The organism is Bacillus sp. CGMCC 1.16607 (assembly GCF_042683745.1).
Lineage (GTDB): Bacteria > Bacillota > Bacilli > Bacillales > Cytobacillaceae > Pseudoneobacillus.
Window position 1 is genome coordinate 1 of record NZ_JBHUJX010000019.1, and the last position, 57,671, is coordinate 57,671.

General features: G+C 36.2%; 50 protein-coding genes, 4 pseudogenes and 1 riboswitch. Of the genes and pseudogenes, 12 read left to right on the forward strand and 42 right to left on the reverse strand.

The window, feature by feature from the left end; all coding sequences use genetic code 11:
• Window positions 1–130 precede the first annotated feature (130 nt).
• The 8 genes from ACFSO7_RS12420 to ACFSO7_RS12455 form a co-directional block, all read right to left on the reverse strand.
• Window positions 131–1,177 carry a DmpA family aminopeptidase gene (locus ACFSO7_RS12420; RefSeq protein ID WP_377877649.1) on the reverse strand — a complete coding sequence of 349 codons (1,047 nt, stop codon included), beginning with the start codon at window positions 1,175–1,177 and terminating at the stop codon, window positions 131–133.
• On the reverse strand, window positions 1,167–2,120 hold the full coding sequence (locus ACFSO7_RS12425; RefSeq protein ID WP_377877650.1) for a dipeptidase: 954 nt from the start codon (window positions 2,118–2,120) through the stop codon (window positions 1,167–1,169). Before ACFSO7_RS12425 ends, ACFSO7_RS12420 begins: the two co-directional genes overlap by 11 nt.
• 26 nt (window positions 2,121–2,146) lie before the next feature.
• Window positions 2,147–2,992 carry a D-amino-acid transaminase gene (dat, locus tag ACFSO7_RS12430; protein ID WP_377877651.1) on the reverse strand — a complete coding sequence of 282 codons (846 nt, stop codon included), beginning with the start codon at window positions 2,990–2,992 and terminating at the stop codon, window positions 2,147–2,149.
• Window positions 2,993–3,128: 136 nt separating this feature from the next.
• Window positions 3,129–3,983, reverse strand: coding sequence for an MBL fold metallo-hydrolase (locus ACFSO7_RS12435; RefSeq protein WP_377877652.1), 855 nt, complete (start codon window positions 3,981–3,983; stop codon window positions 3,129–3,131).
• Between the two features lie 79 nt (window positions 3,984–4,062).
• The gene (locus ACFSO7_RS12440; RefSeq protein WP_377877653.1) at window positions 4,063–4,383 is read right to left on the reverse strand and encodes a ribonuclease E inhibitor RraB; all 321 of its coding nucleotides are present in this window, start codon (window positions 4,381–4,383) and stop codon (window positions 4,063–4,065) included.
• A gap of 122 nt (window positions 4,384–4,505) precedes the next feature.
• A complete protein-coding gene (locus ACFSO7_RS12445; RefSeq protein ID WP_377877654.1) occupies window positions 4,506–5,069 on the reverse strand; it encodes a DJ-1/PfpI family protein in 564 nt (187 codons plus the stop codon).
• Window positions 5,070–5,222: 153 nt separating this feature from the next.
• Window positions 5,223–5,921, reverse strand: coding sequence for a hypothetical protein (locus tag ACFSO7_RS12450; RefSeq protein ID WP_377877655.1), 699 nt, complete (start codon window positions 5,919–5,921; stop codon window positions 5,223–5,225).
• Between the two features lie 133 nt (window positions 5,922–6,054).
• On the reverse strand, window positions 6,055–6,402 hold the full coding sequence (locus ACFSO7_RS12455) for a YkgJ family cysteine cluster protein (protein ID WP_377877656.1): 348 nt from the start codon (window positions 6,400–6,402) through the stop codon (window positions 6,055–6,057).
• A gap of 234 nt (window positions 6,403–6,636) precedes the next feature.
• On the opposite strand from ACFSO7_RS12455, the gene ACFSO7_RS12460 reads away from it, so the two are divergent.
• A complete protein-coding gene (locus ACFSO7_RS12460; protein WP_377877657.1) occupies window positions 6,637–7,545 on the forward strand; it encodes an MBL fold metallo-hydrolase in 909 nt (302 codons plus the stop codon).
• Window positions 7,546–7,672: 127 nt separating this feature from the next.
• Here the strand turns inward: ACFSO7_RS12460 and ACFSO7_RS12465 are convergent, their stop codons facing one another.
• Both ACFSO7_RS12465 and ACFSO7_RS12470 read right to left on the reverse strand, forming a co-directional pair.
• Window positions 7,673–8,152 (reverse strand): NUDIX hydrolase, encoded by a 480-nt coding sequence (locus ACFSO7_RS12465; protein WP_377877658.1) that lies wholly within the window; start codon window positions 8,150–8,152, stop codon window positions 7,673–7,675.
• A 17-nt stretch (window positions 8,153–8,169) separates the two neighbouring features.
• Window positions 8,170–9,387 (reverse strand): MFS transporter, encoded by a 1,218-nt coding sequence (locus ACFSO7_RS12470; protein ID WP_377877659.1) that lies wholly within the window; start codon window positions 9,385–9,387, stop codon window positions 8,170–8,172.
• A gap of 310 nt (window positions 9,388–9,697) precedes the next feature.
• Here ACFSO7_RS12470 and ACFSO7_RS12475 point away from each other — a divergent pair, with 310 nt between their 5' ends.
• On the forward strand, window positions 9,698–10,543 hold the full coding sequence (locus tag ACFSO7_RS12475) for an AraC family transcriptional regulator (protein WP_377877660.1): 846 nt from the start codon (window positions 9,698–9,700) through the stop codon (window positions 10,541–10,543).
• A gap of 132 nt (window positions 10,544–10,675) precedes the next feature.
• On the opposite strand, the gene ACFSO7_RS12480 is transcribed toward ACFSO7_RS12475, so the two are convergent.
• The 7 genes from ACFSO7_RS12480 to ACFSO7_RS12510 all read right to left on the reverse strand — a co-directional run bounded on the left by ACFSO7_RS12480 (window position 10,676) and on the right by ACFSO7_RS12510 (window position 18,195).
• Window positions 10,676–11,164: a hypothetical protein gene (locus ACFSO7_RS12480; RefSeq protein WP_377877661.1), complete on the reverse strand. Its 489-nt coding sequence runs from the start codon at window positions 11,162–11,164 to the stop codon at window positions 10,676–10,678.
• A gap of 11 nt (window positions 11,165–11,175) precedes the next feature.
• Window positions 11,176–11,433, reverse strand: coding sequence for a hypothetical protein (locus ACFSO7_RS12485; RefSeq protein ID WP_377877662.1), 258 nt, complete (start codon window positions 11,431–11,433; stop codon window positions 11,176–11,178).
• 274 nt (window positions 11,434–11,707) lie between these two features.
• The gene (locus ACFSO7_RS12490; protein WP_377877663.1) at window positions 11,708–12,697 is read right to left on the reverse strand and encodes an HAAS signaling domain-containing protein; all 990 of its coding nucleotides are present in this window, start codon (window positions 12,695–12,697) and stop codon (window positions 11,708–11,710) included.
• Window positions 12,684–13,031, reverse strand: a complete 348-nt coding sequence (locus tag ACFSO7_RS12495) for a PadR family transcriptional regulator (protein WP_377877664.1) — start codon at window positions 13,029–13,031, stop codon at window positions 12,684–12,686. Before ACFSO7_RS12495 ends, ACFSO7_RS12490 begins: the two co-directional genes overlap by 14 nt.
• A gap of 260 nt (window positions 13,032–13,291) precedes the next feature.
• Window positions 13,292–15,067, reverse strand: coding sequence for an ABC transporter substrate-binding protein (locus tag ACFSO7_RS12500; RefSeq protein ID WP_377878003.1), 1,776 nt, complete (start codon window positions 15,065–15,067; stop codon window positions 13,292–13,294).
• A 136-nt stretch (window positions 15,068–15,203) separates the two neighbouring features.
• A complete protein-coding gene (locus tag ACFSO7_RS12505) occupies window positions 15,204–16,706 on the reverse strand; it encodes an ABC transporter permease (RefSeq protein ID WP_377877665.1) in 1,503 nt (500 codons plus the stop codon).
• Between the two features lie 25 nt (window positions 16,707–16,731).
• Complete coding sequence (locus tag ACFSO7_RS12510) at window positions 16,732–18,195, reverse strand: ABC transporter permease (protein ID WP_377877666.1); 1,464 nt, start codon at window positions 18,193–18,195, stop codon at window positions 16,732–16,734.
• A gap of 275 nt (window positions 18,196–18,470) precedes the next feature.
• Here ACFSO7_RS12510 and ACFSO7_RS12515 point away from each other — a divergent pair, with 275 nt between their 5' ends.
• The 4 genes from ACFSO7_RS12515 (at window position 18,471) to ACFSO7_RS12530 (ending at window position 23,268) form a co-directional block, all read left to right on the forward strand.
• Complete coding sequence (locus ACFSO7_RS12515; RefSeq protein WP_377877667.1) at window positions 18,471–20,210, forward strand: ABC transporter ATP-binding protein; 1,740 nt, start codon at window positions 18,471–18,473, stop codon at window positions 20,208–20,210.
• Window positions 20,211–20,314: 104 nt separating this feature from the next.
• Window positions 20,315–20,842, forward strand: coding sequence for a hypothetical protein (locus ACFSO7_RS12520; protein WP_377877668.1), 528 nt, complete (start codon window positions 20,315–20,317; stop codon window positions 20,840–20,842).
• Window positions 20,843–20,984: 142 nt separating this feature from the next.
• Window positions 20,985–21,096, forward strand: a riboswitch (SAM riboswitch).
• A gap of 93 nt (window positions 21,097–21,189) precedes the next feature.
• Window positions 21,190–22,452 (forward strand): homoserine dehydrogenase, encoded by a 1,263-nt coding sequence (locus tag ACFSO7_RS12525; protein ID WP_377877669.1) that lies wholly within the window; start codon window positions 21,190–21,192, stop codon window positions 22,450–22,452.
• A 210-nt stretch (window positions 22,453–22,662) separates the two neighbouring features.
• Window positions 22,663–23,268 (forward strand): SET domain-containing protein, encoded by a 606-nt coding sequence (locus tag ACFSO7_RS12530; protein WP_377877670.1) that lies wholly within the window; start codon window positions 22,663–22,665, stop codon window positions 23,266–23,268.
• Between the two features lie 80 nt (window positions 23,269–23,348).
• On the opposite strand, the gene ACFSO7_RS12535 is transcribed toward ACFSO7_RS12530, so the two are convergent.
• The 5 genes from ACFSO7_RS12535 to ACFSO7_RS12555 all read right to left on the reverse strand — a co-directional run bounded on the left by ACFSO7_RS12535 (window position 23,349) and on the right by ACFSO7_RS12555 (window position 27,122).
• A complete protein-coding gene (locus ACFSO7_RS12535) occupies window positions 23,349–24,287 on the reverse strand; it encodes a hypothetical protein (protein WP_377877671.1) in 939 nt (312 codons plus the stop codon).
• A 190-nt stretch (window positions 24,288–24,477) separates the two neighbouring features.
• Entirely contained in the window at window positions 24,478–25,050 is a 573-nt protein-coding gene (locus ACFSO7_RS12540) for a GNAT family N-acetyltransferase (protein WP_377877672.1), read from the reverse strand.
• Window positions 25,051–25,204: 154 nt separating this feature from the next.
• The gene (locus tag ACFSO7_RS12545; RefSeq protein ID WP_377877673.1) at window positions 25,205–26,119 is read right to left on the reverse strand and encodes a cyclic di-GMP-binding domain-containing protein, MshE-related; all 915 of its coding nucleotides are present in this window, start codon (window positions 26,117–26,119) and stop codon (window positions 25,205–25,207) included.
• A complete protein-coding gene (locus tag ACFSO7_RS12550) occupies window positions 26,112–26,498 on the reverse strand; it encodes a response regulator (RefSeq protein ID WP_377877674.1) in 387 nt (128 codons plus the stop codon). Before ACFSO7_RS12550 ends, ACFSO7_RS12545 begins: the two co-directional genes overlap by 8 nt.
• Before the next feature lie 153 nt (window positions 26,499–26,651).
• The gene (locus ACFSO7_RS12555; RefSeq protein ID WP_377877675.1) at window positions 26,652–27,122 is read right to left on the reverse strand and encodes a GNAT family N-acetyltransferase; all 471 of its coding nucleotides are present in this window, start codon (window positions 27,120–27,122) and stop codon (window positions 26,652–26,654) included.
• A gap of 160 nt (window positions 27,123–27,282) precedes the next feature.
• Between ACFSO7_RS12555 and ACFSO7_RS12560 the strand changes: the two genes are divergently transcribed.
• Entirely contained in the window at window positions 27,283–28,275 is a 993-nt protein-coding gene (locus tag ACFSO7_RS12560) for a phosphatidylglycerol lysyltransferase domain-containing protein (protein ID WP_377877676.1), read from the forward strand.
• Window positions 28,276–28,398: 123 nt separating this feature from the next.
• Here the strand turns inward: ACFSO7_RS12560 and uvsE are convergent, their stop codons facing one another.
• The 9 genes from uvsE to ACFSO7_RS12605 all read right to left on the reverse strand — a co-directional run bounded on the left by uvsE (window position 28,399) and on the right by ACFSO7_RS12605 (window position 38,582).
• On the reverse strand, window positions 28,399–29,352 hold the full coding sequence (uvsE, locus tag ACFSO7_RS12565; RefSeq protein WP_377877677.1) for a UV DNA damage repair endonuclease UvsE: 954 nt from the start codon (window positions 29,350–29,352) through the stop codon (window positions 28,399–28,401).
• 131 nt (window positions 29,353–29,483) lie between these two features.
• On the reverse strand, window positions 29,484–29,996 hold the full coding sequence (locus tag ACFSO7_RS12570) for a DUF3231 family protein (RefSeq protein ID WP_377877678.1): 513 nt from the start codon (window positions 29,994–29,996) through the stop codon (window positions 29,484–29,486).
• Between the two features lie 166 nt (window positions 29,997–30,162).
• Window positions 30,163–31,191 carry a spore photoproduct lyase gene (splB, locus tag ACFSO7_RS12575; RefSeq protein ID WP_377877679.1) on the reverse strand — a complete coding sequence of 343 codons (1,029 nt, stop codon included), beginning with the start codon at window positions 31,189–31,191 and terminating at the stop codon, window positions 30,163–30,165.
• Window positions 31,192–31,204: 13 nt separating this feature from the next.
• The gene (locus ACFSO7_RS12580) at window positions 31,205–31,453 is read right to left on the reverse strand and encodes a transcriptional regulator SplA domain-containing protein (RefSeq protein WP_377877680.1); all 249 of its coding nucleotides are present in this window, start codon (window positions 31,451–31,453) and stop codon (window positions 31,205–31,207) included.
• Between the two features lie 172 nt (window positions 31,454–31,625).
• Window positions 31,626–33,884: an MMPL family transporter gene (locus ACFSO7_RS12585; protein ID WP_377877681.1), complete on the reverse strand. Its 2,259-nt coding sequence runs from the start codon at window positions 33,882–33,884 to the stop codon at window positions 31,626–31,628.
• 61 nt (window positions 33,885–33,945) lie between these two features.
• Window positions 33,946–34,578 carry a TetR/AcrR family transcriptional regulator gene (locus ACFSO7_RS12590; protein WP_377877682.1) on the reverse strand — a complete coding sequence of 211 codons (633 nt, stop codon included), beginning with the start codon at window positions 34,576–34,578 and terminating at the stop codon, window positions 33,946–33,948.
• 213 nt (window positions 34,579–34,791) lie between these two features.
• The gene (locus ACFSO7_RS12595) at window positions 34,792–36,363 is read right to left on the reverse strand and encodes a histidine kinase N-terminal 7TM domain-containing diguanylate cyclase (RefSeq protein WP_377877683.1); all 1,572 of its coding nucleotides are present in this window, start codon (window positions 36,361–36,363) and stop codon (window positions 34,792–34,794) included.
• Window positions 36,364–36,576: 213 nt separating this feature from the next.
• Complete coding sequence (locus tag ACFSO7_RS12600; RefSeq protein ID WP_377877684.1) at window positions 36,577–37,623, reverse strand: EAL domain-containing protein; 1,047 nt, start codon at window positions 37,621–37,623, stop codon at window positions 36,577–36,579.
• A gap of 56 nt (window positions 37,624–37,679) precedes the next feature.
• Window positions 37,680–38,582: a MerR family transcriptional regulator gene (locus ACFSO7_RS12605; RefSeq protein ID WP_377877685.1), complete on the reverse strand. Its 903-nt coding sequence runs from the start codon at window positions 38,580–38,582 to the stop codon at window positions 37,680–37,682.
• Between the two features lie 179 nt (window positions 38,583–38,761).
• Here ACFSO7_RS12605 and ACFSO7_RS12610 point away from each other — a divergent pair.
• A pseudogene (locus ACFSO7_RS12610) lies at window positions 38,762–39,148 on the forward strand (PAS domain-containing protein); the annotation flags it as partial.
• A gap of 66 nt (window positions 39,149–39,214) precedes the next feature.
• A complete protein-coding gene (locus ACFSO7_RS12615; RefSeq protein WP_377878004.1) occupies window positions 39,215–39,589 on the forward strand; it encodes a methyl-accepting chemotaxis protein in 375 nt (124 codons plus the stop codon).
• A 155-nt stretch (window positions 39,590–39,744) separates the two neighbouring features.
• Here ACFSO7_RS12615 and ACFSO7_RS12620 read toward each other — a convergent pair whose 3' ends face one another.
• Window positions 39,745–40,230 carry a DinB family protein gene (locus tag ACFSO7_RS12620; protein ID WP_377877686.1) on the reverse strand — a complete coding sequence of 162 codons (486 nt, stop codon included), beginning with the start codon at window positions 40,228–40,230 and terminating at the stop codon, window positions 39,745–39,747.
• Between the two features lie 178 nt (window positions 40,231–40,408).
• On the opposite strand from ACFSO7_RS12620, the gene ACFSO7_RS12625 reads away from it, so the two are divergent.
• Complete coding sequence (locus ACFSO7_RS12625) at window positions 40,409–40,918, forward strand: GNAT family N-acetyltransferase (protein ID WP_377877687.1); 510 nt, start codon at window positions 40,409–40,411, stop codon at window positions 40,916–40,918.
• Window positions 40,919–41,110: 192 nt separating this feature from the next.
• Here ACFSO7_RS12625 and ACFSO7_RS12630 read toward each other — a convergent pair whose 3' ends face one another.
• Complete coding sequence (locus tag ACFSO7_RS12630; protein ID WP_377877688.1) at window positions 41,111–41,716, reverse strand: cupin domain-containing protein; 606 nt, start codon at window positions 41,714–41,716, stop codon at window positions 41,111–41,113.
• Window positions 41,717–42,122: 406 nt separating this feature from the next.
• Window positions 42,123–42,857: a methyltransferase domain-containing protein gene (locus tag ACFSO7_RS12635; protein WP_377877689.1), complete on the reverse strand. Its 735-nt coding sequence runs from the start codon at window positions 42,855–42,857 to the stop codon at window positions 42,123–42,125.
• A gap of 184 nt (window positions 42,858–43,041) precedes the next feature.
• Here ACFSO7_RS12635 and ACFSO7_RS12640 point away from each other — a divergent pair, with 184 nt between their 5' ends.
• Window positions 43,042–43,311: a hypothetical protein gene (locus ACFSO7_RS12640; protein WP_377877690.1), complete on the forward strand. Its 270-nt coding sequence runs from the start codon at window positions 43,042–43,044 to the stop codon at window positions 43,309–43,311.
• Window positions 43,312–43,539: 228 nt separating this feature from the next.
• Here the strand turns inward: ACFSO7_RS12640 and ACFSO7_RS12645 are convergent, their stop codons facing one another.
• The 3 genes from ACFSO7_RS12645 to ACFSO7_RS12655 all read right to left on the reverse strand — a co-directional run bounded on the left by ACFSO7_RS12645 (window position 43,540) and on the right by ACFSO7_RS12655 (window position 46,114).
• Window positions 43,540–44,085 carry a histidine phosphatase family protein gene (locus tag ACFSO7_RS12645; RefSeq protein ID WP_377877691.1) on the reverse strand — a complete coding sequence of 182 codons (546 nt, stop codon included), beginning with the start codon at window positions 44,083–44,085 and terminating at the stop codon, window positions 43,540–43,542.
• A 285-nt stretch (window positions 44,086–44,370) separates the two neighbouring features.
• Window positions 44,371–45,003, reverse strand: coding sequence for a copper homeostasis protein CutC (locus tag ACFSO7_RS12650; protein ID WP_377877692.1), 633 nt, complete (start codon window positions 45,001–45,003; stop codon window positions 44,371–44,373).
• 73 nt (window positions 45,004–45,076) lie between these two features.
• On the reverse strand, window positions 45,077–46,114 hold the full coding sequence (locus ACFSO7_RS12655) for an asparaginase (protein ID WP_377877693.1): 1,038 nt from the start codon (window positions 46,112–46,114) through the stop codon (window positions 45,077–45,079).
• A gap of 322 nt (window positions 46,115–46,436) precedes the next feature.
• Here ACFSO7_RS12655 and ACFSO7_RS12660 point away from each other — a divergent pair, with 322 nt between their 5' ends.
• Window positions 46,437–47,342, forward strand: coding sequence for a hypothetical protein (locus ACFSO7_RS12660; protein WP_377877694.1), 906 nt, complete (start codon window positions 46,437–46,439; stop codon window positions 47,340–47,342).
• Window positions 47,343–47,462: 120 nt separating this feature from the next.
• On the opposite strand, the pseudogene ACFSO7_RS12665 reads toward ACFSO7_RS12660, so the two are convergent.
• The 5 genes and pseudogenes from ACFSO7_RS12665 to ACFSO7_RS12685 form a co-directional block, all read right to left on the reverse strand.
• A pseudogene (locus ACFSO7_RS12665) lies at window positions 47,463–47,705 on the reverse strand (hypothetical protein); the annotation flags it as partial.
• A 475-nt stretch (window positions 47,706–48,180) separates the two neighbouring features.
• Window positions 48,181–49,032, reverse strand: a pseudogene (locus ACFSO7_RS12670) (transposase); the annotation flags it as partial.
• 252 nt (window positions 49,033–49,284) lie between these two features.
• On the reverse strand, window positions 49,285–53,892 hold the full coding sequence (locus ACFSO7_RS12675) for a S8 family serine peptidase (RefSeq protein ID WP_377877695.1): 4,608 nt from the start codon (window positions 53,890–53,892) through the stop codon (window positions 49,285–49,287).
• A 211-nt stretch (window positions 53,893–54,103) separates the two neighbouring features.
• On the reverse strand, window positions 54,104–56,725 hold the full coding sequence (locus ACFSO7_RS12680) for a S8 family peptidase (RefSeq protein WP_377877696.1): 2,622 nt from the start codon (window positions 56,723–56,725) through the stop codon (window positions 54,104–54,106).
• Window positions 56,726–57,010: 285 nt separating this feature from the next.
• A pseudogene (locus ACFSO7_RS12685) lies at window positions 57,011–57,555 on the reverse strand (S8 family serine peptidase); the annotation flags it as partial.
• Window positions 57,556–57,671: the final 116 nt, after the last annotated feature.

Below are 57,671 nucleotides of genomic sequence, written 5' to 3' on the forward strand. Positions count from 1 at the left end.
ATAATCTGTGATAGTTGAACCTTCCTGAAAATGGAAGACGGGGGTTTTACTTAAAGTCGGCCATTTTTCTTAAAAATTATTACTTGACCTATTCCCCATTATACGCTGGCACCATCCAGTTTTTTCCGAATCAAAACAGAATCTGATGAACAATCCTACCATTGCGGCCTTTTGTTGTCCTTGCTTGAGCCAAAGAATTGATAATCGCTTCTTCTGTAGCTTCTGCTGCTCCTGCAAAAAGTTGGTTCATGATTGGATGATCATCCCTAAGCTGATTATGTGATTCCATGTCTTTATCATAGAAATGTGAGCGCAGATTTGCGGTTGAGAAGGCAATAACAATATCACCACTACCATGACTGAAATGACTTCCTGTTCTACCTAAGCCAATGCCACTTCGCTTTGCCACTCTTAAAAGCTGCCGATCACTTAGTGGGGCATCGGTGGCTAATACAATAATAATCGAGCCGTCAGACGTTTCAGATAACCCATCCACTTTATCCGATTGATTTAGGAAATATTTTTGCGCTTGAAGTTCTTCTTTTTTCCCAAAATTAGATAGAACAAGACAGCCGATTGTATACTTTTCGCTATTTGCACTTTGAATAACTCGAGAAGAAGATCCAATTCCACCTTTATAGCCAAAGCAAACCATTCCTTTGCCCGCACCAACTGCACCTTCTTCTGCTTGATCATTCGATGCTTTGTTAATCGCCTGAATCGCATGTTCGGCTCGGACAGGTAAATGACGAATAGAGTTTAAATAGCTGTCATTACATTCACCAACTACAATGTTAATTGTACCTGTCGTTTCTCCAATTTCATGATTTTTATCAAGCATATAGCGCAGTGTACCTTCTGTCACGGCAGGAACACCAAATGTATTAGTCAGCATAATAGGCGATTCGATTAAACCTAGTTCATTTACTTGAACAAGTCCCGTTGTTTTTCCAAAGCCGTTTAATACATAACTAGCGGCAGTTACTTTTTCTTTAAAGAGATTTCCACCGTGTGGTAATATGGCCGTTACGCCAGTACAGGCATATTCCTTTCCCTCTTCATCTAACGGAAAATCTAACGTAACATGTCCCACTTTTACCTCACTAACATCGGTAATACAATTTTTTCTGCCAGTAGGTAAGTTTCCAACAATCACTCCATTTTCCCTAGCCTTCATATTTCTCTCCAGAGACTACATTAGGCCGATTATTCATAAAGTTCTCGTATGCAAAGCCTCTTACTTCTTCTTCCTTAAAGTGTTTTAATAATTCATTTATTAAATTTTGACTCATGGAAGCATCCTCTAGACCCGCTACATACGTCGATATCCCATCAAAGTCTGAACCTAACCCGATTTGTTTTACCCCACCTAAGGAACAAAAATGTTCAATATGTTTAACAACATCTGTAACATTTGCTTTGCCATCTAATTTTACAAAAGGAGGACAATATACAACATGAATCATTCCACCTTTATTGAACATTGCAGTAGCTTGCTCATCATATAAATTACGAGGATGATCACAAAGCGTTCTTGAATTAGAGTGGCTTGCAATCGGATATTTTGCTAATTCCATAACGTCCCAAAATGCGTTTTCACTTAAATGTGAAACGTCTGTTAATATTTGATGCTCGTTGTTCAATCGAACAATATCTTTTCCAAATAGGGTAAGTCCTCCTCCACGAGGTTCACCAGCGCCGTCTGCTGCTAAATTGGCATTATTCCATGTTAATCCAACGGAACGAACACCTAACTGGTAAAGAATTCTAAGCTTTGTCAGATCGTTCCCAATCGCATCGACACCTTCTAGTGTTAACATCGCACCAATCTCGCCATCTTGTAATCGATCAAAATCAAACCACTCTTTGATATGCTTCATTTCAGGATTCTTTCCTAATACTTCATAATAGAAATAATCGATTTGATCCAAGACACATTGAAATTTTTGCTCTTCCTTCATGACCGGATCAACAAAAATTGCAAAGCATTGGACTTTTACTTTTCCTTTTTGTAGGCGAGTTTTATTTGTGTTCAATTCTTTCGCATCAGCAAATCTTAATGTTCCTTTAGCTTCGTAAAGCTTAAGAAGTGCATCACAATGAAGATCAATGATATGCATTTCATCCCACCATCCAATCGCAGATATTAAACATTTATTGAAGCAGTTAATTTTGTAAGCTCGTTATAAATCTGTTTTGTTTGTTCACCTGGTTTACCATTCCCAATTGGCTGATCATTTACCTTTACAATTGGCAAAACTTCAGAAGTTGTACTTGTTATAAATACTTCATCAGATTCTAGAAGCTCATCCTGGGTGAAGTGCTTTTCAACAAAATCGAATTTTAAAGCTTCCAAAATGTTCTTTACTGCTATTCGAGTGATACCTGGCAAAATATGCTTGGAAAGAGGAGTAGTTATAATCCTTCCATTTTTAATGATGAATACATTCGAACTAGTCCCCTCCGTTATAAACCCATCTCTCACTAATATCGCCTCAAAGCAACCTGCTTCAAAGGCTGTTTGCTTAGCTAATATATTAGGTAATAGATTAAGTGATTTTATGTAACAATTTGCCCATCGCTCATCTTCATGAAAAATGGCGGTTTCACCTTTTTCTCTAATTTCCTCTGAAATTGGTTTTGCAGGTCTAACTGTCATAGCAATGGATACTGGAGCATTTGGAAAAAGATGCTGACGTGTTGCAATACCTCTAGTAATTTGTAAGTAAACATTACAATCCTTTAATTGTGATTTCTCTACAGCTTCATTTATAAGCTTTGTAAAATCATCAATAGAATCAGTAATCGGCAGCTTAATCGCCTTTGAACTATTTATTAATCGGTCTAAATGTTCTTCTAACATAAATGGCTTGCCATTATAAAAACGTATCACTTCGTACACTCCATCACCAAATTGATGTCCTCTTTCATCAATCGGTATGACTCGTTCATCCAAGGCAATAAACTTCCCGTTAAAATAGCCAATACTCATAGGATGTCCCCCTTTATCTTTCCATCTTTATCTACTAAAAAGTTCTTCAAAAGAATCCTATTTCCTTCTCCATTTGTATAAGAAAAGAGCTGCATTTGCAGCCCTTTTCTGAAATATCTCGATATAAATTCAATGATTAATTATTATAACCATTAACAAAGTATTCAATCGTTTCAAGCTCATCCTCGTTTAGCTTTCGTCCTACATGATTTTCATAAGCATCAATTATATTATTCCTATTTCCTTGAAACTCTATTGTCATCGAAGCAATGTTTCTTAATAGTTGAACTTCGAGATTAAACTCATCTTTTGAAATCGGTTTCCAGTGTGAAAGCACATAGGTATCTGCATCAAATGTTTCTAATACGTCTAACAAATCAAGAGTTCTTTGTGTTGTATAGTTTCTCTTTTCCGCAAAAATATCTGGATAAATACAGTCTGCTAAAAATAATATTTTTTCTTCCTTAACAAACACAACTACAGAATCAGGTGCATGGTCACCACCTACATGCTGTAAAATACATGTGACTCCACCAAGGTCGATTTCTAAACGGTTTTCAAAAGTTACATCTGGTAAAGTAATTGTAATATCTCGATGACTTTCAAATTCCTTCTTTATACAAGTGGCACAAAATTCAATTTCCGTACCTTCCCTTACCCTCTCATCCAATGCTTCATCTGACCATATCAGTGGAGTTAATTTCTCCATTTCTTCTTTTGTTTGTTTAGATGCTAGCGAATTCATATTTTTTAAAGAAGAAAGACCGAAGATATGATCCCAATGCCAATGGGTTAGGACAACTATATTAGGTTCACGTATTTGTTTTTTATTTAGCTCATTTAGGAAATAATCTGCATGCGCTTCCGAATTTCCTGCATCAATCATTAGCGTATTATTATCTCCTACAACGACTCCCAAAATGGGACGGTCCGTCTCTGACACAGGGGTCAAGTACCAAAATCGATCTGTTAATTTTTCTAATGTATGCATGGGGCTTTCCCCCTTTTCCATATAATATTTCTTTACATGACTATCACCGTAAGGAACACTTACCGATCCATATTCCTTATTAATCTACAAAAACTCCCCAACCATCAGAATAACCACCATGCGGTTTACTTAGGTCATCAAGTTTTTTCTGTATTTTAATCAATTCACTATAATTCAATAGCATTCTTTTAGAACAACAGCATGCCCACTCTTCTGTATCATCGTCCTGTTCAAGGAAACAATTGAATCCCTCACCTTTTAGTACTATCGCTAACTTTTCACCTGCATCTTTATTAGAAACAGCAACAAAAAATTCCACAGAGTGTTGTTTTTTGAAGTCTAATCCTTCTTTGTAAAGACTACGTAAAGCATCTCCATCTGCATCATTCGGAAATTTCATATGGTTTATCCTCCAGTTTCAAGTTCATTCAATATGCTTATTATACTTCATAAAGTTTTATTAATTAAACTGGAGATTAATATACAGCTTTTCAACTTTGTTTCTATAATTCTAATAGTTTCCTATCCCTCAATTTCTTGATTTCTTGAAAGCTTCAAGGCAATTTGCTCTATTTTTGAATTTAATTCTGTTATTCCTAGCTTCTTTAATACTGCTTGCATAAATTCATAATGTGCAAAGCCCTTGCTAGTGATTAAGTGCTCACTAACAACGCAGTCTGTATTCGTGAAGATGCCCTTTGAGCAGTACTCGGCAAAATGATCTTTTATATGTGGCATTGTCGTATATTCCCCCTCGATTACTCCTGCCGCAGCCACTAGGACAGAGGAAGCACAGCTTGCCGCAATTAATCCGTTGTATTCTTTTAGAAATCTCTTTAGAATTTCATTTTCTAATAATTCTGAGGTGATTTCACCTCCAGGCAACAATAGCATCTTATATTGATGTGGATCTTTCATTTCGAGGGACTCTGTGCTGACAAGAATACCACCGTCAGTAGGTACTAGACCACCATTGATTGAAAGAGTTTCTATCGTATAGCCTGCATTTTTTAAAAACATTTGCAAAAGAGAAACCTGCCAAATGGCAAAATGGTTGAAAACAATAAAACCAATTTTATTCTCCATTAATTTAACCTCCCTAATTAACTTCTATATTTTAAGAAATCAATAACTTAATTTCTTACTAATCTCATAAAAGCAGGTGAAACCTAACAGGTGCGAAAAGCGCCAACAAGGCTCACCGCACGCCCCGCGGAAAGCAAGCACCTGGAGCGAAAATCAACTTTCTACTTTGACAGAGCAATTTTTTTTAAAAACTAGTACGAGAAAAATAGATCCTATTGTCAATCCCAAAGTCATACCCATTTGGAAAATGAGTAATAAAAATTGATGATTTAAAATGTATCCAATAAATCCGATGAAACAAAAGATACTAGTGGCAAAAAAAGCAATTCTTAATGCTAGATTGATTCCTTTTCCTTTGAATAAAATGCCAATGAATAAAGTGGATAAACCTAAAAACAAACTCCAAGCTAGCATATTGATGGCAAAGGAGAATGACCTTGGGTTAAACTGGACAAAGTTTTCTAAACTCTGGGCTACTCCATCATTTATACTGATCCTTACAATAGTAAATTGAACAAAATAATTGATACAAGCTAATATTACAAAAGCTAATCCAAAATATAAACTCATTCGACTAAAAATTTTATTGGATTGTTCCACACTTTCATGTAGACAGCACAAGATAACCATAAAACACAAAGTCGAAATAAAAGCAATCAGTTGGCTATATGTATATAAGTTTATAAACTTCTCATCCACAAAACTTAAAAATTGCTCCAAATTCACATACTTTGGAATCGCGTACTGACTGACTAGTATTCCCATACTTGTGCCATACAGTATTCCAGTTAAGGTAAAGATCATGGAACTCCAATATCCTAATAAACGAACCTGATTGCTTATCTGCTTCAATTTTTCACTCCCTTTAATTCTATTAAATCACACCCATTCACGGATGACTTTTTAGAAATTGCGTATTTCCGGTAGCAATAATTAAACAATAAGCCTATCAAAAGTCCATTTAAAATCCGACCTAAAATTTTCCTTAACTAAAATGTTCCCACTGGAAATCAACACTAAGGATTCCAACAAACTTTTCACTTATTTCCTCCATATCTTTTGTTGCTAATTTTGGATTTCGGAAACACACTAACTCCTTGTAATAGCCAAATTTACGGCAAATGGCAGGACGAACGGAATAAATACCGCATTTATCCTTATCTAAGTCATAGAATATGCATGTCCCGTAATACCTTTTCTGATTTTGTAATTTTGAGCGAAATCGGGTAGGCATGGATTTTACCTTTTTTTTAATATCTTTAAACTCCTTTGCTGTGATGGGGACTGGACCACAGCATAACCCTTTACATCCAACACACGGAAGACTCTCCATCTTTTACCTCCTCCACTATTTCTCATGTAATTCTAGGAAGTTTCCAAACTATATATATTATTTAACATAAAACTAAATAATTTATCAACGGTAAATATTTTATCATAACACAAATAAATATTTTTGTCAATGAACTTTTGTTAAATAAGACATTCCTCATGTGTGACCCTGACTTGAATTATTGCTATACTAAGGCATAAAGTAAGATTCTCTATATTAAAAGGTGAATATGTTATGAAGAAATATACGAATTTGGATAATATAACAAACAACAAATCGTTTAAGGACATGAGAAAATGGCAAAAGGAACGAAGAATCAAGGTGAAGGACTTATCTATCAATATTGAACAGTGCCCCATTAAAAGGGTGGAATTCATCAACGGAAATAGAAGTCTAACATCCTATACATGGATTGGACATTCTACCTTTTTGATTCAAATGAATGGATTAAATATTTTAACTGACCCGGTGTGGGCCAAGCGAATGGGGATTCAGAAGAGATTAACAGACCCAGGCATTTCATTAGAGGATCTGCCGGAGATCGATGTGGTTGTTATTTCTCATGGTCATTATGACCATTTAGACTTCCCTACTTTGAAAAAATTAAAAGGAAATCCTCACTACTTTGTTCCGATTGGTTTGAAGTCCCTTTTTATCAGAAAAGGCTATAAGAAGGTGACTGAGATGAGCTGGTGGGATAGCTCCGAACATGGTGAAATCAACGTCCATTTTGTTCCTGCCCAGCATTGGACAAGAAGATCATTACGAGATATGAATACATCCCACTGGGGTGGTTGGATTTTTCAAACAGCTCAGGAGACATTGTATTTTGTTGGTGATACAGGTTATTTCCGCGGCTTTAAACAAATAGCAGAACGATTTACCATTGATACAGTGTTCATGCCAATTGGAGCTTATGAGCCCGAATGGTTTATGGCTGATTCCCATATATCTCCTGAAGACAGTGTGAAAGCCTTCATCGAATTAAAAGCAAATAACTTTGTGCCAATGCATTATGGCGCTTACCGACTAGCAGACGACACAGGTCCCGAAGCATTAGAACGCTTATATCGGGAATGGGAAAAGCAACAGCTTCCTAAGGAACAATTAAAGGTCCTTTTACTTGGTGAAACAGTCTTTTAATAGAGGTGCCTCCCCTACAATCATTAGATAGGAGGGGGCACTTGGAATATTTATAAAGAACTCCATTATGTTTCAAATTTTGAACAGGCTCAATATGTTAGAATAATTCCACTTCAAATTTCACAGGTCAAACATTCATATGTAATATAACCGAAGCATACTCCGTTATATGCCCATTCTCATAGAAAAATTGATGTTCTAATCCATATTCCCCTCGCAGCATTTTAGGCAAAAATAATTGAATATTGCTGACAACGCCATGATTGTTAGGATTTAATATCCAATCAATCTCTTTCCAATCAAGTATTCCTTCCTCCATTTGAATAGGAGTATCAATCATTATTCCTTCTGGTAACTCAGCCATAAACACATACATACCTGATTCTCCAGCTTCACTTTTCCAAATAACATCACCGGCATATATTACTTTATCTAAGCTAATCCCGGTTTCTTCCCGTGCTTCCCTTATGATTGCATCAAATGGAGATTCATTCGCTTCAATTTTCCCGCCAACACCATTCCACAATCCCATATTTGGTTTTTTGTTTCTATTTAATAGAAGGATTGTATCATTTCTTCTAATAAAGCAAATTGTGTACTTTAGCATGTTAAAGCTCCTACTCTTTATACCATTTTATCTTTAGAAACTACTTTTCTTCTAAATGTACTATTTAACTCTCCCGAATTCCAGTAAACTGTTCCCATGGCTATTAATAGTAATATTCCAGTTACAATAAACACACTATGGACCGGAAAGATTCCACCAAGGAATCCGCCAATAATAGGACCAGTCATCCCACCTAATTGGTTCGCTGTTTGATTTAAACTAAAGGCTCTTCCGCGGAAATCATCTGGAGTGGATTTTACGACAAGCCCATTTAATGCAGGGAAAACCGCACAGAAGAAAATACCAAAAGCAAATCGGATTAAGGAAAAGCCCCAAATACTGCTAAATAGGATTTGAGCTAATGTGCCTATTCCACCGCCCATTAGACCGATGAATAATACGCGTTGAAATCCAACCTTATCAGCCCATCTTCCCCAAAATGGGGCAAACAACGCACTAGCGATCCCTGGGAGCGAGAATACAATTCCTGCCAGTAACGAGGTTTTATTAGAAGAAGCACCCAACTCTAAAATGTATAAAGGTAGTACCGGCTCAATTGTCATAATTGAACAACTTGTAACAAGTGTTAAAATCAATACTAGAAAAAACGGACGATTGCTAAGTGCCACTTTAAAGTCCTTCACAACAGAGCCCTTTTCCTTACTTGGTTTGAAGTTCTCCTCTTTTACCCAAAAGATAATCAGGAATGTTGCAAGACCAACAATCATCCCTCCACTCGCAAATGCCCAACGATTTCCCACTAGTTCAGCCATTCCTCCACCTAATAATGGCCCCAATATTCCACCAGACGCAGAGGCTGAGGAAATAAGGGATAGAGCATACCCTACTTTTTCACTTGGGGTATTCGTACCAATCAAGGCGATCGCTCCAGGAATGAATCCGCTTAATAATCCTTGTAAAATTCGCAATGCTAAAATTTCGTACGGATTCGTAACAAAAGCCATTAGTGTGTAAATGACAAAAAGGGCAAATCCTGCCCGAATGATCATTGGTTTTCTTCCATATTTATCGGCCATCCTTCCCCAAAACGGCGAAGCAATCGCACCTGCAAAAAAAGCAGAACTAAATAACAAACCTGACCACATCTCTGTGTGCTCATGTACACCTATTTGCAGCAGAAAAATCGGCAAAAAAGGGATGACCATTGAAAAACTTGCTGATGTAAAAAAGACCCCTACCCAAAGTACCCATAAATTACGCTTCCAAGTTAGCATGCTGTTCATCTCCAAATAGAAGAAAAGTAGATTAATTTTTTAATATTCTAATAATATCACATAAGTTATTTATTTTCATTCCCGAAATATTCGTTTTAAGAAATAAAATGCGATTTCCAATCTCCTTAAATAACCACCTTAGCAACGAATGAGCAGATTCCATTTACGTCTAGTTGAAGAAGGAAAACTATTGAAAATAAGAGAATTAATCTGATTGGGACTTAAAATATAACCGACATTTTCGTGCATAAAAAGTCGGACATAGAATTTTCTTTTCTCATAGACTTAATGTATTGAAAGGAATGAAATTATGGATTGGCTGGAGAGAATGAATAACGCATTAGATTATATTGAAAATAATCTTGACGGAGAGATTGATTACAAAAAAATGGCAGAAGTCGCCTTTAGTTCGGAGTATCATTTTACAAGAATGTTTTCCTCTATTTCTGGTATACCACTCTCAGAATATATTAGACGTAGGAGATTGACACTTGCCGCTTTTGAACTTCAAACAAGCGACATACGGATTATTGATCTCGCCTTTAAGTACGGTTACGGAACTGCTGACTCGTTTTCACGTGCTTTTCAAAAGACTCATGGAATAAAACCCTCTGAAGCTAGAAATAAAGGGGCACAATTAAAAGCCTTTCCAAAGATCACCTTTCAAATTTCAATAAAAGGAGATACTGAAATGGAATACAGAATAGAGAATCTAGATTATGAAATAAGAATTGTCGGGAAAGGTAAGCCTGTAAAAACGAGCAGGGCATTTAAAAATATTCCTACTCTTTGGAACAATGCAAAGAAAGATGGGTTTATGCAAGTCCTAAAAGATATGGCATGGGAAAATCCAAAATGTACTTTGGAAAGTCTCTTAGGAGTATGCGGTAAGGAAGCAGCCATAACTGACGATGAATTTACTTACTTTATGGGAGTACGATATGATGGGGAGCCTCAAGATGATATGGAAATTCTTACAATCCCTCCGAGTACCTGGGTTGTTTTTCCGAACATCGTTGAAGCATGGAAACGTCTATATACAGAATGGGTTCCAACATCTGGATATGAATTAGCTAATTTACCGTGTATTGAATGTTATTACGGTCCCAAGCATAAACCAAGACATGAACTATGGGTTCCGGTTATTCCAAAATAATTACATATAATCTGAAAGAGTTTAAATTAAGGTTGCTACGGCAACCCTAATTTGTTCCACTAACTGAGCAAGGAACATTTATAACAAGTCTTAGTTTCTAGAACAAAAATTAAAAATGAACAAGCGAAAATATTAGTATGAGCTAAAAACATGTAGAATGACTAATATAAAAAAGGAAAAAGCAGTAGCAATATGTAATTTTCTTCGTGTCCCACTCGCTTTCTTACTTCTCATATAGCCCGCAAACAAAGTAAGAGTTAGCACAATTGCCGCCACAAGTCCTGTTAGTAATTTCGGTTTCATTAAGTTAAAAGGAATTGTCATAACTATAAATGCAATGTGAAGTACAATCAGACTAGTCGCTGTTATAGCAATAGGTACATGTTGTTTCATTACCTTTCTTGATATTTTAGCTAATTTCAATTTCACCTTTCGTTTCTTAGATTTTCTTATGATCAAGAAAATAAAGTACATATTAATATTCAATAAAATAAAAATTACTGCTATCTGTGAAAATATTGTCGCCAGTTGCAAGACCATATCCTCTTGTTTATTTAGCATATTCCAAGTAACCATTCCAATAATAAACATAAAATTTAGGATAAGCCAGAAGACAACCACATTCTCACCTCTTAAGGAAAATAAATTTCAATTTTAGTATCATTCCATTCGATAGTAAAAAAATTTGAAAAACTGCTATCCTTTCTAATTGTAAATTTATTAGGTAATTCAATTTGATGACGTATTGTACCATCCTTTATAAATTTGATGGATTGGTCGATTGTATTCATCTCGTCAAAGAAAATTCCTTCTCTTTTCACTAATTCTTCATCTTTATATTCATTAATGATTGTTTGCCTGTTCTTATATTTTAATAAGTCACTTAGCATACAACTCACCTCTGTTCATTTTACCTAATCATATCTCAGCTATTAACTCAATATAGTGACTTAAATTATAAAATGGTAGAAAATTTGCAGTCTAAGTTATATAAATGATTATTCAAAATAATTTTAAAACTTGTTGAAACATGTTTGAGCTTTGTGTAAATTTCCCGGGGAATTTGCTAAGGATTGTCGTTTGTAGAGTAAATTGCACACCTAAATTACAGTTTCAGACACCTTTTATAAAGATAATAATCTCTCTATAAAAGGTGTCTATTTTCTAAATTTTTGATTTCTTATAGCCTTGGTACATGTCGATAACCGCAAATAAAACGAATATAAGGACTATTGCCAAGTAAGCTTGATTACTCCAATTATAATTAATATTAAATAATTCATTGATATAAATTATGAATGAATCGTTTATGAGATTCGGATTGCTAAAAATAATAATAAAAACAATGCTCGATACAAAGTGAAAGATGCCGTTTATCACCGCTACTTTTTTTGTCCATTGGCCTGTAATTCCTTTAGAAATCGCTAAAGTAACTTCTAAACCTATACAAAGAACCACTAATGGCCAGTAGGATAGTAACACTTCATGATTAAAGGTAGGGGTAACAAACACTAGTCCTTCCTTTCCTTTTTCATATACACCTAGAAGTTTTGAAGCATTAAAATAAACCGTTGCCCATATCGCTGTCCAGAAAAGACCTCCAAATACTTCAAATTTTGGAATGACCTTTCCCTTTGGAATATATGGTATAGTCTTCAAATCTTCTGGTTTCCATTCTTCCAAACTAAATGTTAGTGGAAGCGGATTTTTGGTAGGATTGACTCTTTCTAATATGGCAAACACTACCGTTAACCAGAAGAATACTTGTATCCCTGTACTCAAAATTCTCCATATACCCTCACCGAAAGAATGAAGAATGACATTTAATAACGCCTCCCCCTCATATGAAACGATATTTTCAGCAATTAAAGAAATCAATGATATGATTGTGGCAATTGGCAATATCATTTTTAAAAGATTGATATATACATCATAGTAACAAGGACCGATTAAGTGCATTGGTCGATCTCGATATCCGCTCGCTAGGATAGCTGGATTCCCCAACTTTGTGAGAACCACTTTAACATCTTCCTCCGAAAATTCGTCTGGAAGCATATCTTCAATCGTTGAACGTAGTTCGAGTGCAATATCCGCACGATTTTTTTCAGGAAGTCTGCGAGTGACCTCCTGAATATAAAGCTCAATCAGATTCATGGTCTTCCTCTCCTTTTAATAAAATTGAAAGCTCTTGCGATGTCTTTTTCCATTCGTCCTTCAACTCTTCAAAAATTTGAATACCGTATTCGCTCAACACATAATACCTTCTTGGTCTACTTTCAGACGTATCCCAACTACTTGTAACTAACTCTTGTTTTTCCAATCGGCGTAGCAGAGGATATAAAGTACTTTGGTCAATCGTAATCCCGCTTTGCTCTAATAATTGGACTAGGGAATATCCATATTGTGGAGTACGCAACTGACTTAATACCGCTAATGTTAACGTCCCCCTTCGTAGCTCTGTCGTTAATGAATTCAGTAAATTGCTCACTTCCTCACCTCATTTTTGATACTATATGTCATCCGCTACATTATACTATGCGACATACACTATTATGTTTCATAAAATAATAAACCATTGACAATATTTCCACTTTTTTACTACTCCTGGACCTTTGATGACTTGAGGTATCAGGAGGTATTACTGATGGCTATTACAGTTGGAAAAACGGTTATCAATATAAAAAGATCGAAGAGCGGTACCTCTTCGATCTTTTTTCTATCATTAAATTTTCCAAAAGCCTTCAAAAATTATTTACTTGAATAATAATTGTTCAAGAATTCTTTTACCTTCTCTGGGTCCGCTTTTAGTTCATTCCCTGTTTTTACAATTGGACTCACAGTTGAAATCGCTTTAATTTTTTTGTTACGATAATAACTTAAGATTTCATCCTGATTAATGGAGTAGAGAACAGCTTTTCTCAGGTCTTCGCTGTTTGCTACCTCACGATTCGCTGTGTTAAAAAGTAAATATGACACTGCATTACTTTCCCTACTTTGTAATTTCAACTTACTGTCACTCTCTACTACCTCATGTTTATTTTCTGGAACTCCATACAATACATATATTTCACCGTTACGTAGAGCGGATAATGAACTATCCATATCCTTTATGAATCGAAGCGTGATGTTATCAATTTTCGGCTCAAACTCAGTCCCCTTCATATAACCAGGGTTTTTGTGGAAGACAGCTTCATAGTCATTTTTATAAGAAAGAATATATGGACCACTTGTATAGAGGGTATTGTTGTACTTATCTCCTTCAGTAACGGTATTTTGATCACCGTAAGGAGTATCTTTATTTACGTCAAAAGTAGCTACATCGTAAGTGTTAATACTTTCTACTTGTTTTTTAGATACGATACCAGCTGATTGATGTGCTAAATAATTTAAGACTTGTGGAAATGGCTCTGTCGTTGTCATTTTAACCACTTGGTACTTTCCATTCTTATTGTCCGCTTGATTTTTATCGGATACAAGCTCTTTAATTTTTGTATTTAAACCTTTCTCTAGTGTCTCTCTTACCGTTTCATCGCTTCCTGATTGTTTCACTTGTTCAAGAGTACTGAGGTCAGTAACAACTTCTACCGTATTAATATGTTCATGTAAACTATATGTCCGGTGGTCAGGTACTGAATTTTTATCTTTCGCACGATTTAACGAGAAGATTACATCGTCTGCTCCTACTCGCTCTCCAGTATCTTCGGCTTTTTTGTTTGAAATTTTGGCAAAATGGATATCATCTCTTAGCAAGAAATAGAAGTCTGAGTTTCCTTCTCCGTAACTAAAGTTATGTGATAGGGATCCATCTGCAATGATCTGATCATCATCTGTTAGATTAACTAGTCGAACATACATGTTAGTATTTATCATATTAATAGAACCATCATTTCCCTTAATCGGATCAAGTGATGTTAATGTTGGCATCGTTTGAGATAGGATAAGAGGAGCTGTTTTTCGTTTTGATTCATCATTAAAATCAATCGTTTCCCAAGCAAGTGATCGAGATTTTGAAAGTCTTACTGAATCTGGATTCAAAACATCTTTGTTAACTGCCTGTGTTTTTAAAGAAATGTATAAAGGAGCAATATAGGCTTTATCAAATACGAGACGCTGTTCTAATTGTTTATACGTCTCAACGTATTCTTCTGGAGATTGAGTACTTGCTTGATCAATAAGTTTGTCTATTTCTGGATCCGCCATAATACTATAATCGCCGCCGCTTTTGAATAGGGAACGGACTGCATAATCAGGGTTTCCCGTAACTGTTGTCCAACCAGAAAGTGCAATATCGAAATTACCTGCGTCTTGCTGTGCTTTGAAACCACCGTAATCAGGCTGAAGGTTAAGTTTCACATTGAACCCATTTTTGACAAGTTGATCTCGTACAATATTAATATCTTCCTCACCGCTACTCATTCCAAGAAGTTCAATTTCAACTGGCTGATTTTGATTGCTTCCGCCATTGTTACTTTCTTTTGGTTTTTCTGTGACTTCTGATTTTGTTTTTACGCATCCAGCCAACATTAAAATAAGGACAAGGAGCAAGGGGAAAAAGGTCTTTTTCACAATAAGTTCCTCCTAAAATAGTGTTATTTTAAACTATTGATAAAAACAAAACTGATCATGGGTAAACGTACCAAGCCCTTCCAATATATAAGATTTAGTCTGCCTTAGGATCCAAAGCATCCCTAAGTCCATCACCGAGAAAGTTAAACGATAATACAAGTGCTATGATGGCAAGTCCTGGATAAATGGCTAGGTATGAATGAGACTCTAGATAAGTACTTCCAATCTTTAAAATATTTCCCCATTCAGGAATATGTGGTTCTACACCAAGGCCAAGATAACTCAAGCTACTTGTTGCTATTACGGCACCACCAATTGTAAGAGTTGATTTAACGATCATTGGAGCAAGTGAGTTAGGAACTACATGCTTAAAGATAATGGATAGACTAGAAGAACCGAGAGCTTTTGCTGAATCGACATATTCATAATTAGACACCATCAGGACATTCGCTCTCATTGTTCTAGCATAAGTAGGGATTGAACCTACGCTGAGTGCTATAATCAAAGTCACTGTATTTGATCCAAAAGCTGCAATAATCACGATTGCTAACAAAATCCCAGGTATTGCGTACAATACATCTAGTAAACGCATGATGATATTATCGGTACGCTTACCATAGTAACCAGAAAGTGCACCTAAAATGCCACCAATAACAAAGGGAATTACCGTAGACAATATACCTACTACAAGGGAGATCCGAGCCCCGAATACAATCCTTGAGAATAAATCCCTGCCAAAATTGTCTGTTCCTAGAGGATACGCTAGACTTGGTACTTGAAGTATCGCTCCGTAATTATTATCTACGGCCATACTGTAGTCGAAGGTCAAACTGCTGCAAATTGAAATAGAAAATACAAAGACGATAAAAAATAACCCCAACATCGAAGTTGCATTTCTAGTAATTTTTTCCCAAGTTGCATTCCATTTCCCAATTCTCGATTTATCATCACTTCGCACTTTAATCAACAGATTCCAACCAAGTAAAAGAGCAAATAGATTACCCGTTATAGATGTGAGTATGACTGGGATTGCTATATATATCATCCAACTGGAAACATGTTCACCCTTCATTTTTTTCGCAACTAAAACTAGAACAGAAATCTGAAAAATGAGAATGGCTATCAAAATAAACATGGCTAGAAGAAAGGTGTCAGCAACATAAGGTTTAAATAAATTTAGTGCTGATAGGGAAATGACAAAAATTTGCGTGATAACCATGTAAACAGCAAAGGTATATTCCGTTGTCATTTTTCTTTTGATTAAATGAAATGAAAAAATGGTGATGAAGATGTTTCCTATTAAAATACTAAACAATTGAATATATCCCCATCTTCTTGTTGCTTGACGTACATAACCTAACTTATGAAGATCATGTTTGATCATTTGAGTTAAAAATATTTGTATAGTTGTAAAAAGAGCATGTAAGACAAAGACAGAGAATACATAGGGTTTAATCGATTGCTTTTCAAAATCAATACTTATAAGTAACAATACAAGGGTAAGTGCTAGGGAAGTTACTAATGCGAAGTTTGCTTTTGTGTAATCAAGAGATAATTTCAGCGCATGCTTCTTTTTATACTCTGGGACATCGATCATTTTTGGTCTATACACCTGCCTTATCTTAGGATTGTTTCATTTTCGAACGGATTCGAGGGTCAATAAATGCATACAGAATATCTACTAATAGATTGACTAATGATATTGTGATCGCGATATAAATAACCCCACCTAAAATACTTGGTATGTCTGGGATAAATTGCTTATCAACAATGTAGCTCCCAATTCCACTGATGTTAAAAACCTTTTCAGTAACTGCTGCACCACCAAGCATCCCGCCGAACATTAGACCAATGACGGTTATAACTGGAATCATGGCATTACTTACTGCATGCTTCCACAAAACCTGCTGCCTATTTAAACCTTTGGACTTTGCTGTAATAATATAATCTTCGTTAATAACCTCAAGAATCGATGATCTTGTCATTCTCGCAATCGAGGCAGTTAGTCCTGTACCTAAGACAATGGCTGGCATAATGATTGATACCCAATTTTGAGGATTAAAAGTTGCAGGTAACCACTGCAATTTAATAGCGAAATTTAAGATGAAAATTAATCCCTGCCAAAAGTTAGGAATGGACAACCCAATAAGAGCAAAGAACATAAAAGTATAATCAAGAAAAGAATTTGGTTTTGTTGCAGAAATAATCCCTATTGGAATGGCAATGAGGATAGCCATAACTAAGGCAATAACCGTAAGTATCATTGTAATCGGGAATTTTCTAGCTATACTTGCCGCAACTTCTTCATTACCTGAAAAAGATGTCCCAAGGTCGAATGTCAAAATTCCTTTAATCGCGTTCCATAATTGAGTTATAAAGCCTTGATCGAGTCCATGTAAATGATTAAATACAGCAATCTGTTCCTTTGTCGCTGTTTGACCGAGGATATTTGCGGCAGGGTCAAAAGGAGATAAATACAAAATAGTAAATACGACAAACGTAACACCAAAAATAACAAAAATACTCATAAGGAGTCTTTCAAATATGTATTTAATGTATGGGTTGTTAATAAGTAACATTAATACATACATTGGTAGGCCAGGAATGAAGGATAAGATTAAAAAAATAGGTTGAGAGATAAGATTTTGAAAGGTATCGTCATAAGTAATTCTTTTCTTTCCTTGTTGTTCGAGGACAAAATTAGTTTTTTCTACTAATGTTTTTTGAAACTGTTCCTCTGTCCATTTTTTCACTTGCTTCTCTATTTCCAGTTGATTTACTTTTTTCTCAAGAAAAGTATGTTTTCGTAAAATCTGATCTTTAAAATCGATCATTAACTCCTCTTTGTAACCTGATAAAAGTAATATATGCCTGGTTCTTTCCAAAATAGAATAGTACTCGTCTTTTTTTCTCCTATTTAAGTAAAAAAGCAAAACAACTAAGTGAACAGGAAACCCTAGTATAAAAATAAATAATTTGTATGAATTTCTCTGCTGCAGCTTGGCATAGGTTCTACCAATATTTTCAGAAATACGAAGCCTTTTTCGATATACTTTACTAAATTCCGGTACTTTGATGCCCTCCATCGTTTTTTATCCCCTCCTTAAGTTTCGCATGATTCCGAATACTAAAGCATATTCTAATTCTAGTACATTATGAAATGAAATTTTTTAGATTGATTTATCGCAGATTAACGGGCAGTTATACCCCCACCTCAAGGTAATGAGTGAAAACTAGATATCCTAGGTGGGGGAAAACTGCCCGTAAAAGCCAGATTAGTTCAACTAACAATCAGTGGGGGATGAAGCCCCCCCCCACTGATTGAGTTTCACTTTATTTATACTATAGGCAGGTGAAAGATTTGGAACCTATCCTGAAAGTGAAAGATTTACGAGTATCCTTCCAAATGCGCGATGAAGAATTCGAAGCAGTAAAAGGGATAAGTTTTGAAGTGAATAAGGGCGAGACATTAGGAATTGTAGGAGAATCCGGAAGTGGAAAAAGTGTTACTGCACGGTCTATTATGCGACTTCTTCCCTCTCCTCCCTCTTATTTGAAAGAAGGTGAAATAATCTTCCTAGGTGAAAATCTTGCTTATAAAACAGAAAAGGAAATGGAAATGATTCGCGGTCGGGATATCGGAATGATTTTCCAAGATCCAATGACATCTCTTAATCCAACGATGCGAATTGGGAAACAAGTCACAGAAAGCTTGATGAAGCATCAGCAAATGTCTAAGAAAGAAGCTACAAAGAAAGCAATCGAATTACTCAAACTTGTAGGAATCAGAAATAGCGATATTCGTTTCCAACAATACCCTCATGAATTTTCAGGCGGAATGCGCCAACGGGTCATGATTGCGATTGCCCTTGCCTGTCGTCCGACATTACTTATTGCTGATGAACCGACAACTGCTCTAGATGTAACGATTCAGGCACAAATTTTGAATTTGATGAAAGATATGCAGAACCGTTTTGGTACATCCATTATTTTAATCACTCATGATCTTGGTGTTGTTGCAGGTATGTGCGACCGAGTCGCAGTTATGAAGAATGGAGAGATCGTAGAGACTGGTAAAACGACTGAGATTTTTGAAAACCCGAAGCATTCTTATACGTTGAAGCTATTAAATGCACTCCCACGTTTAGATGAAAAGAAAAAGATCAAATCAACACCACTTATCTCTCCAAAAATTGATAAAACTAAACCATTACTTGAGGTAAGGTCGTTGACACAATCTTTTGATTTAGGAAAAGGAAATGTTCTGAAAGCAGTAGATAACATTAGTTTTCAGATCCGTCCTGGTGAGACTCTAGGGCTTGTTGGTGAGTCTGGCTCTGGCAAGTCCACAACTGGACGTGCTATCTTGCGTCTTCATGAACCAACAAGTGGTGATGTATTATACCAGGGAATTCCAGTAAATCGCCTTTCACAAAATGAAATGAAGGCCATGCGTCGTCATATGCAAATGATTTTCCAAGACCCATATGCATCGCTTAACCCAAGACTTAAAGTCCTTGATATAATTGGGCAAGCATTAGACATACATAAGCTTTGCGATAGTAAAGCAGAACGAAAGAATAGGGTTGAGGAACTACTCGAAATGGTTGGACTGGACCCTAAGTTTTCTATGCGCTTTCCACATGAGTTCTCCGGCGGCCAGCGTCAACGGATTGGCATTGCCCGGGCACTAGCAGTTGAACCAACGTTTATCGTATGTGATGAACCGCTTTCCGCTCTAGATGTATCGATTCAATCACAAGTTGTACAATTACTAGAAGAACTTCAGCAGCGACTTGGATTAACCTATTTATTCATTGCTCATGACCTTTCAATGGTGAAACACATTAGTGATCGGGTTGCTGTGATGTACGCAGGTAAAATTGTGGAGCTCGCTGAAAGCGAAGAACTCTATACAAATCCGCAACATGAATATACGAAGTCATTGCTTTCTGCTATTCCTGTTCCTGATCCTAAAATTGAATCAAAAAAGAAAAGAGTATTAATGGACGAACAGACGGACGACGATCCATATCAGTTACGTAATTCAGTGCTTGTTGAAATAACTCAAGGGCATTGGGTTGCACTCCCAACGGGATGAAACAAGCATATACGGCATAGCTCCCTTTAAAGTTTCGTTAATTAGAAGTTTTATAGTAGCTTTATATTAAGAGAAACATATTTCAAATGAAAGAAGGTCTATTCATGAGTAGAAAAGCTAAACTCTCCCAACATACTGCTATTTTATTGGAACGTGCACGAAGGTTTGGTATTTCCGATGATCTAATACTTTCCAGTAAAGTTAATGAAGACATCTCTCCCTTTAAAGTAGCTGAGGAGCCATATTACAGTTATGACACATTTTTTTCGTATGCGGAAACTCATAACGAAGACATAGTAGAAGCCATAAAAACCGGCTATAAAATGAAATTCAATACACTTGGCGGGATTCAAACATGGCTAAAAGAGAAATTTGAATTTGTACCCGAAATTGACTTTTCCTTCGTCCCTGGAAAAATTGACAACCTGAAATTATCTAAGAAACAACTAAACACACTTTATCACGTTTTAGCCAAAAATTGGGTAATGTTAGTCAAGACAGAAAGTACTGGGGAAATCGTTTTTCATGAAAATAATTTTCATGAATTAATAGAAAGATTTGAAGAAGAGATTATGGTGAAATTAATCATTATATCTGAATATGAAAATAGCAAAAATCGTCAATCTTTATAAACGAATAAGGTAGACAATGTACTAGAGGAAAAAGTTAGTCTTAGTATTTTGAAACTGTTCATTTGCTCCCATGCAATATGTGTCGTAATAAAAGTATTGACCATGTAATTTTTTCCTGTTAATATTTGTATTAATTTGAATAGTCTTATCAAGAGTGGCGGAGGGAAAGGCCCTGCGAAGCCCGGCAACCTTCAAACATATCGTTTGAAAAGGTGCTAAATCCTTCAAAGTTTTTTAACTTTGAGAGATAAGAGATCGGAATTTTTTTAACCTCTCTATCTCGTGATGGAGGGGTTTTTATTTTCTTCACGATAAGCCTAAATCTTTAGATTCGAGAGGAGTAAACAATGAAAAAAATTAAAGTGGCTTTATTGGGTCTGGGGACTGTTGGTTTTGGAACTTATACAGCACTAACAGAACGTGAGGAGAAATTCGCTTCATTAATTGGAAAAACATTTGAAATTACAGGGATTTTGATAAAGGATGAAGAAAAACCTCGTGAGATTGATAAGCAGACGTTAATTACCACTTGCTTTGAGTACTTATTTCTCAACGAAGCTCCTGATGTTGTGATTGAGGTAATGGGAGGCATCGAACCAGCATTTAGTTATATAAAGCGAGCTTTACAATCTGGCTGCCATGTAGTTTCCGCCAATAAAGACTTGATAGCCAAACATGGAAAAGAACTAAGGGATCTTGCTTCGGCTCACCATGTACGTTTTGTGTATGAAGCAAGCGTAGCCGGAGGAATTCCTATTTTAAGAACGATAAAGGAATTACTAGTAGGCAATCAAATTGAGAATGTGGAAGGAATTCTTAATGGGACCTCCAACTTTATCTTATCCAATATGCGAACAGCGGGAGCTTCCTTCGAGAAAGCCCTAGAACTTGCTCAACAAAAAGGATATGCAGAATCAGATCCAACGAATGATATTGAAGGGATTGATGCTTTTTTTAAAGCAATGGTGTTATGCGATTGGATATTTGGCCGTCAACCTGATTGGAAGCAAGTGAATGTCGAAGGTATTACAAATATCACAATAGATGAAATACAATTGGCATCTCAGCTTGGACTCCGTGTAAAACATCTCGTTCTTATAAACAGTGATTTACATGTCGAGATTAAGCCGGTTTTTGTTGATTCGGATCATCCTTTATACGGAGTCGAAAATGTCGATAATGCTATTCGACTAAAAACTGACATTCTTGGCTATTTGACTTTACAAGGAGCAGGTGCTGGAGCAGAAGCGACTTCTAGCGCAGTCATCGAAGATTTATTATCGATATATTTAACCAAACCCATCAATCGTGAGGTAAACATTAATACAGTCAACACATCTTGCGAGAAACAAAGTGATGGGCAAAAGATCTACTTATTATTTTATGATAAAAGTCAGGCTAGATCGGAAGAATTATATTCACAACTTGCTAAATATGGAACAATCCTTACAACAGGATATCAATCTAGCTCTAAGAAAAGCTATATTTTATATAAGGGAAGTCTGAAAGAATACGAGAGTCTTATCCACTTTAAAAAATATGAAGTAAAGGTATTTAATCATACCTTATATGCAAATGTAGTTCAGCCTGAATTCGTAAATGAAGGATAAAGTAAAGGTGAATATGCTAGACAACCATTGATAAACTTGGTTAAGAAGAGATTGATTGAACTAAGCTAATAAATAATCGAACAGTGTCAAGCGCTGTTCGATTATGGTACCTGCCCCTTCATACATAGTCACCGAATCTTTCATCAACAAACTTGTCCCGACAGCATAGTATATAAGATAAAAAATCAACAAAAAAGGAGCACAACGCATATGATGTTTCCTTATACGAAGTTACATTATATCAATGATCAAATAGGATTTGGAGTGATAGCAACTACATTTATTCCCAAAGGAACCATTACATGGGCTTTGGATGAGATGGACCAAATACTAGAACCAGAGTTTGTTGCTAAATTGGATAAACATAGACGGAGATTTATCAATAAATATTCTTTCCGTAATAAAAATGGTCAATATATTCTTTGCTGGGATCTTGGCAGATATGTAAATCATAGTTTTCATGCGAATTGTATAGGAACAGCTTATGACTTTGAAATAGCTATTCGTGACATTCTACCTGGTGAACAATTAACAAGTGATTACGGGACCTATAATGTTGGAATGTCTTTTGATTGCATCCCAGAGGAAGGAACGAAACGAAAGAAGGTTAACCCTGATGATCTTTTACATTATTACAAAGAATGGGATCAACAAGCATTGGAGGCTTTAAAGTATTTTAAAGATATAGATCAACCACTCATTCATCTCATTGATCCCAATTCTATGGTGAAAATTCAGTTCGCAGCTACCGAAAATATTCTACTTGATTCCATCAAAAGCAATTATTATAATCGTTCTTCTAAAAGAAAGTACTAACTCCTTGTGCTTATACAGGCACTGATTGGATAGAAAGTGCTAAAATTCCGCACCTATAGATTCCTATACTCCATTACTAGCTACTCCATATTTTCTGTTGGCTGAAGTGCATGATCATTTAATATCTTTTCCACTTCCTCATAGCCAGTCGGGAAGGCAAAATTATAACGTGCGGGCAAGGCAAAAACATAGTTGCTATTTCGACCAAGTTCTCTTGGACCGATCGGAGCTGCCCCAATATGGAATTGTTCATTTAAAAGTGATTCCCACTGTTTGAGAGTAAAGATCATGATTGGAATATCTTGTCGTTGATTTTCTAAAGTCCATTCTGGATGACGAATCAGTACCATAGGACCCGTTTCAACAACCTTCTCACCCTGCGCACTATCTAAAGCAAGACCCTCCCATTTTTCAGTAGTAATCTGAAAATCTTTCCAACTTTTCGGTAAGGAGAAATGAAAGCCATACTGAGAATTTTTATAAACAATGGAGTTAGCTTCTTCATAATCACCCATCGTGACATCATCAATCAGCCAGTGATTGTTGATTTTTTTCACTTTTAGAGTAATAGGTCGCTTGGCTGCAACTCCGCCTTGCGCTTTCTCTACACTTGTAACCTCTTTGATTTCGCCTTTCACTTCATACGTATTTTCCGTTACTTTTACAATGGATAGGACTTCAATACGATCTGGCCATGGGCTAGATACCAACCTTCCAAGGGCGATTTCCGAATTATTCATCCATTTTGAAAGAAGTGGAGATGAAATAAAATCCCCATAGTTCTCCTCTATACTTTTTTTCACACTTTCTTCCGGGGCTAGAAGAGAAACGTTTTGGAGTTTACTGCCGAAGTCCGTAATTAGATTTGTAATCACTTTCTCTACCGATTCAGTCGATTGCTCCTGATCTTTCTCTTGCTGTTCCTGCACGTTAGCCCCCTTTCCACTAACGGAGCAACCGAACAAAGATATACTTACTATTAACATAAGGGCAATGACACCCATTAATCGTTTTTTCAAAATTAATCCCTCCTTGAAAGTCTCTATATAATAAGACGGAAACAGGTTCAGTTTCGTTTCATCATCCTTGCCCAATAAACTTCCCAAACTCTTTCTAGATTATCGTCCCTCCAACCTAACTTCTCTGAGTTGGATATTTTTCATAAAAAAATACCACTGCTATTATTCATTACAGTGGTACGAGCATCGATTATTTATTTTCGGCAAAATATTCTTCTTTTATAATTGAATACATTTTAAGGTCATGTTGTTTTCCTTTTATATACATACCATTTCTAATGATTCCTTCGAAAGTCATTCCTATTTTCTCCATTACCTTCCATGAACCAATATTCTCTATAAAGCATCTCGCTTGTATACGAGCTAAATCCATATTTTCAAAGCCAAATTTGATTAATTCTTTTGCTGCTTCTGTGATAATTCCTTTACTCCAATAATCTTGAGAAAGAACATATCCAGTCTCTGCGATTTTATGATGTGGCTGCCAGGAAACAAAATCGATCGTCCCAATAAATTGGCCGTTTTCCTTATATTCGATTCCCCATAATCCCAGTTTCTTATTTTCATATTGCTCTAGTATAAATTGAATAAACCCTTCCGATTCTGATAGAGTTTGATGAGTATTCCATGTTACATATTTGGATACCTCTTCATTTGAACCATATAAAAACACATCATTCGCATCGTCCAATGTTACTTTTCTAAGAATAAGTCTCTCGGTTTCTATAACAGGCAAGTTCCCGTATACTTCTTCCATTTTCATAACAAACACTCCAAATAAATTATTTTTAAAACTAGTGTTTATTATTCTTCTATACTTAAAAGCACTTTTCCTTTATGAATTTTTTAATTGTTCCATTTTTTAAGACAAAAGAAGAAGCTACTCATTTTATTTGAGTAACCTCTTTAATTAAAATCTATGCAAGCTGAGTTTGTCGCTCAATCGTGATGCTACTAGGTTGATTGGACATGATTAATTGGAAAGAACCTTTGCTAGTATGGACGGTAACTAGTAATGAATCGCCAGTAACGGTTGCATTTTCCAACACTTCCTGAGGCTTCATATTGAGCTCTACGCCCCAGTTCGACATATTCACTAAATATATCCCATTATGGAGATTTAAAAATTCACTGACCGATGCTTTAGCGAGTTCATCCACTTCCGTTAATTCTTCCTCTGCATATTTGGAAGCAATATGTAGGAATACTTCTTCGTTAGTAGACATCGCTGTAAAAAGTGGAGAGTCTCCAATAATTTCTTGATGTACTAACCAATTTTCTCCTTGATCACCTTTTGATCCACTTATTTCTAAATAAACAGCATCATCGACAAAGCGAATTAGATTTTTTGCAAAAAGAGATAGATATTTTCCGAAAATAACATTTTGTGAGGAATCTTTATCATTAAATATATTTTCAACTAATGCTTCAATGCTTCCTCCCTTGATTGCTTCAAATTGATCATCAGAAAGACTATTTTCCTTTTTATAATCATTTAGAGCATTTCCAAATTGTTCAATCGTCATATATCCACGGTCAACGAGTGCTTGAGCTAGAAATAAGTGACTTTGCTTTTGAGCTGAAACAAGAGATTCGACCTGTTCATTCGTTAAGTAGCCTAACTCCATCGCAATCTCACCGAAGCGTTTATCGACTTGCTTTTGCTTTTCATGAACCTCTTCTACTTGTAACGGAGTCATATTGCCTTCATCAACTGCAATGACCCCAAATTTGACATGTACTGATGCTTGAAATTCAAGTGCGTCAGCTAGTTGTTCTCTCGTTATTAATTCACGATTCAATAAATAATGACCGAAATATTGACTAAACATTCACACTTCCCTCCTTCAAAACCTTTTCAATAAGATTTGTAACTGCTTCGAGGGAAATCGGTTTCTGAATAAAATCATAGGCACCATTTTCTAAAGCTTTTTTAAGATGTTCGTTTGTTCCAACGGATGAAGCCATGATCACTTTCGCATCAGGTTTCAGTTCCATAATTTCTTTTAACGCTTGAATTCCATCTTTATTAGGCATTACAATATCCATAAATATTAAATCAGGGCTCTGGACCTTCACTAATTCTACCGCTTCATTTCCGTTTTCCGCTTCGAAAATATCTTCACATTTACATTTTTCCAATATACCTCTTAATTTTTTTCGAATTAAAACGGAATCATCACAAATTAATACTGATAAATTATTGCCCATAGTTGTCAACTCCTTATAAATGATTAATACATATAGTTCTACAGACCTATACATTTTCCCTTTCTATTTTACAGAAAAATTCGACAATTTTTAGACAAATTACGAAGAAAGCAGCCTAAAAGTCTAAAATAACTACATTTAGAAACTTCCATTCTATTTCAATTCTTTTACCATTTTAATTATCTCATTTTCATAATTTAATTTTGAATAAAAATTTACTGCTCTTTCGTTACCAGCAAATACATTTAATGTTAATTGCTTAAATCCCTTTTCCTTTGACCAATCTTCCGCTTTTTCCATAAGTTTTCTTGCAATTCCTTTACCTTCACCTTCTTTTGAAACAGCAATGGATGAAATATAACCTTGGCTTTCACCTGTAAAATAATCGGTATTTGTAGTCATATGTAGAAAACCTAATAATGTCTCCTTTTCATCCTCTATTACAAAAATATCTGAATCTGGATCAGTATTATTGATCGCTTCTTCCGCCATCTTGAATTGTGCCTCTTTCATTTTCTTTGAGTCTCTCCACTCCATAAAATCAAACTCAGTAAAACGAGCAGATAACCCAATGATGAATTTTTCGTCTTTTTTGGTCATTTTTCGAATGTTTAATTTATACATCTCTATTCCTCTCCCCTTTAATATCTTTATTCACACTTAATATTAATTCATCTTAAACTAGAATAAACTGATATCAGAACTTCTTAGAATAACCACTTTTATTACTCTTCAATAATTTACCATACACGAATTATAATGAAAGAGGTGACGCAAGAAAAAAATGGACATCATATCCGAATTAGAAAAAACTAGTGGATGGAAGTTTAAATGGCTAAAAATAGATGATATTCATATTTATTACGAATATATAAAAAAATCAAGTATACCTACAAATGAATGGACTTCAGCTTTTCCTTATTTATGGGCATCCTCCAACTATTTAAATATTCTATATTCGATTATAGATAACATGCTCGTTACTTTCCGATATTCAAGTAGTAAGAATGCATTAGAACTTACATGTGTACCTTTTGGTTTCGGAAACCCCGATCAAGTAGTAAATGTTTTATATAAATGTCTGTTTTTTTGCAATAAATGGAATAAGAATATTGAATCATTTACCTGTGTATCTATGCTTAATGAAGCACAATTGAATTTCCTACAGGGCTCTGAATTGTTCGATCAATACTTTCAGTTTTCCTTTTATAAAACAAAAGGGAGAAACGTTTTAGAACGTCATTATAGTATTTCTAATCTATTATCTTTATCTGGAAAAGACTTTGCTTATGTCCGAGAAGCCATTAACAGCATGAATCGAAAGGTTCCTAATCTTATTATTCGAAGTTATCATCCTAATGATTTTGATAAACTCCTTTATTTGTATCACCAGTGGTATGAAAAGGCAGACGAAAAATATTACTATGTCAGTGATCAGGTAGAGTATTGCAAAATCCTCCAGTATTATACTCAATTAAATCAGATTGTCCTTGTTGCGGAATTGGAAGGGGATATTATCGGAATGATTTCTGGAGGAATACTACCTAACAATCAAAGTTGGATTAGTTTTAGGAAAACACTGAATAATGGCAGGGGGATAACTCAAGCCTTAGTTGTAAAACTTGCAAAGGAAATCCATCAGGTCAATCCTACGGTTGAATTATTGAATGATGGGACTGACGATGGACAAGAGGGGATCATATTTGTAAAGGAAAAATTCAGACCTGTATTAAATTTAACTCTTCATTCCTTATTTTTGAACAATTTCATTGTTTAGATACCTTTTCCCCGTAAATATCATAGCGTTTAATTTAGATAACAAAGAAAAAAGAATAGGCTCTTTCCTTCATTAAAGGATAGAGCCTTTATTCTAATGAATTCATTTTATTCATCACTACACTCACCATTCTACTACAGAGCTAGTCAGACGTTTAACTCCCCTAATTGATGCTACTTCTTCGACCAATCTTTGCATCGCAAGGTTCTTCTGCTTAGCTTCAATCATAATGTCAAAGTCCTGGTTGAGCATTTTTGCCATTTTAAAAAAAGGCAGTACAAATTCTAAAGAAACAAATTCTGCATGAGAACGAAAGGCTTGATCGGACCTTGGAGAAGAAAGGTGAACTTTTGGGACAGTTGGAAAATGACTCCACGTAGAAAAAATTCTATTTAAGTACAGTGATAGATCTACTTCCCCTTTATTTGCAACAAAGTGATGATAATCTAAAATCATCGGTATATTTTCTCTTTCACAAGTAAGGAGAGTTTCCTCCACATCATAAGTCTTATCATCATTTTCAAGTGTCATATGTTTTTTAATCGGCAAGGGTAATTTTTTAATATTCTCATGAAATCGCTTAATCGAACCAATTTTATCTCCATATGCTCCGCCAATATGAATATTAATTAATCCTCTCTCTAAAGCATTCATCGCTTCGAGCATTTTGTAATGATATTCCATATCCCTCACTGCATTTATTGTCACTTCTTCTTTTGGACTTGTGAAAAGGGTGAATTGATTGGGGTGAAAGCTTGTGCGAAGCTTAAACTTTTGTATCAGTAGTCCAAGTTCCTCCCACTCGCTTTTAAAAGGCGTAACGAAATCCCAATTCACTTCTGGATGAGTTGCTAAAGGGACCATTGAACTTGAAAACCGATATAATTCTATTTCATGTGCAATATTATAATGCAGAATTCTTTTTGTATTGAGTAAATTTTGTGCAGTAACCGATTTCAATTTTTCCATTCGCTCGTGTTTAGGAAGAGCTGAATAGCGGGCAAAAGTTAAAGCCTTTGAAGGACTTGCATCCCATAAATCTAATGCATTAGCCACATATCCAAATCGAATTTTCATCAAATGATCTCCTTCATTTATTTCCTCCACTATTTCACTTGTAATAACAATGATAATTCAAATTAGAATCAAGAAAAAACACGGCTAAAATTCTAACCGTGTAATGATAAATAAAGTCTTAATAAATCTATTTAGCAATCACCATGCTTATTTAAATGCAATGGAGGAGGAATGAGCCATCCTTTTTCCTTATTTAAACGAAGTGTTTTCGCACCTAGAGCAGCTTTTTGCATATGGAATTGCCCGAACATCATCGCAACATCTTCCCTGATAGATTGACCTATTACCTGACTACATGCCATTAATCCAGCTGCAATGTCAGCTGAAAGAGCAGCAGCAATAGCTGGATCTGGAATTCTTGCCCCTACTGGGATATCTTCTAAACACGCTTGAGGGGGTTCAGGTGCCGAAGGAGGTAAGCCTATTCCATTCTCTTTTAAAAGTTCCTCCACTTGTTTCTTCTGCTGCTGACACGTTTCAATTGCTTCTACTAATAGCTTTTTTAAATCATTATCCCCTGCATGATTAATCATTGTTTGATATCCTGAAATCATACTATTTCCAGCTAAAACTGAAGCCCATAGTCCAAAAACCTCACCATAATGTAACGGCTCTTCCTTAGGATTTCCACTTAAAATACCCATTGTTAACCTCCTTAAATGATAGGAAAATTTATTCATACTATAGTGCCACCTTTCCAAAGCACTCTAATAGTTTTTCCAATTAAATTGCTAATTAGTTATTCTCTTTATTTTTTCTATATGCATAAAAAGAAGAACTACATGTACAAAACTATTCCTTATGATAGCCTTAAGTGAAATATTCTAATTTAGCATCTGGAAAGAATTTCACCATATAAGAATGTAAATGTTCTTTGATATCCTCTTCTTCTTCTTTTTGATAAATGTACTTACCTATTCCATATTTCCCCCATTTATATCTTCGTTTTGATTCGTCTAATTCAAGTTTCGTCATAGGATAGTTTTTCTCAATTACCTTTTTAGCAGGCTTAGTGAATCGATGCTGAATGAACTCAAAAGTTAAATCTTTTTTAGCTTCTATCGGTAATTCTGCATCAAGGCGCTCAAACATATGGTAATAGCCTTCCTGCCAACCTTCATGGAGATAAATGGGGGCTACAATAAATCCTAATGGATAACCTGCTCGAGCTACTTTTCCTGCTGCTTCTAGTCGTTTAGCTAAAGGAGATGTTCCTGGCTCAAAGTTTTTAATAATATAATCTGCATTAATACTAAAACGAAATCTAGTTTTACCATTATGTTTTGCATCAAGGAGATGGTCAACATGGTGAAATTTCGTTACAAATCGTAGCCTTCCAAGTTCTGATTCACCAAAATGTTCAATAGCCCGCTTTAATGAATGGGTCAAGTGATCTATCCCAACAATATCTGAAGTACAAGATGCTTCAAATCGAGTGATTTCAGGTGCTCTTTCCTCCATATATTTATCTGCAGCCTCCAAAATTTCATCCACATTCACATATGTACGAATATACGGCTTGCTCCCCATCGTTGTTTGTAGATAGCAATAATGACAATGACCCATACAGCCTGTTGCAAAAGGAATCGCATATTCTGCAGAGGGCTTCGAAGTATCAAATTTAAGCGTCTTCCTAATTCCTACGATTAAAGTTGATTTTGCTACACGATATTTTTGAAAATCGTTATCTCCAGGCAAATCTCTCACTTGATTATGAGAAGTAGTGTAACGAATTTCTACATCCATTTTTTCAAATTTCTCTTTTAACTTTTGACCTAATGGATATTCCAATGCTTTTGGTTCAAAGTAAACGAGTTGGGGTGTAAACGGTTTAAGCATGACAACAACTCCCTTAAAAGTCTCCAAAAAACTCATGATAAGCTTGTAAGGCATCCACTTCGTTCGAATAAACAGCTACATCATTTGTTAACGGGTAGTATGTTTCATATAAAAATAGAGCTAATTCATTTGGATGATCAGGGTTATTGACTACTGCAGCTTCCTGTATATTGGCAACATCCTGTGTATGAGGGTTTCGGTAAAACACATAAACAACATCACCTGCTTTATAAGGACTGTATTCACCAGCATTAATTTCCATTTACATCACCATTTTTCTTTATATTTAATAGTCATTTTGTCTCTCCAGAGTTAAATTATGAATTCTTGATTCTGGAAATAAAATCTCTTTGGTTTCAAGGAGTAAACAAGTTGAATCAATGACAAAAAGGGCAGTTTTTTTCTGCCCCTCTGTTAAAAATCCAATTCATTTGTTAAGTATTACTTTTCATTACTTCTTCATGTTCTAGAATCTGTACCTTTTGCATTCTTTTTTGTGATGGCCAAAACGCCCATTTTCCTAAAAGTGTAGTGATTGCTGGGACCAAGAAAGGTCTAACAATAAATGTATCTAAAAGGATACCTATAGCTGTTATGGTGCCAAAGTGAACAAGTACTTGTATCGGTAAGGTTGTTAATACAGTAAATGTAGCAGCAAGAATCAGTCCAGCAGAGGTAATAACCCCACCCGTTTCTTGGACACCTTCTTTGATAGCCATTTTTAGAGGCATGATTTTGCTTTTTTTCCATATGCTCGAAATCATAAATATGTTATAGTCCTCACCTAGCGCTACAATAAAGACGAAAGCATATAATGGAATGAATCCTTGGATAGCCTCCACCCCAAAACCGTAATGTAAAATGATCCAGCCTAATCCAAGTGCACTAAAATAGGATAATAGAACAGTCCCTACTAAATAAGCTGTAGCGGCTATAGAGCGTAAATATGCTAAAAGTAAAACGGCAATAAGTACAATAATTAATGGTATGACTAAAGTAGAATCGGATTTTGTTGTTTCACTTGTATCAAATTGTTCTGCTGTTATTCCACCAATCCATATTTTAATTTCATTATCTTCAATACCTGACTTTTTGATGAATTTTTGAATTTCCGTTTTGAGTTTTGGAATGGTTTCCATGGCTTCATTCGAATAAGGATTTGCTTTAAGTTCAACCTCATACTTGACGATTTTTTCGTCTATTTCACCATTTGAAACATTTGACACCTTAGCAACAAAAGGCAATTCCTCGATTTCATTCTTCAAATAAACTTCATCAGCATTACTTTTTACAATAACATTAACAGGAGCTAATTCACCTGAATTAAATTTTTCGGATAGTATTTTAAAACCTTCACGTGACGGCATATCTTTCGGAAAAGATGAAAGAGTATCATAGGTTGTTTCAATTTTTGCCGAAAATAAAGCAAAGGCTCCTAAAATAATTAATGTTGTGAGCATTACTTTCCATGGATATTGAATGACTGTTTTCCCAACATATTCACCAATATTTCGTTTGTCGCTCTTCTTTTTAAATACTTTCCCTTTCTTTAAAGCTAATTTTTCAGACATCTCATCTGTTCGGGGTACGAATGGATAAAACGATGCCCTACCAAGAATACTTAATAGTGCTGGAAGTAATGATAAACTGGCTACCATCATGATCAAGATGGCCAAACTAAACGGAATCGCAAAACGATGGACAGAGCCGTAATTTGCCACTAATAAAACAAGCAGTGACACCACAACAGTTAACCCGCTCATAAAAATGGCTCCCGACGAAAGATTAACAGCACGTCTGATTGCGATAAATTTGTCTTCTTCCTTTCTTAAATTTTTTCGGAACTGAGCAATTAGAAATAAACAGTAGTCCGTACCAGCACCAAATAGCAATACAGTCATAATGGATATAGCTTGAGAATCAAAATCAATTATTCCTTCTCTTCCTAACCATCCAAGAATAGGACTAATCAACATGTATGCCATACCTACTCCAACTAGTGGGATAAGAGCCAAAATTGGTGAGCGATAAATGGCAAGTAAGAAAACGAGTACAATCATGACAGTACCTATTAATAGGGATAAATCACCTTGACTAAACAATTCAGTAGCATCTACTGCTATCCCAGCTGGTCCAGTTATTCTAACAAGTAAAGAATTCTTATCATTCATTTTAGTTGTAAAAGGATCATCTTTAAAAACTAATTTTGCTTTCTTCTTCAATTCTTCTAAACGATTGGAAATCCCCTCTGTATCAAGATTTTCATCAAAAATGATTGGTAAAACAAGAGTTGTTCCATCCTCCGAAACTTGTTCTTTTAAAACAGGAAGCGGAAATTGATAAAATGGTGGAACACTTACACGATCAATGGGTTGCTCTGTAAGCTCCCTAGTTAGTATTTGGACAGAGGATAAATCATCATCCGTTAATCCCTTTACTTTATACCATGTTAGTAACGCGGGGGTCCCTGTATTGGCACCAAACTCTTTTTCAATAATTTCCTTTGCTTTCATAGAATCATTCTCTTTTAAGAAAATGTCAGCACGTTCGTTTTTTTGTGAGCTTGCCTGTGGTAATGTAAGATTCAATAAAAGGATACAGAATACCCAAACAAATACAATAATCCATCGTCCTTTTCTTCCGCTTACAAAGTCTCCATAGCTATCAATCCAGTTTCGTATCAATGTTTTCATCTCCCTCTCTTCTCCTTATCAGTTGATAAGTAATAAGTAAAAAAAGAGGTGGTCATAATATTTAACCACTCAAACCATCTATAAAAACAGTCACAATCAAAGTCGATTTTCTTTCAGCTTCTATTTTCTTCATATCTTCATTAGGTGTCCGGTATGTATAGGATTGTAAAAATGATTTCATCATATCAAGAAGAAAATAAGCCAGTTCTATGACAGTGCTATTGATTGAAGCCAAATCACGAATTTGTCCCACTGTAACTGCCTCTTCTATGATTTCAACAATTGGCATTAAATAACTATCCATCCACCATTTTCGAAAAAGCTCTTGTGTTTCCACATTCATTTCGTGCTGAATGTCATGAAACATTTGAGATAAATCTCCTTGATGGTTCGTAAGCATATAAAATGAAATTTGAAACAAGCGCTCTTTAAAAGATGTATGATTCTTCATTATAAAGTATAAATCAGCCCTAGTTCGATCCATAATTGACTTTACCACTTCAATATAGATTAACTGCTTATTTTGAAAATGGTGGTACAATGCCGGCTGAGTAACATTGCAAGCTTCTGCAATTTGTCGAGTAGATACTGAACGATACCCGAAAGTCATAAATAATCTTTGCGATTCATGAATGATCAACTGCTTCGTTTCTTGGGTACCATAGGAGCTATGATTACTTTTTTTAGCAGACATTTTGCAAATCCCTTCTTACTTATCAACTGATTAGTTATAGCATATAACAAATCTGTTAAAAAAGAATATATTTTATTTTATTTAAGTTTATTTTTCGAACTTGATTCCTCCGCTACAATCAACTCAGATTGTTATAAGTAAATGACACTAAAAGCAACAAACTTTATGAAAACATCTTATAAAAAAATAAAACCCACAGTAGCAGGTTTTATTCTATCTTGTATACTCGAAAGCATGCTCATACATTTCAACAAAATTTCTACCCTTCCGCTTTGCTGCATAAAGAGCTTGGTCAGCTTCTCTCATTAGTATTCGAAGAGATTGGTGATGATTTTCAGTGCTAATTCGAGTAGAAGAAACCCCAAAGCTTGATGTTACACAAATTTGCATGTCGTTTATATGTGTACAACTATCTGACACTTTCCTACGAATGGAATCGGCAAGCTCGTACGCCTCTTGTTGAACGATATTAGGCAAACAGATAATAAATTCTTCTCCACCATATCGACCTATAAAGTCCGTATCTCGCAAAGTTTCCTTTGCCATCCTAGCAACATGAGTTAATACAATATCCCCTGCTTCGTGTCCGTAAGTGTCATTGACATTTTTAAAATGATCAATATCAAACATAATAATCGATACACTACCTCCACCTGTAATAAGTGAATCAAACAGTAATTCGGCTCTTTTAATAAAAGTAGTTCGATTAAGTACTTGTGTTAAACCATCCACGCTTGCTATATATTGTAACCTTTCCTGCATAAACACTCTTTCAGATACATCAACAAACGTAATAATCTGCCCTATATAAAGGTCATTTTTATTCAAAACTGGAGAAAATCGGATATGGTAGTGGATGACTTCCCCATTACGACATAACTCATAATCACACGCCTGTTGGTTATTAATTATTTCTGCAAGTTGCATGTTTCCATTTAGTACATTTACTAATTTTTTGCCAATAATATACTGATTAAGCATTGGTAGTACCTTCTGAATGGCATGGTTAAAATCTACAATAATTCCCTTTTGATTTAATACAATTACACCATCTTCCATACTTTCAAACACGGTATCTCTTGCAATTGGAGCCACATTAAACATCTGAAAGGATAATAATGCCGCACCGTGAAATAAAAAAGAAATACTCATAGAAACGGGACCAAGATCGATTCCATATGGACTCAGGTCATTCAAATAAAAATGGTTGGCTATGATTGGGGTAACAAGTCCTGCAACCATCATAAAGATTTGCATGCGAAATCGAAAGGTTGATTTTTTTAACTGCATAAGTAATATGATGATGCTTGACATTAAACATAAAAATAGAAAAATAGAATGGACGTAAAAAAAAGGGCCCCACTCAAGCTTAATAATCGGAAATGGAGTGTCATTTCTCAATTCCATAGATTTGTAATATAAGTGATGCAAGTCATTTGTACTATGCATAAAAATCGTGATGCATGGTATAACGAATAAAATATAGTACATCCATTGCTTTAGCTTTTGTCCCACATATTCAAAGCACATTAATAAAATAAATACAGGAATAAACGGTAACGCAAGGTATTCTATATTTAACCAAAATTTAATTTGCACTAAAGATGTACTTGCCAGTTCAAATGCATATGTAAAGGTGAAAATTGACGACAAAAAAGTGACGAAAATATAAGGATTCGCAGCAGGCGCATCTTTAAGTTTAATTAGAGCAAATAGACATAGAAATAAACTTAGTAAGCCAGCAATTACAACTGCTATTATGTATATCAATAGTTCTTGAGGCATATTATCTACTCCAAATATTACTAAAAGTTTAATCAATGTATTATATAGTATCATATCAAACAATGACTAGTTTTATTGTCTACTTATTTCTTTATTTCGCTTATCCTTTAAAAATTATTGAGAGAGAACAAGATGATTAGTCGTCATAAGTATGCTCCGTTGTAATTCCAGGATTTATGTACCAGAGTGTAAGTAAAATAAGGATTTTCTAAGTTAAACCTTTGCACTTAACTTCATCTTTAATTTTTCAACTGGATGGGCTTGTGGCTTTGAAAATAAATATCCTTGAAAAAGGTCGTATCCCATTTCCAGTAGGAAGTTTAGATCCTCTTCTCGCTCAACACCTTCAGCTAAAGCTAGTGCATTCATATCATGCGCTATAGTCAATACAGATCTTGCAACGGTCTGTTTATCTATATCGTTACTCACTCCATTTGTAAATTCAAAAGCCAGTTTAACAATATCAGGTTCCATTTCTTTCAGTGTTTTTAGATTGTTATAACCCATACCAACATCATCCAATGCATATTTGAATCCATGCGATCTATAATAATTTAATATGCTTTTCAAATGATCAAGATTTTTCACCTCATCAGTTTCCACAACTTCAAATACAACTTGTTCAGGTTTTATATTCAGTTCTTTAATTAATTGAAATGTAGTAGTTAAACAATGTTCAGGGACATAAATAGCAGTCGGTATAAAATTGATAAAGATGAGCTTATTTGATACTAATCTCGCATTTTTAACAGATTCCACTCTGCAAACTCGATCTAATGAGAATGTTTGATTTCTTAGTCTTGTAGCTTCAAACATTTTATTAGGTGGGATTATATCTCCGTTTTCATCTAATCCTCTTGAAAGAAGTTCATTTCCTATTATCTCAATATTACCGTTATTTATTTTTACAATTGGCTGGTAATGTGTACAAATGGACTTATCTTCAATCACCTTGTCAATCCAACTAGCTTGTCGTTCCAACTTAAAAGTATCAATTTGTCTCATCTCATTAAGATTCTTAAGCGGGTCAGAAATAGTTGATAGAATTGCAAAAATATGTTTTTTATCCAAGTTGGCCTCTACATAATCTAACAAGTCAAAGAAAACTGATTCCTTTAACCAAAGCATTCTCTCATTTATTAATTTACATGACTTATCAGAATAATTCTTGAAATAATCACTAAGTTTTTTGAAACTTTCATCTTCTAAAAAATATACGGTATAACCGCGGTCAGTTGGAAGACAAGACTCACATATCATTACTATCTCTCCCTTACAATCTCATTTTTACTATTTTTGACATTGTTCTACTATTTTTACGTGATATGAAGGCTGGAGTAAGATTCGTACAAATCTTCCCAACCTTTTTCCCCAGATATAAAAACATTACTTGCCGTTCGAATCTGCGTATTTTCAAACCCTTTCCCGCCCAATACAAACATTAAATCAGGATTCTCTTGAAGACATCCCCTTATCCATTTCATAATCTTTTCAATGTGACACGAATCAGTGGTTGATATAGCAATAACTGAAATGTTCTTTGTTTTAATAATTTCCATTAAACCTATATAGGGTGTATTCGCACCTAAATAAATCACTTCGTGTCCTTTTTTTCGAAGAAATAAACTAAAGAGCATGAGTCCTATATGATGAAATTCTCCTTCTGGACAAAAAGCTATAACTTTTGGGAGTTGTTCTAGTGAAGGCAAGACTCTAAAGAAATTAGTGAATCTTTGCATGATTAACTCAGATGCGAAATGCTCCTGAGCAACCCCAATTGTCCCTGCTTCCCATTCATCTCCAATCCGAACGAGTACAGGTGTTAATACTTTAAGAAAAACATCTTCAAAGGCATGCAAGGAAAATGCCAAATCAATGATTTCATTTGCTTGAACAGTTTGTAAATCTATCAACCTTTGATAGAGTTCATATTGAAGTTCATCAAAGCTATCTATTCGCTTCTTATCCTGTTTAAATTGATTTTCAATGTAGTTATTTATGGGTTTTTCACTTAACAATCGTACGGCTTCACTAATTTTAAGACCGCTATTATCCATTTGTTCTTTCAACCATTTGAGTGTGTTGATATCATCTTGACTATATAAACGATGCCCCCCATCGCTTCTTTGCGGAGAAATGATATTATATCTATTTTCCCAAGCACGTATGGTAACAGTAGGAATACCTACCAAATTGGAAACTTTTTTTATGGTATACATACCCTCTCCTCCTCTTCATAATCATTCTACATAACTTATACAAAAAAGACTAGATATTCAGATTAATAAAAGATATATTAATTAATCTTGTTTATTTTGTAAAAATTCCTTATAATCATAATATATAAGTTATACATAAATTGTACACACTTGGAAATTTGAATACAGGGAGTTACTTAATGAGCATCTCTTCCATTTTTAACACGAGCACTCAAGTATTGGATCATCTTTCTGTTTTATCGGCTTTAGAGTCTAATTTAGCAATGATAGAGTTTAATACAAATAGGGAAGTTATTTGGGTTAATGAAATTTTTGCTCAAACTATGGGGTATAAGGTTACCGAAATGAAAGGGATGAATCATAAACAATTTTGTACCCAAGAATTTAAAAACAGTAAACAATATGACGACCTCTGGGATAATCTTAGTAAAGGTAAGAAGTTTCAAGAAAAAATTCTAAGGTTACACAAGTCAGGAACCCTCCTCTGGCTTGAAGCTACTTATGTTCCGATTCTAAATAAAGAAGGGAATGTCGATGCTGTTCTTAAAATCGCAACAAATATTAGTGAACGTGAAAATAGATCAATAGAAATCATTTCGCAATTAAAAGAAATGCCCGTAGAATTAGTAGGGATGGTTGTTGAAAATTCAAATGAAATTCTACAAGCAGTTCAATCACTAAGGAAACAGACTGATTTAATTAGCGAAGTCTCTAAAACGATACGCACTATTTCCTCACAAACAAATATGCTAGCATTAAATGCTGCTATTGAAGCTGCGCGTGTAGGAGAGCAGGGAAGAGGTTTTAAAGTTGTCGCTGATGAAGTACGAAGATTAGCAAATAATGTTGAGGAAGCTATTAAAAATGTAAACTCAAATGTAGAAAACATTACTAGGGAAGTAAGAAAAGTGAGTAATATAACCGAGGATTCACAAAAAATAGTCATAGAAACTCAAAGCAAATTTAAAGAGACTATTGAAGAATTCGAAGGTGCATTAAATATTTGATTAGCTTTAAGAGTTAATCTTAGCGAACAGTTCACAATACTGTTCGCTAAATTTTTAACTAGCGAATTGTTAAAAGCCCTAATCTGGTTTACATTTATTTTACACTTAAGCTAATCCACCAGTCACCTTCCCTTTTCTAGCATGAAGCCTGCACTTTATTTTTCTATTTTAATTTCCTTTATTTGTTCAATATGACGATCTTCGTGTAAATACAATAGTTCCACCCATTGATTTAAGGGTAAATCATCAAATAGTGGATGTTTTGCTGACCTTTCAGTCAGTATGGACTCATCTTCTATCGAATGAAGAACAGCCATAAAGCTATTTCTAGAATCATTTAATAAGTCAATCATTTGTTGTACTTCAAAAAGCTTTGTATCTGGAATAACAATTTCCGGTGCCTTTAGTTTCATCGTTCGATCCGCTATAGCATTGAGGTTTTTTTGCTCAGCTTTTTGACCCTTCTTTAACCCCATTTCAATCGCATATGTAAAAGCCTTTTCTACCAGTAATAAATGATGGCAAACCTGTGCAATACTCCAAGTATATAGGTCAGGATTTCGATTAAACTCATCATTACTTAGTGTAAAAATCTCATCAATAAGCCTATTTCTTGTTTCTATTAGGTTCATATTTTCCATAAAACAACTCCCTCTCCTAACAATTTCTCTATACTTTTATATTCAGCAAAACCTTAAAAAAGAAGGAATTCTCTCAAAAAACTCGAATTATTTTGAGAGAAAAGACAGGATAGATAAGTATTCTAAAGATTCCAAAGAGTTTAGCAACTGATAAATCCGTATATGGGGTGTAATTCAAATGAAAGTAATCGAGACTGAAAGATTAATACTGCGTTGGTTATCACCTGAGGATGAAGCCTTTATTTTCAAACTTTTGAACGAACCTTCATGGTTACGTTTTATAGGTGATAAAGGGGTGAGAACTTTAGAAGATGCTCAAAATTATATTTTGACTGGTCCAATGGATATGTACTCGCGACTAGGATTTGGGCTTTATTTAACAGAGCTAAAGGAAACAGGAACACCAATTGGACTTTGCGGATTGATAAAGAGAGATTCATTAGAAGATGTCGATATCGGCTTTGCTTTTCTATCAGGTTTCCAATCTAAAGGTTATGGCTATGAGGCTGCCTCGGCTACGCTGGCATATGGAACTGAACAGCTTGGACTTAAGCGAATTGTCGCTATAACTACTAAAGATAATCATCATTCATCCAAGCTTCTTGAAAAAATCGGATTGAAATATGAACGGCTTATTATTTTTCCACAAGGTAATGAGGAATTGAAATTGTATGGAGCTCAGTTTTAATTATAGTCCCGGAGCAAAAAAATATTTAGGTACTCTTTAAGGGTACCATTCTTCTTATTAGAAAGTACCTAAAGAGAATGAACTTTTAGAATCATAATCCAGGCACCGTTTCTGGACAATAAATAAATTTTTTCCAGAAACGGTGCATGACTTCAAGACTGTGACTGTTTACTATTCCCATTCATCTAGGACCTACCGAAAATACCAATTACCATTCACATGACTATAGCCTCTTTCCGAAGCCATGGCATCTGCTTTGCTAATATGAACAGTACCAAATGGATGATTAGGAGGAGCATAGATCGAGTAAAGTTTCATAGGGATATTACCAGTATTGGTTACATTATGCCATGTTCCAGCAGGAATCATAATAGCAAAATCATCAGAGACATTTCTTACAAAATCTAAGTGATCCTTGCTTTTGCCCATCTGTACTAACCCTTGACCTTGTTCAATACGTAAAAATTGATCCACGTTAGGATGTATTTCCAATCCGATATCTTCCCCTACATTGATACTCATTAAAGTCACTTGTAAATGTGTTCCTGTCCATAAGGCCGTACGATACTTGTTATTTTGCTTCGTTGCTTCATTAATATTAACAACAAATGGTTTTGGCCCATAATCTGTCAGCAAAGTATCTCGATTACCGTATGAAGAACGAAAAGAATCATATCTGTTTGCATGCTCAATCACATTTGGGAAACTTGAGTATACAGATTGTCTCCCATCGCTATACGTTGGTACACTTACATAATAAGGGTATTGGTTTTGATGTATAAAAGGAAAATAATACATTTTACTCACTCCCATTACAATTCATAAAATTAATTTATGCATTTGTTATGGGAACGTGAAATAAAGAAAGTCACATGCGTGAGGCTAAGATTCTATACCTCAAAAGTTTGATAGAATTTAAACTTACGATTCACCAAAAATTGAGTGTACCTTCATACCACCATTTCTCCAGCCGATCTAGTGGTAGGATCTTTCAATTGGATTAATCGTAAAACTGACCCTCCCTCGCTTCAGTCGAACCTAGCTCGTCCTTCCCTTAGCTCTTTTAACATCCAATCATCTTGTCCCTCACGAATAGACACGTACTTGAAATAGCGGGTCATTTATTACACTCCTTGTAAAACTAATTGGTTTTCTAGTCCATTTTCTATACTGGATTGACAACAAAGTCTAATCAGCACAAAACTCAAATCTTTTCTGCTCTAAATACACGATAACCCAATTTCTCTCCATATTGAATTAATAGCCTTTGATGAGATTCCATCACTTCATCTACCTCTGGATTTACATTTATTAATTTCATATTTCTTTCGATCATTTCATTGTCTTCAAAATCATACTGTTCTAAAGTCCCGAAAATAGAGGCTGATTTTACAATTTGACATTTATTAAATCCAGCCTTCTGAATATCCATGAGCCATTCTTTCTCTGTTAAAATATCCTGTAATTCATAAAAATTCAGCAACTCTTCTTTTTCTTTCCTAGATAATTTTTGTTCTGCTGTCATATCAATTGTCAACAAAACCCCACCATGCTTCAACACTCGAAAATACTCACTCAGCACTTTAGGTATATTAGCAAAAACAGTTGATGATTCTGCGATGATGTAGTCGAAGAAATGGTCTGGAAATGGAATGTTCTCAATGCTACCCTTCAATACTTGTGCAGAAATTCTAGCATTTAAAAATTTTTGCGTCACTTTAGTCACCATTTCTTCATGGTTATCCAATGAGTAAACCTTACAGTGAAACGTCCTTGCCAAATACAATGAAGTTTCCCCAGTACCACAACCTGCATCAAGAATAATCTTTTTATTGTCCATTTTCTCATTTTCCAAAATGGCTTTTGTTAGTGACATTCCACCTGGATGTGCCCCATCTATTCCGTAATAGGCTAAAGCATCTTGATAAGTAATTTTCACAACGTCTCTCCTCTGGCTTTTTGAATGCTTCATTTTATGTTTAAAACTTGATGAATGATACCTTTCTTACGGATAAAAGCTTCTTTTTCCTTCTAGTCTGTGCTCTTGACTATTCCAATAATTAATTGTGGACATAACATAATTTAGTACAACCACATGATTGTTATAAGGGAGGCGAATTACTTTGTCATCGAAATATTATGATATTTGTTGTAATGGAATTGGAAGAGCTGTTGAAATACGCACAACTGATGGAAGGTTTTATCGAGGCGTTATTGAGAGAGTATCCTCTAATAAAGTATACCTTCAAACATTAGGAAGTTCAGATAGAAATGGTGGATACGGATATGATGGATATGGTTATTCTCGGGGTTTTCACTCTGGCTCTGGCTTTGTAGCGGGCATCGCATTAGGCTTAATTGCTTCATTAATTTTTATCCCCTTTTTCTGGTAAGGAATAAAAATTCGAACATACAAAACTTCTTCTAATTATCTACTATTCTAAGATCAGCTTTAGAGTTAAACAAAAGATAACTATAAGTTGTCCAAAAAAGTCAGGGTAACTGACTTTTTTGGCATCTACATTACTTTCATATCTTGATTATCTACACAGGCAATATATAAAGGACTTTTAAAAGTTTTTAACACGGTTCATCAATGCTTTCTGGTATAGAACCTTCTTCTAATTATCTAATTTACTCCAATTTTCTAAAGATAATTGACCAACAACTTCATAACCATTTCCTTCCCCTTTAGGCTTTATAATAACTGTCCCCATATTAGGTATTTTACCTAGGCCTATCCCTTCTGGAAAACTGTGAGCAATAATAACCTTATTTCTTCCCACTTCTGGAACTGTTTCCAAAACAGACTTAAAGTTATTTAAAATTCTTTGTCTATCCCTACTAGGTAAATTTCCACCTAACCTATTAATCTCAAACAAAAAAGGGTTAACTTGGACATTACCACTTCCAAATGCTAATTGCGCTGTTTCTATTGTCCTGCAAAATGGACTTGCGGAAACAGGGTATTTAATCGGTATTTGTATGTATCGAAGAATTTCTCCATAGTAAACGGCCTGCCTAAGTCCCTTTTCAGAAAGATTTCTTTGGGTTAAACAGTCTTGAAAGTTTAAATAGGGTAAATCGCTTCCAACGGTCGCTTCCCCATGCCTTGCATAGAATATATATCCACCTTTTCTAAGGGAATTAAGTAACGATCCATTCAAAGCAATCTTCTCCTTTCATGTAAACAATCGGGTTTACTGCTAATGTATGTAGATTCTTTAACAAGGGTTATTAATCTGTAAAAAAAACAAACAGGAATATTTAATACCTATTCCCGTTTGTTTTTTAGCATTTTAAATAAAGCTTGTCTTGATAAAGTTTCAGAATTCCACTCTCTGTTTTAAAATTGTGGTACGGTTCACCATACCGAAGACCACATGGATGGTTCTACTGGCACTGTTCGTGGACAAATGCCTTTTGTGAAGATGGACATCAGTGAGTCTGTCTTATCCTACTATTTTTGTCCCATGGGCCTCTCTTATTTTTATCTTGCTAGTGATGAAATTTAGGTTCCTATTAGTAATTCCACCACCAGGGAGGATAATGATTCTGCCAGCTGCATAGTCAATATATTCCTTCAATCTTTGCAGATTATATTCAATCGGGGTATTCAACGGGCCACCATGAGTTAAGATTCGATGTACACCCAGTTCCACTAGCACATCAATCGCATGAAACTGATTTTCAGGTTTTATTTGGTCGAACGCCATGTGAAAGGTGACCTCTAACCCCTTTGCAGACTCTAATAGAGTATCCATGGCTTCCTTATCTATCCAATCAGCATCGTTTAAACAGCCTAGCACTACTCCATCAGTGCCTAAGTTTTTCAGATGATCAATATCTTGCTTCATCATCTCAACTTCTTCATTACTATAAATAAAATTTCCACCTCTAGGTCTTATTATGGACATGACCTTAATATGTTTACTGTGGCAATAGTTAATGGTTTTTACAGCTATACCATGACTTACCGTTGTGCCTCCAACAGAAAGATTGTCACATAGTTCAATTCGGTCAGCCCCTTTTGAAATCACATCGGGAACTAGCGTAAAATTCTCCACACAAACTTCTTTAATCATATACATCCACCTTACATCTTAAGTCCTTTAGAATAAACCGTCATTTGTTAAGACCATGGAAGCATTTGTTATATTAAATCTCCTCTTTTTCCTCTGAAGCATTTAGCGCTTTAATTAACAAAAATTTTTCGTTAATATTCCCTACTTCAACCCCTGCATCATTCTTTATAATGGATGGTTTTAAAGCTCGTAAACTAGCAATCGTTTTTTTGTTTTTATAGCCAATTTGTTCAAGAATACTAGCAACAATGACAGGCCAGACATCCTCTGATCCAGTTAAAACTTTTAAGGCAAAGGCAATCCTCTCTTCTTTTAAACCGAAGCAATACACTCCTTGTGCTCCACCTTTTGCCACAATATTTTGATCCTGAAGCAGTACCGTACAAATAAAGTTCTCCGAAGCAACGATACGTGGATTTTCATTCATGATCCTTGTCATTTTCGTCACGGCTTTTTGGATAAATGGATCCTTAATTAAGTCTGGACAGGCAAATTTTAAATAAGTCAGTGCCATATTTTTTAGAGGAATTGCATAAACCGGTACACCACAACCGTCCATACCAATCTGAATCTCAGAAATGGGTATTTCCGCTAGTTCCGAGAGAAACTTCAAGATTTGTTGTTGAAGTGGATGATCCACTTCCCAATATCCTTCGACTGGGTATCCAAATTCACGACAGGCAGTTACAAACCCCATATGTTTTCCCGCACAGTTATGATACAACCTTCTCTTCTCGATATTCTTTCGAAGCATTTCTTCCTTCGGCTCAACGTTTAAAGGATGGGCATTTGGACAAAATAATTCTTCTTCACTGACAGGTAATTTCTGTAACATGGATTCAAGGGCAGTTATATGATAACGCTCTCCTCGCTGAGAAGCTGTAAACAAAGCAGCCTCTTCACTCGTCAATCCATACTTTGTTATACAATCTGATAAAAATACAGGCAGCGCCTGAATTGGCTTGGCCGCAGACCGATAATACGTTAAATGAGTATAATCCCCTGCATAGTAAATTGGCTCTACTTTTTCATTTACCCCGCAAATCATTCCGGTATGAACATTTTCAATAACACCTGCTCTTGTTTCTTCAACTAAAGTTACCGCATTCATATTTTTCATCCCCTTTTAAAAGATCATCCATCACTCTTCTCTACTTCCTTCACGATAAGCTCCTCATTATAATAATACTTTTTCACGCGATGTGTTATAATGCTTTCCCCATAAATCTGAAAGGTTCTTTTAAAATTCACTTTAGACATTTTATTGCCCTAATTCATTCAATTGTATCCTATAAAAGCTCGTTCATTTATTTTAATGTCTTCTACTCATCCCACCTATTGCCTAGTATACTTATAGTGGAGCACATCATATACGCTTACTACAAAACAGACATTGGAAATACAAATCCAGGACATATATTAGGGAGAATGAAATGAAAACGAATCAAATTATTTGTCAGGCAATGGAAGAATCTATACGATTCCTTGAATTAAATTCGGATATTGACATAAATCGTAGTGAGACTAATCGTAGAAAATGGGATGGGTACTGGTGGCATATGGCGGTTCTTTACGAAATGGGAGAAGTGAAACAAATTCCTGAAGTAGCTATTGCCAGAGCTAAATATTGGCTTGAATTTCAAGCTTGGCCGGTCTTCATTATATCCCCGGAAGACGAACCAAAGACAGAAGCCGACAGAATGAAGATGGATTGCTGCCATTGTGAACTTGCCGTGTACTATATGATATTGAAAGCCTATGGCTGTGATTTAGACAAGGAACTACCTTGGATTCGTGATTGGTTTTTAAAGCATCAGCTTGCCGATGGCGGCTTGAATTGCGAACCTGAAGCATATATTCATTCTTTTAAGAGCTCAATCGTTTCAACACTTCCTCCGCTTGAAGCAATTCTATTGTATACTGACCGTGATTTCACTGAGGAAGAAGCCGCTTTCTTAGATGAAGGCGCACGTTATTTGATTGAACATCGTCTAGTATGTTCCAAACAAACTGGACACATCATTGATATGGAGTGGCTAAAGCCTTGTTTTCCAAGGTTTTTTGAATATGATATACTCCGAGGTATGTCCTTCTTAGTGGAATGGTCACGCCGCAGAAACAAACCACTCCCGACAGATATACTTCATGAAGGAATGCAACATCTGAACAGTTATATAGAAGCAGCAGGCTTACGAATAGGCAGACAAGTATCAGATCCAAAAGGTCCGTGGGGCGGTCATACCTTTGCTCTATTAGAAGCTGTATCTAGAGTAGGTAATGTCTCACCTTTTCTAACCTCACAATTGAATGTTATTAAAGGCCAATTGGAACAAAGATAGTATTTTTAGAATAAAACAATATAGACAATCAAGGATAGAACATTCAAAGAAAAAAGCATTCCCTCCGTTAGGAAATGCTTTTTTCTTCAATATACTTCGTCAATACTTAAATAAAACGCCCTAAACTACTACTGAGTAGATTGCTAAAATTTTATAAATTCCCAACTTCCCCAAAGCCATATACTGATTCGTAATCATCTGATAATAAATTCCTTCTTCGGACATAAGTTCATCATGGTTTCCTTTTTCAGCAATTTCTCCGCCTTGGATGACCATAATCGTGTTCGCATCTCGTATGGTATTAAGTCTGTGTGCAATGATAAAACTTGTTCTCCCTTTCATCACTTTCGCTAATGCATCTTGAGGGAACGTTGGGACGGTTCTCGCGTTTCATCTATTGAGAATATGGGGATGGTTAAATCCTTAGAGAAATCGAAAATGTTTATTTAATTGTTGATACGCCGGATTCATCCGGAGTTTCCAGGACTACACCTTGGCTAATCCTGTAATGTAAGTACAAGGATTCCCTAACCAAATTGGGCTATTATATTATTTGAAACCTATCTTCTTCTCAAACTTCAAGCTTACTAATTCTATCTCTATACCCAATTTGCCAAACTCTCCCAAAATAAATTTTGCAATTTTTGTAATATATCCGAACTATAACCACTCAAGGTAAGGGGCTCTTACGCTTATTTTGTTTAAAAAATGAAACGTGAGAACTGTCCGAGACCACTGAAAAATCCACTCTTTTGAGGGTTTAATCTTATAAATTTACGAACCTCATCTCTTTTTCTCGGAAATTCTAAAATTATAGTAAAAATACCAAGATGATTAGGCTTTTTAGAGGTTTTATTCTTGCTATCCTCTTTAAATTTACTGCTAATGCGTTTAGTTTGGATTGGGTAGACATGCTTTTTAGACCGTACCCCCTGTCACGACCTAATCCGTGGAAATTCTTCATCTCGCCATTTTTCCATTCTTGGCAAGCGCGTTCCCTATATTTTTCTTTAAATTCATCGGTCTTTTGCTCCTAGCTGTAACCATAAAATTCAAATGTATTTACGCTTATTATCAACAGTGTCCTACTCTCGCTTTTAGATCTACTATTGAACGTACTCCTTTTTGTTCGATAAATTTAGGGTCATTTATGATTTCTTTTGCATTCTCCAAAATTTCCTTTGTTTTTTGGATATATGTCTAATTCTAATTGTTCATCAATCTAGTCATCGTTTCTTCTAGGAAAGCTTTCATAACTGCTTTTGCTTCTTTATGATCTTCAATCACTTAATATTCAGGAATTTCCTGATTAATCGTTTCAGGGACTTCACCGTTTTCTTCATTAATAATATTAAAGATTTTGTTTGCTAAGTGCCTCATAACTCTTTTAGATGTTGCCTTAAAAGTATTAGCTTCTGAATGAGTAGTATCAATACTTATTCCCGATTTTTTGAGAATCCCTTGCAAGATTTAAAGATGCATCTTCGATCACTCGAACGTCTGATAAATCATAAAAATATTATAGGTCCAAAAGTTTAACCATAAGCTCCGGTTCTTTTGCAGGCCTTCCGTAATACTTAGAGTAGGAGTCCATAAGAAGGTCATTGATAAAACTAAAATCTATATTATCTTTAATGACCTTAAGAATATGATTATTTGGATTATCGTATAATACCGAAAGATGCTTAATTGCATATCTTTTTTGTTTTTAAGCACAAAAAATCCCCCATTTTTGGTTGTGATTTTCGACAACTCCATTTTACCAAAATGGGGGATTTTTGAATTTATAATTAATTTTTCAAAGTCTGGATATGTTATTCCCTATTATTAGAAATATTCCCCAGTGACCTTGGGCGGTTCTTCTGCTTCATTTATGAAGCATGAGAACCGTACCCATGCAGCACTGCCTATGCTGTACTGTGCTGCACTTACTTTTCTTCCCTTATTCAATCACTAATTCTAAATTCCCGGTTGCTTTTTGCCATTCTTCCATGACGTCTCCATAGGATTCTCTGAAGATGGATGTGACTGAGCGATCCCATGTTAATGATGTGCTGCTTACAGAGTCATTTAGGACTTTGAAATAGTAAGTTATCGCCGTTCCGGTATCTTTTAGTTCTGCCGCAGCATCTCCTTTATGTGTCGCTGCAAATTCAATACGGTTGCTTCCGTTTTTATTGGCAAGAACGATAGTGTTACCTGCAAAGATTTCTCCCAATTGTCCGCCTGATGCTACTGTTCCATCTGCTCCCACTAGTTGTAAAACGGAAGGATCATACGTAAAGCCATATTGAAGGGCATAGATTTGTTCTGTATTAGCTAAATCCACGGTTACTGGGATAATATCTCCCTTTTTCACCGATGTTTTTTCTGTATTGAACTTGATGATCGGTGCAAACTCATTTGGTGGATAGTCTGGTAGAGGTGCCGTTTCTATCCCATCCTGTGCCGTATTTTCCAAACCAAAATTTTTAACAGGGAAGGATAAATCTTTTTCATCGATTTTTCCATCTTTATCGACGTCATATTTACTTAAAGCAAAGCTTTCATAGATACCGTTTACCGCTTTTTTTCCTTGATGTCTCGCCACTTTGACAACATCGATAACTGAAATTTTTTGATCATACGGGTTATAGTTTTCTACATCGCCTGCTATTAGCTTTCCATAATCAACTTTTACATTCGCTGGTCTTAACTTTCCATTCACATTTTCTACAGGTTGAATCCCTGTGATGATTCCTGTAAAGTGGGACGGGAATGCGATGACAATATCGTATTTTTCCATTGGATTTAATCCATAAATATTAAGGCTTCCATCACGTTCCAGGCCCCATCCGATGTCGGTTCTGTAGCCATCTAACATCCCAACTCTTGCAAGTTCAGGTTGGCTGTAACCACCTTTGTTTGTATAGAACACTTCTAAATGCGTACCCTCTTTATCCCCGTAGTTAATGTCTCTTCGAAGCTGACCATTTTCATCTAGAAGGGCCTCTGGTTTGATGAATCCAGAAATACTTCCAGCTTGTGTATAGACCTCCACTGCTTTTTCACTGCCCATTAATGCTTTTATTTCTAAATTCTTATTCGTATAAGAAGACGAAGCTGCTTTGATTTGGTAGTGTCCGATGTTTTCAATTTTGTCAATTGCTGTAAAAATCACCTTACCTGTTTGAATATTCCCGGTTACAGGAATTTCATCTTTTTTCGGTTTCTTATGTTCCTTCGGATTTTTCCGTAAGTCCGTCACCACTTTTACAGTCGTAAACTCCGTTCCAGCTTCATCCTTAAAGGTCTTTACTTTTTCAAATGTAGTCGTAACAGCTGGGAATCCCGCCACCGGTACAACTTTTGAAAGTGATAGTGCTTGCGATGGGTAGGAAACAACGTATTCTGCCCCAACCATATCCTTCACTTGGTTCGCCTGGAGTGTTATTTCGTACGATTTCCCTACTTCCACATCATTGCCGCCGATCAGTTCAACAGCTGTATTTTGAAGATATTGGACCTGATAGCTTTCTTCATTCGTATTGCCCGCTTTATCCTTCACACGGATGACTAATCGGCTTTCACCGTTTGGAAAAATGTTTTCCGGCAGATTGAATTCCACATGTCGTTGTGGTGTATCTTCTTTTTTAATCGTATCAATATCTCCCTTAGAAAGGAGTTTATTGCTTGTATCATATAGCTCATATTCCATCGAAATTAGGCTCCAATACCAAGGGAATCCGATATAAAAGTTATAGTCGCGATAAATGAAAACCGCATCAGATGTGATCATCCCATGAAGCTTATTTTCGCGGATCACTACTGAGTTTTCTCCAGTCGCACTGGTAACTGCGTTATCTACTTTTATTTCTGTTTTTTCATTGGCGACAACAAAATACATATCATTGTAATGCCAGTTTCCAAACTTGTCCTGGGCTTCTAAAACGATAAAATACACGCCACCCGGAACTTTTCTTTGCTCCCCCGTGTTCCAATCGGTAAAAGAACCATCCCAATTCACGTTATGGATTCCTTTTTTCAAATGGTCACCGGTTAACTCCGTGATATCACCGTATACTTCTTCTTCTGTAAAGACATTCCAAACGTACATATACGCACTTTCCATATCCATTAAATATTTATATTCAATGGTCGTGGATTCATTAATGCCGTCACCATTCAAGGAAAGATACTTTGGCTCAGCATTCATATAAGAAATCGGATTGATCAAATTGGCATTATTATAAACAATAAACGGCAACTGAATCGGTTTTGCCTGTTCAGACACAGGAGTTAAATAAACATAACCTTCGTAAATACCGTTTCGTGCGTCTGTCGGTATATATATCGAAACATTTAAATCTGCTGTTCCATTTGCCGGTACTGTCACTTCCTGTAAATCAGGGGTTAATATCGCTGAATACTCATCAGTACTCGCAATCGTAGGTACATCTTCACTGCCGCCTAACATATGAGTGTAGTTCATTTCATATGATACTTTGTACGTTATATCAGAACCGGTTAACCCATTCAGTGTGATGGTTTTATTTCCGGTTTCTTCCGTCATTAACGTACCGAAATTTATGGCTCCTGTCCGATGTTGAACCTCTACTTCAGCAGTATTACCAAGAGGATCCTTCGTATAGCTGGCTATTTCTTGAACTTGTGCAAGTACAGGTGTGTTCAAGGCTGCTTCTGCCTGCACACGGCCTGCCCCAATTTGCTGAACATTGTATTTTTCCTCACCTGAAAGTGGGGCAATCGTTTTAGAGGTGTTCATCAGCGCTGTTTTGACATCAAAAGTATCCATTTCTGGGTGTGCTTCCAGCAATAATGCCGCTAATCCTGCAATATGCGGTGCAGCCATACTTGTTCCAGAAAGTCGTTCATACGCTTTTTCATAAGTACCGTCCGTAGATGGAATCGTGGAACGAATGTTGACACCCGGTGCCACTAAGTCAGGCTTAATATCCCAACTGCCAATAATCGGACCCTTTGAACTGAATCCTGCTAGTTCATCTCCTGGATAGCTATCAATGCTTTCTCCTATTATGGTAAAAGTATTTTGTTCTTGCCCCTTCATTTTTTCAATTAATTCACGGCCTTCATCCCCGCGCATATCCAACATTGGAAGCGGGCCTTCTTGCGGGAAAGGATGATTGATATGTTCATTTATTCCATCAGCGTTAAAAACAACAACTCCTGCAGCACCCGCATCGTACGCCCGCTTATTCAGTTCACTTAGGATCGATTCCCCGCGTTTAACGAGGGCAATTTTCCCAGTAAGGTCTACTCCTTCAAAATCAGCAGGAAGACCGAAGCCCATGTAGACCATTTCTTTTTCCGTCTTTAATGGTTCGATCGCTTCTGGAGTTGGGTCCCATTTCATCATCCACTGTAAAGTGTATTCTTTTCCTAAGTCAGCTGTGGCGGAAGCTTTTCCTGAATAAACGGTTTGCTTGATAGGAGGGAAGCTTGCTCCAACGGAAATGGCTAATGCAGCTGTTCCAGGTGAACCTACGGTTGAATAGCCGTAATCGCCATCGTTACCATTAGCCACCACCGCTACAACCCCCGCTAGCATCGCATTGTTAACGGCTCTGCTTGTTGGTTGATCTGGATCGTTAACGCCATTCCCAAGAGATAGATTGATAACATCCATGCCATCCTCTACGGCTTTCTCAATCCCGGCGATAACCCACTCATCCCAGCCGCCTTGTGGTCCTAATACACGATACACATATAGATCTGACTTTGGCGCGATACCGCGAGTTCCACCGGCTTCATACGTACCACGTCCAGCGATAATACCTGATACATGTGTCCCGTGCACGGAATCGATATGTTGTTTACCGTCGTTTCCTTCAAATGGATCGGCATCATTATCAACGAAGTCGTAACCACCCTTGTAGGCATCTTTTAAGTCTGGGTGGTTGTAATCGATTCCTGTATCAATAACCCCAATTATTTTCCCTTGGCCTTCGAAACCTAGATTCCATAGCTGGTCAGCACCAATGAATGGTGCGCTGTCTGCCATATATGGAAGGTTTTTCGTTGTTGGTTCCACTGGAAGTGCCATTTGTTTACTATTTTCATAGATTTTTTTAACGTTTGGATCTTCTGCCAGCTTTGGCACATCACTGGCTTTTATCTCGAGTACTGTGCCGTTGAATACTTTTTCAAAGGATCTGCCAAATTTGACGTTAACTGCTTTTTTGTTTAGTTGTGCTTTTAGGCTGGCACGTTCATTGTTAAGTTTTTCTTTGTGTTGCGCCGCTTGGAAAGCTTGTTTAAACTTTTTAGATTTTTGCTCTTGAACAGCTATCGGTTGTTCGTTGAACTCGACGATAACCTTAATCGTTTCGTTCGATTTTGTATTGATGCCTTTGGCAATTTTTTTATTTTGAACTTCAGCTAGGTGCTGCTGTAATCTTTCTTTTGCACTTGCAAGTTTCGCAGTGTTGAGATTGCTAGATTGTTTGGCCGTAGCCGCTGGCGTCGCTATTGAAAATAGCATTAGGATGGTTAACCAAATGGAAAACCACTTTTGATTTCGTCTCCTCATACCTTTCCTCCGTATCGTTTATTTGTGTGTGGTGCATGGTTGGGTGCATAGGGGCGTTCTCTTGCTTGAAGCATGGGGAAGTATGGAAGCATGGGTGGAAGCATGGGGACGGTTCTTTTGCTTCATTCGCACCATACTGATGAAGCACGAGAACCGTCCCTCTGCTTCACCTCTGCATCATTGATGCACGAACCCCGTCCCACTGCTTCAACTACTTCAGTTTCACCAAGTAGACATCTCTGTCACCGGACATTCCGTATGCTTCTTTGAAGCCGTTGACGTAGGATTTGGTGTTTCCTGTGATGATATATCCGCCGTCTCTTGTTTCTTGGATGTCGGTAGCGAAGTCGCTTAGGTCACCGCCAATAAATTGCTCGCTGATGGTGTCTCCGTTTTCATTGAATTTTAGTAGATATACATCTTTATTTAACTCTCCTCTTTCATAGGAACCAGCAAGCATATAGTTGCCATCTTTGGTTGCTAAAAGAGAAGTCGCTTCTTCATAGCTATCTGCTTCACCGATTGTTTTTGACCAAATAATATCCCCTGTTGGGCTCATTTTTGCATAATAGATAGAAGGAACTTCATTACGGATAAATCCTCCCCAAACCTCAGTGGATTCTGCGCCTATGACGATAAAACCGCCATCCGGAGTTGGTTCAATATCGGAGATCGATTCATAGATAAAATCGCCTTTTCCGTACATTTTTTCCCACTCCAGTTCACCGGCACCACTCACTTTAAACAGGTAGAAGTCCTTTTTATGTGTTGCTGGCCCGGAGAATGTATAGCCGCCTACAATGTAGCCGCCATCAGGAGTTGGTTTGACAATGTTTGTATTATCATCAGCGTCGCTGCCATATGTTTTTTCCCATACTACCTTTCCTGTTAAATCTAATTTCATTAACATGGCATCCCCTTGACTTGCTCCTGAAATCACATATCCATCTTCTTGGATGAAAAGAGAAGAGAAACCTTTGTTGTTTCCGTCCATTTTCTTTTCCCATTCGACCTGACCATTTTCATTTATCTTCGTTAGATACATAAAAAATTCGCGTCCATGACTTCCAAGGACATAGTTAAAACTTAATAGCAGGTATCCTCCGTCCTTAGTTTCCTTCATATCTACAGGATAGTCTTCTCCAGTCTTATACATCGACTGTCTCCACTGAATTCTTCCATCTGGATATGTTTTTACAAGGTAAAGGTCCGAATTTTCTTCTTTTGTATAGGAATAGGTATCACCTAGTGTTAAATAACCGCCATCTTTGGTTTGTAATACCTTCATTGCTCCATCTTTACTTAGCCCGCCAAAATGCTTCTGCCATTCTACATTTGCAGGTAATTCCATTGATTGATGCGGCGCTTGCACCATGCCTGCACCGTAATACACATCTTTACCTACCTGCCCTACTTCATCAGCCGTTTCTTTGACTTTTTGCGCCACCTTTTCAGGACCAATATTTCCTTCTTGGGCAATAATTAAAGCTGCTACTGCGGACACTTTAGGTGTCGCCATTGAGGTACCTGCCATAAAAATATAGCTGTCTTCCATATAAGCGCCTAATGCCAAGTCCTCATACCAACTCCAATTAGGGTAGCGCTCTGCATCTCCCCCAGGAGCTGAAATATCGACAAAGCCTGCGCCATAATTGGAGTAGGAAGCACGCTGATCATCTGGACCTGTCGCAGAAACCGTAATCACTCCCGGCATGGAACCTGGTCCTTGCATTGCTGCTCCGATAAATTTATAGCCTTGGGAACCGTACTCTTGATTTAAAAAGTCCGTTACGGCTGCTTTATTCGTAATATTGATATTATCATTTCCAGCAGCTGCCACCACTGTTACTCCGTGGTCTGTTGCATATTTCACTGCTCTTTTATATAGAAGGAAATCCGCAACTTCATTTCCTAATTTATACGTTTTGCCTGTGGAAGGATCCGTCCACATTGTTTGCCCTAGGACACTGTAACCGCTAAGACTCATTGAGATGACATCTACTCCATCATCCGTTGCTCCAACAATCGCATCGGCAACGGTTGCTGTAGATGCTCCACTTTCAGCTCCAAAAACACGGTAGGCTTTGAATCCTACTTCAGGAGCCACACCTAAAATTTGTCCATTACCAGCAATCGTTCCGGCAACATGGCTTCCATGACCATTCCGATCTTCAAAATCAGTTGGATCCCCTGTTTCTGTATTGTCCATACCATCTTCCCCGCCTGCTGGAACATAGTTACGACCACCTAATAAGTTACCGGCTAAATCCGGATGGTCTTTATCAACACCGGTGTCAATGATCCCCACCACGACATCGTGGTTTCCTTTTTCCACCTTATAGCTCTCCCCATTGTTGGTTACTCGTTTGATATCCCACTGATAAAAATGATGCAATAGTGGATAATCAGGAGGAAACGGATCTTCCCCGATGATTTCGGGTTCATTATCTTCCGCTTTAGACAGATTAGAAGCATCCCCATTGCTAGTTTGTTGTTTTAATAACGTTTGAGCATCCTGTGGATTAAATGCAACGGTTTTCACCTTAGGCAGGTGTTGGATCATTGTTGGGGAGACAGCCTGAACCGCGGTATTTTTTTGTAAAGTTGAAATGAGATCAGCACTTCCGGAAATTTCGATAGCCCCGATGTTGGGGAAATTTTTCAGCACTTTTGCCCCGCTTTTTCCCAACATATTCGTCACGTCACTTGGAATTTTGTTATCTTTAAACACAACCGTCATATGAACATTTGATGGATCTGCTGTTTTCGCAACAGCTGGAACACCGCCCATTATTAGCGAAGCCCCCATTAATAACGACATAAATTTTTTCATCTTTCTTCCCCCATTCTCTCTACTAATCTTTCTTTCTACTCCGCTTTTTTGTCCCCCAATCGCTCGGTTTTCTCCTATGTACACGCTTCTAATTGGTGTATGACTATAAATTTATTTTCCCAACTTCATTTTATTCTAACTTTATTTATGAAAAATTTTGAATTTTTTACTAATTACTGATAGGATAAGGTTTTTATTTTAAAATAATACGAAAGGCGTAGAATCAGTGCTTTTATACATAAAAGGACCGCAGCTCTACTATAGAACCGCGGCCTCGTAAAGTAATTATTTAAGTTGGAAGTTGCCTCCCGCTAAAGAAGACACACCTTTTTGAGTAGCATAAACATACACATTGTAATAACCAGGTGCTAACTTCACACCGTTAATTTTTCCATCCCATGTATAGAACACGTTATAGCCAGAAGCTACATTTTCTAAAAGAGCAATATCGCCTATATAAGCAATAGGAGCACCTGCAGAAGTTGCACTATAAACAAATACCTCTACCGTCTCAGCACCGCTAGGGAAGTATCCATAAAGGTCGATTTTGTCACTGCTTAATTGATCTACTCCTACAGTTGTAACACTAGGTAATCTATTCATTAACGCCGCTTTCACATCATCCACATTCCAAGCTGGATGTGCTTGTAATAATAAAGCAGCTGTACCCGCTACGTGAGGGAAGCCATACTTGTTCCTTGCTTCGAACCATATCCATGCGGATTAGCTGGATTATGAGTCGGAATTGTACTTGTAATATTAACACCAGGAGCTGATACATCTGGTTTAATCATCCATGTTCCAAATGCAAGACCACGAGATGAGAAGTTTCCTTTTGCAAGTTCTACTAGAAGCTTTATTGCAACCATAGTAGCCATTGTCGTCGCAATCGCAAAAAAGAAATAGCCACCCTGCACGACCAGCACCAGGTGACTATTTCTATCTA

What these genes read in the sequence shown, in the direction of transcription:
- ACFSO7_RS12420 (WP_377877649.1), bottom strand. Translation starts at nt 1,177, where the DNA reads ATGAAGGCTAGGGAAAATGGAGTGATTGTTGGAAACTTACCTACTGGC.
- ACFSO7_RS12425 (WP_377877650.1), bottom strand. Translation starts at nt 2,120, where the DNA reads ATGCATATCATTGATCTTCATTGTGATGCACTTCTTAAGCTTTACGAA.
- dat (WP_377877651.1), bottom strand. Translation starts at nt 2,992, where the DNA reads ATGAGTATTGGCTATTTTAACGGGAAGTTTATTGCCTTGGATGAACGA.
- ACFSO7_RS12435 (WP_377877652.1), bottom strand. Translation starts at nt 3,983, where the DNA reads ATGCATACATTAGAAAAATTAACAGATCGATTTTGGTACTTGACCCCT.
- ACFSO7_RS12440 (WP_377877653.1), bottom strand. Translation starts at nt 4,383, where the DNA reads ATGAAATTTCCGAATGATGCAGATGGAGATGCTTTACGTAGTCTTTAC.
- ACFSO7_RS12445 (WP_377877654.1), bottom strand. Translation starts at nt 5,069, where the DNA reads ATGGAGAATAAAATTGGTTTTATTGTTTTCAACCATTTTGCCATTTGG.
- ACFSO7_RS12455 (WP_377877656.1), bottom strand. Translation starts at nt 6,402, where the DNA reads ATGGAGAGTCTTCCGTGTGTTGGATGTAAAGGGTTATGCTGTGGTCCA.
- ACFSO7_RS12460 (WP_377877657.1), top strand. Translation starts at nt 6,637, where the DNA reads ATGAAGAAATATACGAATTTGGATAATATAACAAACAACAAATCGTTT.
- ACFSO7_RS12465 (WP_377877658.1), bottom strand. Translation starts at nt 8,152, where the DNA reads ATGCTAAAGTACACAATTTGCTTTATTAGAAGAAATGATACAATCCTT.
- ACFSO7_RS12470 (WP_377877659.1), bottom strand. Translation starts at nt 9,387, where the DNA reads ATGCTAACTTGGAAGCGTAATTTATGGGTACTTTGGGTAGGGGTCTTT.
- ACFSO7_RS12475 (WP_377877660.1), top strand. Translation starts at nt 9,698, where the DNA reads ATGGATTGGCTGGAGAGAATGAATAACGCATTAGATTATATTGAAAAT.
- ACFSO7_RS12485 (WP_377877662.1), bottom strand. Translation starts at nt 11,433, where the DNA reads ATGCTAAGTGACTTATTAAAATATAAGAACAGGCAAACAATCATTAAT.
- ACFSO7_RS12490 (WP_377877663.1), bottom strand. Translation starts at nt 12,697, where the DNA reads ATGAATCTGATTGAGCTTTATATTCAGGAGGTCACTCGCAGACTTCCT.
- ACFSO7_RS12500 (WP_377878003.1), bottom strand. Translation starts at nt 15,067, where the DNA reads ATGTTGGCTGGATGCGTAAAAACAAAATCAGAAGTCACAGAAAAACCA.
- ACFSO7_RS12505 (WP_377877665.1), bottom strand. Translation starts at nt 16,706, where the DNA reads ATGATCGATGTCCCAGAGTATAAAAAGAAGCATGCGCTGAAATTATCT.
- ACFSO7_RS12510 (WP_377877666.1), bottom strand. Translation starts at nt 18,195, where the DNA reads ATGGAGGGCATCAAAGTACCGGAATTTAGTAAAGTATATCGAAAAAGG.
- ACFSO7_RS12520 (WP_377877668.1), top strand. Translation starts at nt 20,315, where the DNA reads ATGAGTAGAAAAGCTAAACTCTCCCAACATACTGCTATTTTATTGGAA.
- ACFSO7_RS12525 (WP_377877669.1), top strand. Translation starts at nt 21,190, where the DNA reads ATGAAAAAAATTAAAGTGGCTTTATTGGGTCTGGGGACTGTTGGTTTT.
- ACFSO7_RS12530 (WP_377877670.1), top strand. Translation starts at nt 22,663, where the DNA reads ATGATGTTTCCTTATACGAAGTTACATTATATCAATGATCAAATAGGA.
- ACFSO7_RS12540 (WP_377877672.1), bottom strand. Translation starts at nt 25,050, where the DNA reads ATGAAAATGGAAGAAGTATACGGGAACTTGCCTGTTATAGAAACCGAG.
- ACFSO7_RS12545 (WP_377877673.1), bottom strand. Translation starts at nt 26,119, where the DNA reads ATGTTTAGTCAATATTTCGGTCATTATTTATTGAATCGTGAATTAATA.
- ACFSO7_RS12550 (WP_377877674.1), bottom strand. Translation starts at nt 26,498, where the DNA reads ATGGGCAATAATTTATCAGTATTAATTTGTGATGATTCCGTTTTAATT.
- ACFSO7_RS12555 (WP_377877675.1), bottom strand. Translation starts at nt 27,122, where the DNA reads ATGTATAAATTAAACATTCGAAAAATGACCAAAAAAGACGAAAAATTC.
- ACFSO7_RS12560 (WP_377877676.1), top strand. Translation starts at nt 27,283, where the DNA reads ATGGACATCATATCCGAATTAGAAAAAACTAGTGGATGGAAGTTTAAA.
- uvsE (WP_377877677.1), bottom strand. Translation starts at nt 29,352, where the DNA reads ATGAAAATTCGATTTGGATATGTGGCTAATGCATTAGATTTATGGGAT.
- ACFSO7_RS12570 (WP_377877678.1), bottom strand. Translation starts at nt 29,996, where the DNA reads ATGGGTATTTTAAGTGGAAATCCTAAGGAAGAGCCGTTACATTATGGT.
- splB (WP_377877679.1), bottom strand. Translation starts at nt 31,191, where the DNA reads ATGCTTAAACCGTTTACACCCCAACTCGTTTACTTTGAACCAAAAGCA.
- ACFSO7_RS12580 (WP_377877680.1), bottom strand. Translation starts at nt 31,453, where the DNA reads ATGGAAATTAATGCTGGTGAATACAGTCCTTATAAAGCAGGTGATGTT.
- ACFSO7_RS12585 (WP_377877681.1), bottom strand. Translation starts at nt 33,884, where the DNA reads ATGAAAACATTGATACGAAACTGGATTGATAGCTATGGAGACTTTGTA.
- ACFSO7_RS12590 (WP_377877682.1), bottom strand. Translation starts at nt 34,578, where the DNA reads ATGTCTGCTAAAAAAAGTAATCATAGCTCCTATGGTACCCAAGAAACG.
- ACFSO7_RS12595 (WP_377877683.1), bottom strand. Translation starts at nt 36,363, where the DNA reads ATGCCTCAAGAACTATTGATATACATAATAGCAGTTGTAATTGCTGGC.
- ACFSO7_RS12600 (WP_377877684.1), bottom strand. Translation starts at nt 37,623, where the DNA reads ATGATATGTGAGTCTTGTCTTCCAACTGACCGCGGTTATACCGTATAT.
- ACFSO7_RS12605 (WP_377877685.1), bottom strand. Translation starts at nt 38,582, where the DNA reads ATGTATACCATAAAAAAAGTTTCCAATTTGGTAGGTATTCCTACTGTT.
- ACFSO7_RS12615 (WP_377878004.1), top strand. Translation starts at nt 39,215, where the DNA reads ATGGTTGTTGAAAATTCAAATGAAATTCTACAAGCAGTTCAATCACTA.
- ACFSO7_RS12620 (WP_377877686.1), bottom strand. Translation starts at nt 40,230, where the DNA reads ATGGAAAATATGAACCTAATAGAAACAAGAAATAGGCTTATTGATGAG.
- ACFSO7_RS12625 (WP_377877687.1), top strand. Translation starts at nt 40,409, where the DNA reads ATGAAAGTAATCGAGACTGAAAGATTAATACTGCGTTGGTTATCACCT.
- ACFSO7_RS12630 (WP_377877688.1), bottom strand. Translation starts at nt 41,716, where the DNA reads ATGTATTATTTTCCTTTTATACATCAAAACCAATACCCTTATTATGTA.
- ACFSO7_RS12650 (WP_377877692.1), bottom strand. Translation starts at nt 45,003, where the DNA reads ATGATTAAAGAAGTTTGTGTGGAGAATTTTACGCTAGTTCCCGATGTG.
- ACFSO7_RS12655 (WP_377877693.1), bottom strand. Translation starts at nt 46,114, where the DNA reads ATGAATGCGGTAACTTTAGTTGAAGAAACAAGAGCAGGTGTTATTGAA.
- ACFSO7_RS12660 (WP_377877694.1), top strand. Translation starts at nt 46,437, where the DNA reads ATGAAAACGAATCAAATTATTTGTCAGGCAATGGAAGAATCTATACGA.
- ACFSO7_RS12675 (WP_377877695.1), bottom strand. Translation starts at nt 53,892, where the DNA reads ATGAGGAGACGAAATCAAAAGTGGTTTTCCATTTGGTTAACCATCCTA.
- ACFSO7_RS12680 (WP_377877696.1), bottom strand. Translation starts at nt 56,725, where the DNA reads ATGAAAAAATTTATGTCGTTATTAATGGGGGCTTCGCTAATAATGGGC.